The following is a 55,206-nucleotide window of genomic DNA, read 5'->3' on the forward strand; positions in this document are numbered from 1 at the left end:
TCAGATCGCTACGCGCTCCTCCCGGCTTAGCGTCCGCCGCCCGTCTGGGCTCGCTGCCGTCGCCCGGGGACGACGGAGTCGTCATCCGGGGCCGGAGGGCGCGTCAGATCGCTACGCGCTCCTCTCATCTCGGCGTCTGGCTGCCGTCTGGGGCTGATACCTGCGCCCAAGGACGATGAAGTCGTCATTCGGGCTCCCCGGCGCGCCTGATCGCTACGCGCTCCTCATATCTCGGCGTCCGGGGGCCGTCTTGGCTCTCTGACCGCACCAGACGACGAGTGGCAGGGCATCCCAGCCCACGACCACCCCTGGACGCCGAGAAATGAGGAGCGCGTAGCGATCTGGGGCGCCGGGAAGCCCGAATGGCGTCCTGATCGTCCTTTCGTGCGGGTATCAGCCCCAGACGGCTGCCCGACGCTGGGAAATGAGGAGCGCGTAGCGATCTGACGCGCCCACCCGCCCCGGATGACGATCCCGTCGTCCTTGGGTGCGGGCAGAGAGCCCAGACGGGCGGCGGACGCTAAGCAGAGAGGAGCGCGTAGCGATCTGACGCGGAGGGCGGCCCCGAATGCGGCTGACGGGGGCCGGATGCCCGGTCTGCCGGCCCCCGACCATCCCGACTGCTCCCTGATCCGGCCGGATGTCTCACGTACATCCGTCCCGTTTCTTTGGGGGTTTCCCGGCAGTCTTCGTTTTTCCGTGGCGGGACGGTCTGTCAAGGGTGGCCGAAGGCCATCGCGCAGCGACGCGACGAAGGAGCGCCCTTGACAGGCCGGCCCGACACGGAAGGACGATGAGACTGACGGGAAAGCCCCAACCCCTCCCTGAGACCGCCCCGCCGAGACCCGGTCCCCCCGACCCCGCCCCGCCCCCTCACCCCTCCAGCAGGCGTCCCTTGGCCCGGGTGAACTCCTCGGGGGTCAGCAGGCCCTCCCGGGTGAGGTCGGCCAGTTGGGTGAGCTCCGCGACCAGGGTGCCCTGCGGGGTGGGGCCAGGCGCGGGGGCGCGGGGCGGGGAGGTCGGCCACGGCCCCGGGCGGGACAGGGCCTCGGCCTCCGCGCCCTCCGCGCCCTCCGCCCGCCCGGCCGTGCCCTCCGCCTCCGCCTCCGCCGCCCCCGCCTCCGCCAGGGCCTCGGCCTCGTCCTCCGCGAAGGCCTCCGCCAGGGCTTCCTCGGCGGTGTCTCCGGCCCGCCCGGGCTCCGCGTCCTGGCTCCACTCCGCCGCTCCCGCCGCCCGCCGCAGCAGGCCCCGCAGCAGGGGGCGGCCCGGCGGGCGGGTCGCCGCCGTCACCGTCACGTTCACCGGGCGGATGAACATCAGGCCACCACCTCGACCCGCTCCGCCGGGATCCGGACCGAGCCCACGATCCGTCCGCCCGCCGCCCGTACCGCGACGGCCGCGTCCTGTGCCCAGACGTGTTCGACCACCAGCAGCAGCGCGCAGCTGCCCCGGTCCAGGAGCTCCGCCGCCTCGCGCACGTCCTCCGGGCCGATGAGCCGGGCCACGTCACGGCCCGCCAGGAGGCCGCGCAGTTCCACGAACTCGTCGAACTCCGCCGCCAGCACCTGCCCCGACGCCGTCTTCGTCGTGACGAGGCCGTCGATGAGCCGCACCACCCCGGTCTTGCGCAGTCCCATCACGGCCTCGACCGCCGGGACCCGGAGCTGTTCCTCCGGGAAGGCGAGGACGATGAATTCCACAGGTCCCATAAGGCTCGGCTCCCGCTCCTCGCAATGGCACTCTCGACCGTTTCTGACGACTCTTCGGCAGACTATGGCATAACCGGACATAGGGGTGCTTGGCTTGCTACGTTTCCCGTATGCCCCCGCCAGCCCTGACGGCGAAGGTGACGGAGCCGGAACCCGCTCCGCCCCCGCTCCCCGGCGTCCGCTCCCCCCGACGCCGGGGCATCGAGCTGACGCTCCTCGCCGGAGCCGTCCTGATCTGCGCGCTGGGCCACGCCTACGTGGGCCTCGCCGGCGGGGTGCCGACCTCCACCCCCCGCTACGCGGCCGGGCTGGCCGGGGCCGCGCTGCTCGCGCACCTCGCCGTGCGGATCCGGGCCCCGTACGCCGACCCGGTGCTCCTCCCCATCGCCGTGCTCCTCAACGGCCTCGGCCTGGTGTTCATCGAGCGGCTCGACCTCGCCACCCCGGGCGAGGCGGGGGCGGGGGACCAGCTGCGGTGGTCGGCGCTGGGGGTGGGGCTGTTCGCCCTCGTCGTCGTCGGGCTGCGCGACCACCGCGCGCTCCAGCGGTACGCCTACCTCTCCGTCACCGCCGCGCTCGCGCTGATGCTCGTCCCGGTCTTCTTCCCGGCTGTCAACGGCGCCCACATCTGGATCCGCTTCGCCGGGTTCTCCTTCCAGCCGGGGGAGTTCGCCAAGATCCTGCTCGCCGTCTTCTTCGCCTCCTATCTCGCCGCCAACCGCACCGCCCTCGCCCTCACCGGCCGCCGGCTCTTCTGGAAGCTGCGGCTCCTGCCCGGCCGGGTCCTCGGGCCGATCCTCGCGATCTGGCTGCTCAGCGTCGGGGTCCTCGTCCTGGAGCGGGACCTCGGCACCTCGCTCCTCTTCTTCGGCCTCTTCGTGATCATGCTGTTCACCGCCACCGGCCGGATCGGCTGGATCGCCGTCGGCCTGGTGCTCGCCGCGCTCGGCGCGTACGCCGTCGGAATTCTGGAACCGCACGTCCACAGCCGCGTCCAGGACTGGATGAATCCTTTCGCCTCCATCGAACGCGGCGAAGGCCCCGGCCAGCTCGCCCAGTCCCTCTTCGCCTTCGCCGCCGGCGGTCTCCTCGGGGCCGGCCTCGGCCACGGCCACTCCTTCCTCATCGGCTTCGCCGCCAAATCGGACTTCGTCCTCGCCACCGCGGGGGAGGAGCTCGGCCTCGTCGGCCTCACCGCCCTGCTGCTCCTCTACGGGCTCCTCGTCTCCCGGGGCTTCCGTGCCGGGCTCGCCCTGCGCGACCCCTTCGGGCGGCTGCTCGCCACCGGGCTCGCCTCGATCGTCGCCCTCCAGGTCTTCGTCATCGCGGGCGGGGTCACCGGGCTGATCCCGCTCACCGGCATGGCCATGCCCTTCCTGGCGCAGGGCGGCTCCTCCGTCGTCACCAACTGGATCATCGTCGCGCTGCTGGTCCGGCTCAGCGACACCGCCCGCGGCGCCGGGGTGGCCGGATGATCCGCTACATCCGCTGGTGCGCGTACTTCTGCGTACTGCTCCTCGCCGCCCTGCTGGTCAACGTGGCCCGCGTGCAGGTCTGGGAATCCGCCGCCTACGGCGCGAACCCGGCCAACAAGCGCCCCGCCATCGAGCGCTACGCCCAGCCCCGAGGCAACCTCCTCGTCGACGGCCGGCCGGTCACCGGCTCCCGCGACAGCGGCCAGCTGCTGCGCTACGAGCGGACCTACACCGACGGCCCGCTGTACGCGCCCGTCACCGGCTTCTCCTCGCAGACGTACGGGACCAGCTTCGTCGAGCGCGCCGAGGACGCCGTGCTGGCCGGCACCGACCCCGGGCTGTCCGCCTTCCCCCTTTGGTACGACCTCGCGCGCGGCCGCCCCGACGGAGGCGACGCCGCGACCACCCTGCGCGCCGCGGTCCAGCGGGCCGCCTACCGGGGGCTCGGCGGCAAACGGGGCGCGGCGGTCGCGCTGGAGCCGGCGACGGGGCGGATCCTGGCCCTGGTCAGCAGCCCCTCGTACGACCCGGGTCTGCTCTCCGGGACCGGTGCGAAGGTCAAGGAGGCCTGGTCGCGACTGAACGCGGACCCCGCCAAGCCGATGCTCAACCGGGCGCTGCGCGAGACGTATCCGCCGGGCTCCACCTTCAAGATCGTGACGGCGGCCGCGGCCCTGGACGCGGGGGTGGTCACGGACGTGGACGCCCCCACCCGCACCCCGGATCCGTACACCCTCCCGGGCACCACCACCCTGCTGCCGAACGCGGGGACGGGCTGTGAGGACGCCTCGATGGCGGAGGCGGTGCAGTGGTCCTGCAACACGGTGATGGCCGGCATCGGGGTGCGGGTGGGTCTGCGCGGGATGGTGGAGGCGGCGGAGCGGTTCGGCTTCAACGACGAGGGGCTGCGGGTGCCGTCCTGGGTCTCGCGGTCGAACTTCGACACCGACATGAGCCCGGACCAACTGGCCCTGTCCGCGATCGGGCAGTTCAACACCAAGGCCACGCCGCTGCAGATGGCGATGGTGGCGGCGGCGGTGGCCAACGGCGGCGAGATCGAGATCCCCTGCCTGGTGGACCGTACGACCCGGCACGGCGGCGGCCTGGTGCGGCGCCCGGCCCCGCGCACCCTGGGCCGGGCCATGAGCGCGCCCACGGCCGTGCGGATGCAGGAGCTGATGGTGAAGGTGGTGGAGGAGGGTACGGGGCGCAACGCGGCGATCCCGGGCGCGCGGGTCGGCGGCAAGACGGGCACGGCCCAGCACGGCGTCGGCAACGCGGGCACGCCCTACGCCTGGTTCATCGGCTGGGCGGCCGCGGAGGGCGCGCCGCAGCCCGCGGTGGCGGTCGCGGTGGTGGTGGAGGACGCCTCGGCGGTGCGCGGCGACATCAGCGGCAACGGCGCGGCGGCCCCGATCGCCCGCACGATGATGCGGGCGGCCCTGGCCGGCCGGTGAGACGGGGGGCCCGCCGCGTCCATCGGGTGGAACCGCGACCGCGCGGGCGCCCGCGGGCGGAGGCCGGCAGAGCCCTAGGGGGTGTCCGCAAAGTAGCGTCGGCCGCCCGCAGGGCGTGCCGGGCGTCGCGGGGCAGGCGGGACTTTGCGGACACCCCCTAGGACACCTCTTGGCCCTGCGCGCCCTCCTGGACGGTGGCCTCCACCTCCGCCACGCGCTCCCGCTCCTCGGCCGCGAAGCGTTCGCGGTCGAGGGCTTCGGCGATCTCCTCGTCCTGGGTCATCAGCAGGTCCAGGTTGGAGTCGCCCATGTCGAAGACGCCCATGTCCAGGTAGGCCTTCTGCAGCCGTTCGCCCCACAGCCCGATGTCCTTGACGCAGGGCACGATCCGGCTGAAGAGCAGCCTGCGGAACAGGTGCAGGAACTCCGACTGCTCGGAGAACTCCTCCGCCTCCCGGCGCGGGATGCCGAAGTTCTCCAGGACCTCCACCCCGCGCAGGCGGTCCCGCATCAGGTGGCAGCCCTCGATGACGAACTCCTCGCGCTCGCGCAGTTCGGCGTCCGTCAGCTGCCGGTAGTAGTCGCGCAGGGCCATCCGTCCGAAGGCCACGTGCCGGGCCTCGTCCTGCATCACGTAGGCGAGGATCTGCTTCGGCAGCGGCTTGTCCGTCGTGTCGCGGATCATCCCGAACGCGGCCAGCGCCAGCCCCTCGATGAGCACCTGCATGCCCAGGTACGGCATGTCCCAGCGGGAGTCGCGCAGGGTGTCGCCGAGCAGCCCCTGGAGGCTGTCGTTGATCGGGTAGAGCATCCCGACCTTCTCGTGCAGGAAGCGCCCGAAGACCTCGGCGTGCCGGGCCTCGTCCATGGTCTGGGTGGCGGAGTAGAACTTGGCGTCCAGGTCCGGCACGGACTCCACGATGCGCGCCGCGCACACCATCGCGCCCTGCTCGCCGTGGAGGAACTGGCTGAAGTTCCAGGCGGCGTAGTGGCGGCGCAGCTCGCCCTTGTCCTTCTCGGTGAGCTTGGCCCAGTGCCGCGTCCCGTACAGCGTCAGCACCTCGTCGGGAGTGCCGAGCGGGTCGTACGGGTCCACCTCGACGTCCCAGTCGATGCGCTTGGCGCCGTCCCACTGCTTGTCCTTGCCCTTCTGGTAGAGCGCGAGGAGGCGTTCGCGGCCCTCGTCGTACTCCCAGCTGAAGCGGGCCGAGCCGGTGCTGGGCACCTGCCAGACGCCCTCGCCCGGGGCCGTGGTGTAGAGCTCGTGCGTCGACACTGACGCCTCCTCGTCTCACGTGCTGCCGTACTGCCGTACAGGACTGGACAGTTGGCAGCGTCACACGTTGGTAGACACGGGGTCAACAAGTCGTGCGCGGGGGATTGACGACCTTGCTGACAAGCAGTCTTATAAGAGATGACCGCCGGTAACCCGACCGCCGAGGTGCCCCAAGCCATGACGACCGTGACGCAGCGAGCCGCGCTGAGGGACGCCCTCGGCCTCCTCAAGGACCGCGAACAGATCGCCGAGCGCCTGCTCGAATCCTCCGCCAAGCACTCCTTCGACCCCGACAAGGAGCTCGACTGGGAGGCCCCGCCCGTCGACGGCAAGTACTACTGGCCGCCCGAGCTCCTCTCCCTCTACGACACCCCGCTGTGGAAGAAGATGGGGGAGGAGCAGCGCATCGAACTCTCCCGCCACGAGGCCGCCGCCCTCGCCTCGCTCGGCATCTGGTTCGAGATCATCCTCATGCAGCTCCTCGTCCGGCACATCTACGACAAGCCGCTGACCAGCAACCACGTCCGCTACGCCCTCACCGAGATCGCCGACGAGTGCCGCCACTCGATGATGTTCGCCCGCATGATCCAGACGGGCGGCGCCCCCGCCTACCCCGTCTCCCGCGCCAACCACAACCTCGCGCGGATCCTGAAGACGATCTCCACCACCCCCGGTTCCTTCGCCTGCACCCTCCTCGGCGAGGAGATCCTCGACTGGATGCAGCGCCTCACCTTCCCCGACGAGCGCATCCAGCCCCTCGTCCGCGGCGTGACCCGCATCCACGTCGTCGAGGAGGCCCGGCACGTCCGCTACGCCCGCGAGGAGCTGCGCCGCCAGATGCTCACCGCCCCCCGCTGGGAGCGCGAACTCACCCGGCTCAGCTGCGGCGAGGCCGCCCGCGTCTTCTCCCTCGCCTTCGTCAACCCGGCCGTCTACGACAACGTCGGCCTCGACCGCCGCGAAGCCGTCGCCCAGGTCAAGGCCAGCGGCCACCGTCGCGAGGTCATGCAGACCGGCGCCAAGCGGCTCACCGACTTCCTCGACGACATCGGCGTCCTGCGCGGGCCCGGCCGCCGCCTGTGGAAGAGCTCCGGCCTCCTCGCGTAAGCCCCCCGCGCGCCGCACCGTACGTCTACGCTGCGGACATGACCGTGCGCACCGTACGCGCCTACCGCCGGCTGAGCGTCGAGGAGCGGCGGGCCCAACTCCTCGACGCGGCCCTGTCGCTGTTCGCGCACCGGGCCCCCGAGGAGATCTCCCTCGACGACGTCGCCGAGGCCGCGGGCGTCTCGCGGCCGCTGGTCTACCGCTACTTCCCCGGCGGCAAACAGCAGCTGTACGAGGCCGCCCTGCGGTCGGCGGCGGACGTCCTGGAACTGTGCTTCGCCGAACCCCAGACCGGCCCCCTCACCGGCCGGCTCTCCCGGGTCCTCGACCGCTACCTGGCCTTCGTCGACGAACACGACGCCGGCTTCGCCGCCCTCCTCCAGGGCGGCAGCGTCGTGGAGACCTCCCGCACCACCGCCACCGTGGACGGCATCCGCCGCGCGGCCGCCGAACAGATCCTCCTCCACCTGGACGTCCCCGCCCCCGGGCCCGGCGCCCGGCTCAGGATGATGGTCCGCACCTGGATCACGGCGGTCGAGGCCGCCTCCCTCATCTGGCTGGACGAGGGCAAACAACCGGAGGCGGCCACCCTGCGCGACTGGCTGGTCGACCAGTTCATCGCCCTCCTGACCGCCACCGCCGCCACCGACCCCGAAACGGCCGGCGCCGCCCGCGCCGCCCTCGCCCTGGAACGCCCGGACGGCCCGGCGGGCATCCTCGCCCGCCGCGTCATCCCGGTGGTCTCCGAAGCCGCCCACCTGCTGTGAGACTGGTGGGGTGAAGAGCGCACCGACCCCCTTCGAGGGCGGCCCGATGGACGGCCGGGTCCTCCCGATCCTCCTCGGCCCGACGGGACACCCGCCGAAGTGGTACGAGATCCCCGTCCCGGCGGCCGACGGCGGACCGCCGACCGTCCTGCTGTACGAGCGGGTGCCGTCGGGGTACACGAAGCGGCTGGGGCTCCAGAAGGGCTGGAAGTACGCGTACCGCCCGACGGGCGAGAAGCCGAGGCTCGGCCTGCCCTGGCGCAAGCGCCCGAAGCGCGACGAGCCCTGAGCGGCGGGGCGGAACCCGGCCGGCCCGGGCCCGGCCCGCCCCGCCGCGCCCTGCGCGTCCGCGCCGCTACGCGCCCGGCAGCGTCAGCACCGCCAGTGCGCCGCCGCCCTCCGCCGTGCGGAAGTCCAGTCCGGCGCCGATGGCCTCCGCCTGGCCCGCCGCGATCGTCAGACCCAGCCCGTGGCCCTTGCCCCCGCTGCGGAACCGCTGCGGCCCCCCGTCCAGCAGGTACTGCGGGTAGCCGTCCCCGTGGTCCCGTACCGAGACCACCGGCCCGTCCACCGTCACCACCACCGGAGCCCGCCCGTGCCGGTGCGCGTTCACCACCAGGTTGCCCAGCACCCGCTCCAGCCGCCGCCGGTCCGTCTCCACGTGCGCGTCCCGGACGACCACCACCTCCGTGTCCGTCCCCGACGCCCTGACCACCCTGCGGGCCAGCCGTGCCAGCTGGTGCAGATCGGTGTCCACGCGCTCGGTCCCGGAGTCCAGCCGGGAAATCTCCAGCAGGTCCTCCGTCAGCTGCCGCATCGTGCGCACCCGCTCGCGGACCAGTTCCGTCGGCCGCCCCTCCGGCAGCAGCTCCGACGCCGCCTGCAGGCCGGTCAGCGGGGTACGGAGCTCGTGCGCGACGTCGGCCGTGAACCGCTGCTCGTTCTGCAGCTTCCGCTGCAGGGTCCCCGCCATCGTGTCCAGCGCTCCCGCCACCGTCGACACCTCGTCCGGGTGCCGTGAGGGGTCCTCCGCCCGCGGGTCCTCGACCCGCGCGTCCAGGTCCCCCTGGGTGATCCGCCGTGCGACCGTCGCCGTCTGGTGCAGCCGCCGCGTCACCCGCGTCACCGCGAAGGCGCCGACCAGCAGGGTCCCGCCGATGGCCAGCACCGACGAGCCGATGATCGCGTTGTCCAGCCCCCTGATGGTGCGCGCGCTCTGCCCGTAGTCGACGGTCGTGGCCAGCGCCCGCCCGTCGGCCGGCGCCGCCGCCCACATCACCGGCCGACCGCGCCGGTCCTCGGCCACCATGGTCCCGCGCCGCCCGCTCACCGCCAGCGCCCGCAGCGACGGCGGCAGCCCCGCGGGGTCGAGCCCCGCCCCGCGCGGCAGGGCCTCGCCGGCCTCGTACGCGCGGGTGGCGTCGTGCAGCCTGCCCAGGGCCTTGTCGCGGGCCGTGGCGACGGTCTGCCGGGTCACCTCGACGTGCACGAGCACGCCCAGCACCACCGCGAGCGAGCAGCACATCCCCACGATGAAGCACACGGACTTCCAGGTCAGCGAGGCCGTCCAGGCGGGCAGCAGCCGTCTCACGGCGCATCCCGCGTCCCCGGCGCGGGCGCCGGGGTCCGTGCGGAACCGGCGCCGGAGCCGCCGGCCGGCCCCGCGGGCACCCGTACGATCTCCTCCCGCGCCGGCAGCATGGTCCGCTGCTTCTCGTCCCACGACCACGCGGTGATCAGCTCGTACCCGGGGTTGCCGCTCGGCACCCGCAGGATGACGTCCTGTCCGGCCAGCTCCACACCGATCACGGTCTGCGTCGTCGCCATGATCCGGTTGAGCCGCCCGTCCGCGTCCGCCGTGTACACGCGTACGGACATCATCCGGTCGGGGAACTCGATCCCGACCACCACCTCGTCCTTGCCGTTCCCCGTCAGGTCCCGGTAGTACGGCGACCGCACCGGGCACGCCCCCGGCGCCTGTCCGTCACTCCCGCACGCCCGGATCGCGGCGGCGGTCTCCGGCGGCATCCCGTCCGGGCCCACGGAGATGTCCGGATGCGCCCGCAGCTCGGCCTGCACCAGGGCGACCGGATCGACGGAGTGCACGTCCTGCCCGGTGACCGGCGGCAGGCCCGGTACGTACTCCGGCGGCGCGCCCCCGGGGTCGGCGGGCGGCACGTCGGCGCCCTTGCGCTCGGGCCACAGGTGTACGGGTCCCCGCGCCGTCGGGGTCGGCCCGGCGGCCGCGAGCCCGCCGGTGTTCCCGCAGCCGGCGGCCGGCGCCAGGAGCAGCACCAGCAGCGCGGCCGTACGGAGGGAAGGCGTGCGCACGGGGCGGGCTCTCCTCTCCGGCGGGGATCGGCGGTCGTCGGGACGTCGTCCCGACCACCTTATGCGGAGATAAACCCCTTTTAGGATTTCCGTTGCGAGCGGCGGCGGGCCGTACGCGCCGCACGCCGGGCGCCGCCCCGAGGGGTCAGCCGTCCGTGCGGCCCCGGCGCAGCATGGCGAAGCCGAGTCCGGCCGCGCCCACGGCCGCGATCCCGCCGCCGGCGGCGAGCAGCAGCACCCCGTCGCCCGGCCCGTCGGCCAGGGTGTTCAGCCGCAGGGCCTCGGCCGTGCCGGCGGTGTGGTGGGTCTCGGCGACGGCCGGGACCACCTGGCCGGCGCCGTGGCGGGTCGCCGTCTTGTGGCCGTCGCCGGCCACCGCGTGCGAGCCGTCCTGCGCCGGGGTGTCGCCGACCCAGGAGGAGAGCCGTCCGTCGGGCCGCAGCGCGGCGTGCAGCTCGCCGGCCCCGCCCACGCCCGTGGTCCCGTCGCGGCTGGTCAGCGTCGCCACCGTGGCGCCCGCGCGCACGATCTCCGCCTGGTAGGCGTCCTTCGCGAGGCGGTACACCTTGGCGGTCGACCGGCCGTCCGCGAGGGAGAGGCTGCCGACGAGGGTCCGCTGCACGCCGGCGGCGGACGCGGCCGGAACCCCGTCGGCGAGCGCGGCGGCGGTGGGCAGCGCCAGCAGGGCCGCGGCGCATGCGGTCACGGCGGTGGCGCGAACGATGGTGCGGCGGCTGACGGTGTCCACGGGAGGTCCTTCGGGGCGGGCGGTGCGGGCAGGTGGCACCAACGTAGGGGCGGGCTGTTGCGGTAGCGCACTGGCCTTGTAACAGGAAGGCAGCAGCGAGCCGACGGAGCTGTTACATGTCCGAGGGATTGCCGAGGGCGGCGGCGCCTGCTCCCATGGACGGCGGGGGTGAGGCGGATGCGCGGACTCAAGGTGCTGCCGAGCGGACGGCCCGGCCGCGGCCGGCTCTACGTCAACCGGCCCGACGGCCGTGCGGTGGCCTGGTACGACCGGCAGACCAACCGGATCAGCGTCCTCTCGGACGACCACGACCTGCGTGAGGCCGTACTCGCCGCGCTGCGCCCGTACCTGGGCGGGGACTGGACCATCGGCCCGCCCCCCGTCCCCACCGCGGCCGAACTGCGCCGCCTGCACCTCCCCCCGGACCGCGACCTGGCCCCGAACCGTCCCGGCGAAACCCTGCTCGGGGAACTGGAGTTCGGCGCGCCGGGCGGCGGCAGGGCCCGGCACCGGATGCGCCGCCGGCTGCTGGCGCTCCAGCGCGCGGGCGCGGAGCTCGACCGGCTGGAGGCCACGGACTGGCGGGTCGTGCACGACGTCCCCCTGCCGGGGCTCGGCCTGCTGGACCACCTGCTCATCGGGCCGCCGGGCGTCCTCGCCCTCCGGAGCGTCCCGGGCCGGCGCCAGCGGGCCCAGGTGGGCGATCTCCTCCTCACGGTGGGCCGGGGCACCCCCACCCCCGACCCCCGGTGGATCCGCCGGGCGGCGGCCCGCGCGGCCCGCGTCCTGGCGTCCCCGGTCACCCCGGCCCTGGCCGTGGCGGACGCCTCCCGGGTGGAGACGGCCCCGACCCTCCGGGACGTCCTGGTCCTCCAGCCCCCGACCCTGGCGGCCACGCTCCGCGCCATCCCGGCGACCCTCAAGGCCCCGGACGTCGAGGCCCTGTTCACGCTGGCCCGCACGGCGACGACGTGGACGGGCTGAGCGGACGGGCCGCCGGGAGGCAACCCGTCCGGCGGTAACCCGCCGAGGCCGGGCCGGGCCGAGCCGAGCGGTGCCGAACGGTGCCGTGTCGAGCGGTGCCGTGGCGAGCGGGGCCGAGCCGAGCGGGGCCGAGCCGAGCGGTGCCGTCCCGTAGTCCCTCAGGCCGAACTCCGCTTCCGCGGCGCGGCCTTCTTCGCCGTCCCGGCCCGGGCCCCGGCCGCGGTCTTCTTCGCGGTCGCCGCCGAGGTGGACTTCGCCGTGGCCTTCGCCGTGGACTTCGTACTCGAAGCGGCCTTCTTGGCGGCCGACTTGCCGGCCGTCGTCTTCGAAAGGGACTTCCTCGCGGTGGACTTCGTGGCGCCGCTGCTCTTGCGGGCCCCCGACGCGGTCGACTTCTTCCCGCCCACCGCCTTCGGCGCCGCCGCCGTCTTCCTCCGGATCGGCGTGACCTCGGCCTCGCCGCCACCCTCGCCGCCGCCCGCGCCGGTGTCCTCGCCCCGGGAGGCCCGGGCCGCCCGCACGCTGCTCTCCAGCGCCGCCATCAGGTCGATGACCTGCCCGCCGGCCGGCTCCACCACGGCCTCCGAGGGCTCGAACGCGCCGCCCGCCTTCGCCGTGATCATCGCCTCCACGGCCTCGCGGTACTCGTCCCGCAGGGAGGAGAGCTCCACCTCCCCCAGCGTGGCCATCAGCGCGTCCGCCAGGTCCAGCTCCGCCTCCCGCACCGAGACCGACGCCTCCGGTGCCACGCCCTCCGGCGTGCGGATCTCGTCCGGCCACAACAGGCCGTGCATGGCGATGACGTCGTCCACCACCCGGAGCATCCCCAGCCGCTCCCGCCCCCGCAGCGCGAACTTGGCGATGGCCACCTTCCGGCTCCGCTTCAGCGCCTCGCGCAGCAGGGTGTAGGGCTTCGCGGCCGTGGCCCCGTTCGCCGCCAGGTAGTACGCGGAATCCATCTGAAGGGGATCGATCTGGTCGGCCGGCACGAACGACACGATCTCGATCGTCTTCGCCGTGGCGATCGGCAGCTGCGACAGGTCCTCGTCCGTGATCGGCACGATCGACCCGTCCGCCTCCTCGTACCCCTTCCCGATCTCGTCCGACGACACCTCCTCGCCGTCCAGCTCGCACACCTTGCGGTAGCGGACGCGCCCGCCGTCCGTCACGTGGATCTGGCGGAAGGAGATCGAGTGGCTCTCGGTGGCGTTCACGAGCTTGATCGGGATGCTGACCAGGCCGAAGGAAATCGCCCCATTCCAAATGGATCGCACGGTTCCTCCTGATTCGTGGCAATCTCATCGTATGACGCCGATCACGTTGGTGGAGGGGCGTCGCATCGCGCTCAGCAACCTGGACAAGGTCCTGTATCCGCGGACCGGCTTCACCAAGGGCGAGGTGCTGCACTACTACGCCACCGTGGCGCCTGCCCTCCTCGCGCACATCCATGACCGCCCGGTCTCCTTCCTTCGCTATCCGGACGGCCCCGACGGCCAGCTGTTCTTCACCAAGAACCCGCCGCCCGGCACCCCCGCCTGGGTGAAGACCGCCCCCGTGCCCCGCTCCGAGGACCCCGGAGCCGAACAGGTGCTCGTATCCGACCTGCCGGCCCTCGTCTGGGCCGCCAACCTGGTCGTCGAGTTCCACGTCCACCAGTGGCCCGCCGCCAGCCCCGCGGTCGCCGACCGGATCGTCTTCGACCTCGACCCCGGCCCGCCCGCCACCATCGTCGAGTGCCGCCCCGTGGCCCTCTGGCTGCGCGACCGCCTCGCCGCCGACGGGCTGCACGCGTACGCCAAGACCTCCGGCTCCAAGGGCCTGCACCTGTCCGTCGCCGTGGAGCCGACCCCGTCCGCCCGGGTGTCCGCGTACGCCAAGCACCTCGCGCAGGAGGCCGAGGCGACCCTGCCCGGCCTCGTCGTGCACCGCATGGCCAAGGCGCTGCGCCCCGGCAAGGTCTTCGTCGACCACAGCCAGAACGCCGCCGCCAAGACCACCGCCGCCCCCTACACCCTGCGCGCCCGCCCGCGGCCGACCGCCTCCGCCCCGGTCACCTGGGCCGAGGTCGAGGCCTGCCGTGACCCGGACGACCTGGTCTTCCTCGCCGACGACATCCCGCCCCGCCTCGACCGCGACGGCGACCTCCTCGCCCCCCTCCTGGACCCCGCCCTGGCCGGCCCGCTCCCCGGGGCCTTCCGATGACCCCGCCGCCCGTCCGGGTGGCCCTGGCGGCCTCCGTGCGCAGCCTGCCGCGCGGCCCCGGCCTGGCCTACGAGCCGAAGTTCGACGGCCACCGGATGGTCGTCCTGCGCACGGCCGAGGGCGTCGTGCTCCAGGCCCGGTCCGGCCGCACCGTCACCGCCGCCTTCCCCGATCTGGTGGCGGCGGCGCGGCAGTTGCCGGCCCGGACGGTCCTGGACGGGGAGGTGGTCGTCTGGCACGACGGCCGCACGGAGTTCGCCCTGGTCCAGCGGCGCGCGGCGGCCACCCCGGCGAGGGCCGCGTCCCTGGCCCGTACGCTCCCCGCCTCGTACGCGGCGTTCGACGTCCTGGAGCTGGCCGGGCTCGACGTGCGCGCCCAGTCCTACGAGCGCCGCCGCGCCCTCCTGATCGACCTCCTCGCCCCCCTCGGGCCGCCGCTGCAGCCGGTGCCGATGACGACCGACCCGGAACTGGCGGAGACCTGGTACGAGACCCTGCCCGCGAGCGGCATCGAGGGGCTGGTCGTCAAACGCCTGGACCAGCCGTACCCGTCGGGCCGCCGGGCCTGGCGCAAGCTGCGGCACACCAGCGTCCGGGACGCGGCGGCGATCGGCTACACCGGTACGGCGCGCCGCCCGCTCGCCCTCGTGCTCCTCCTGCCGGGGGAGGACGAGGAGACCCCCCTGGTGTCGAGCCCCCTCGCACCGGGCCTGCGGGCCGACCTCGTGGCGGCCCTGCGGGGCGCGGTGGCCCCGCCGCCACCCCCGCGGCCCCCGACGGTCACGGCGGTCGGCCTGGGCGAAACCCCGTACACCCCGCTGGACCCGCCCCTGACGGCCGAGGTCCGCCACGCCTCGACGCGGCACCCGCCACCGGAGGTGCTCCGCCTCCGGACAGACCTCTGACCCGCACCCCCGGGGGGCACGGGTCAGAGAGCCGTCAGGCGTGGGCGCCGCGGCCCGCGTCGGGCGGTGCGCCGGGCTGCGGGTGCGGTCCGGGGCCGGTGACGGGCTTGTACCCGGACTCCCGCTCGGCCCGTACCTCGTCGGGGTGCTCGGAGGTGCGGGAGCCGAAGTTCCCGTACCCCTGCATCTCGTGCGGCCTCAGGCCGCCCTCGGGGATCTCCACGTGGTCCCTTTCCTCGCGGACCTCGTGCACGGCGCCGCCCTCGGGCAGGTGCGGCTGGCTCTCGGGAGTGGGCGGCGGCGGCTCCTTGGCCCGCACCCGCTGCCCCAGCTTGAACCCGGCGAGCAGGAACCCCGCGATGACGATTCCGACGATGAAGAACCACGCACTGCGGGAAAGGGTCGCGTCGACGCTCAGGATCATGTCCATGAGTGTTATTTTCCCGTTTTCACACCTTTTTCACGCCCCGCCCCCAACAATCTGACCTGCTACCGCAGCGGCCCGTCGGAATCACGCAGGCCCCGGGCGTCCCGTCCGCCGAGCACCCCGAGGATCTCCGCGCAGATCGCCAGGGCCGTCTCGGCCGGCGTCCTGGCCCCCAGGTCGAGCCCGATCGGCCCGTGCACCCGTGCCAGCTCGGCCTCGCCCACCCCGGCGGCCACCAGCCCCTCCCGTCGCCGGGCCGTGGTCCGCCGGGACCCCAGCGCACCCACGTACGGAATGCCGAGCGCCAGCGCGGTCCGCAGGCTCGGCACGTCGAAGTCCGGCTCATGGCTGAGCAGCACCAGGCAGGCGGCGTCCCGGTGCTGCCCGAGCACCTTCTCCGCCTCACCGGCCCCCTCGACCACCACGGACTCCCAGCCCAGCAGCGCGGCCTGCGCCCCGATGACCTCGGCCAGCTCACCACCGCCGCCGATCACCACGTACGGAGCGGACGGGTACGCCTCGACGAGGACCAGCCCCGACCCCCCGTACAGCGCGTCCCGCCCCGGCCGACGGGTCCCGAGCAGCTCCCCGGCCCGCCGGCCCGCGTCGTCCACCGGCACGTCCCCGGCCCGTACGACCTCGCTCACGGCGGCGTCCGCCCCCTCGCTCAGCCGCGTCACCAGCGCCACCCCGGCCCCCGTCCCGAGCAGCTCCCACCACTCGGCCGGAACCGTGGACAGCGGCTGCAACAGCACCTCCGCCTGCCCGCCACAGGTCAGCTTCGCCTCGGTGGCCTCCCCGGTCCCGACCGACACCTCGCACACCCGGGCACCGCCCCCGGCCCCCACGGCCCCCGCCTCGGCCACGAGCTCGGCGTCGAACACCCCGCGGTACAGGGCCCCCACGCACTCACCCCGCGCGTCCACGAGCACGGCCCCGGCGGGATCCCGGGGCCCGAACCCCTGCTCGGTCACCGGCCGCGCCAGAAACGCCACCCGCCCCTCGGCCACCCACTGCCGCGCCGTCTCCGCAAGCCCACGCATCCCGTCGCCCCATCCTCTATGCGCCATCACGCCGCAAAGCACCTGGTCAACGGCACTAAGCGGCCTCAAATCCACCCTACGCACCCGAGAACCCCCCACCACCCCCCGAACACACAGACCCTGCCCCACCCCCTCGTACGGTCCACCGGAACCTTTGAGCGGTACCGGCCGTGCGTGACCGGTCGCGAGTGACGCGGGCCGCCCGCCGTGTCGTACCGCGCCCCATCCGCGCCCTCGCGACCCACCCGTCCTGACCGGTTCCCGCCCTTTGCAGCAGCCGCTGGACTGTCGACCCTCCCTGTATGGGGGACTTCCAGGAGGAACCGCGCCGGCTCGGACACGGGCAGCCGCACTGTCCGCACTGCGGCCTGCCGGTGGACCGCGTGGCGACGCTGGATCACGACTGGGTATTGCTGGAGCCGGACATGACACCCCTGGCCCACGTCGTGCCGGCGCAGCACCGCTGGATCGTGCTGTCCGACGGCCGGGTCACGGTCTACGGTGTCTGCCCGCCGGACCCGGCCCAGCGCTGCCGCGTCGAACACCGCCTCGCCTGCGCGGCCCAGCCCCTCCCGGACCTCTGGCCCTGGCTCACCACCCTCCGCACCGAAAACGCCCGCCGCGCCCGGCGCCGGGAGGAGTCCGCGCGGGAGTGGCCCGACGCGGGCTGACGGAAACAGCCCGCCGGGAGAGCCGGCGGGCCGTCGGACGGGGGTCAGGCCAGAGTTCCAGGGCCGGCCCACGTCCCCCCGGGCTCCGGGTGCGGGAGAGGCTCGTCGCCGGTCGGCGGGTTGCAGGGCGCGACGAAACATTCCCGCTGGTGGGAGGGGATGTGCTGCGGCTGCCCGTCCTTCCCGTGCCCGCTGCCGCCCGGCGGATTGCAGGGCGCGGCGAAGCACTCCCACTGCTGCCCGACGGCGGCCACGTGCGGCCCGCCGTGCACGGCGGCGAACGCGGCGACGTTCAGCAGGGCGCTCCCCGCGGCGATGACGGTCGAGGCGGCGAACACGAAGAGTCGACGGCTCCAGAACGGCTGCTCGGACATGGGAATCCTCCTCCAGTAGGAAAGGGGAGAGAAGGAGCCTCAGCCCCTTCCCCGCCCCACCTCCAGTAGGCCCCGACTCCGCCACCGGGTCAGGCCCCGGATTCCCGTGTCTTGACACCTCACGAAAAGGCGGCCGTCACGCGTCCGCGCGGTGCCTCGCCCACTCCGTGGCCGAGAAGCAGGAAGCCAGCCACAAGGCCTCCGGCAGGTTGAGGATGACCCCGCTGACGCAGGGGATCGGTGAGCTGTGCCGCAGCTCCTCGGGCCAGTCCTGGCCGAAGGGCCCGAGGGCCGAGCCACCCGGGATGAGCAGCCCGGCGGGGCTGATCGGGACGGGCTCCCAGTCGAGGTCGCTGTGGAGGAGGGTGGCGCAGGGCTCTCCGGGGCGCTGCCAGAAGATCAACTGCTCCTCGAACTGGTTGACCCAGTGCAGGACATGGTCCGAGCGGCCGAAGGCGACCCCCGCCATCTCTCCGAGGTGGGCGAGCACGGCGTTCCGGCCCCGGTATCCACCGACGTACGCCCGGGCCTTGTCGACGAAGGCGGGGAGAGAGGTGTCGTCGAGGACCGCGCTGGTGGGCAGCTTGATGGTCCGCGTCCGACGGCCCCGGTGTTCTCCGAGACGGAGTTGCTCGGTGGCGTTCGCCCAGTGCAACCGCCGCGTGTCCGGGTCGAAGACCACGCAGAACACGGGGACGTTCCCGTTCGCCCACGTTTCGGCGTGCTGCCGCACCGGCACGCCATAACCGTACGACCGCCGCCACGAGGTGCCCCCCTTCACCTGGACTTTGATGACGTCGTTGGTCACGCGACCGGCGTCGGTGAAGGTGACGAACAGGTCCTCGCCGTAGTCGTTCTGCCCCGAGATCTCCTCCACCACGTGGTCGTGGCTCTGGAGAAGGGTGCGCACGGCGTTCACGGCCGCCTGCTCCACCCGCCGCCCGCGGGGAACCGTCGTCATGTTGCCTCCCCACGATGTGCCCGTCCGAGCACGGTGCGGGGCCCCGGCGGGAGTTGGCTGCGCATACGCGAAGACCCCGTCTCCAGCATGCGCGCTGGTGGCGGGGTCTTTGGGCACTTCCTGCGAAGTGCCCCCGGCAGGATTCGAACCTGCGCACACGGCTCCGGAGGCCGTTGCTCTATCCCCTGAGCTACGGGGGCGTGTCGTTCGCGTTGCGGCGACGGGTTGAACACTACCAGCTCCCGTGGGGTGATCAGGAACCGTTTTGGGCGGGAGGAGGGTGGTCGGTCGCCCGGAGGGGGTGGAAGTGGCAAAAACCCGGACGCGGGGGCTTAGGGCGACCTACTCTCAAGTTGTGCCAGGCGCCTCGGGCCGGGTCCTCGTTGTCGACGACAACAAGGTCATCCGGCAGCTGATCAAGGTCAATCTCGAACTGGAGGGCTTCGAGGTCGTGACCGCGAACGATGGTGCCGAGTGCCTGGACGTGGTCCACCGGGTCCGTCCTGACGCGATCACCCTTGATGTGGTCATGCCCCGGCTGGACGGTTTCGGGGCCGCCGCGCGGCTGCGGGCCGATCCGCGGACGCGGCACGTGCCGCTCGCCATCGTCAGCGCCTGTACGCAGCACGAGGTCGACGCCGCCATCGCCGCCGGGGTGGACGCCTTCCTGGCCAAGCCCTTCGAGCCCGCCGAGCTGGTGAGGGTCGTACGGAGGCTCGTGGAGCGGAAGGACCGGCGGGAGCGGAAGGGCGCGCCGGCCGGTAGAGGGGCCTGAGGAGAGGGCCTCGGGGGCGGGCTATTCCACATGGCGAAACCCGGTGCATGGGCCAGGGGCTTCTCGCCTAGGCTGGGTGCCGTGATCCCCGCCGACCTCTCTCGTGCCGTCGTACACGCCGTACGCCGTGCCGTCGAGGCCGGCGAACTGGACGGGCCCGCGCCCGCGCGGGCCGTCGTCGAGCGGACCCGGCCCGGAGGGGTGGGGGAGTACGCCAGCCCCGTCGCCCTGAGGATGGGACGGGGGGCCGAGGGGGCCCTCGTGCTCGCGAAGGCGCTCGCCCAGGAGCCCGGTGTCGAGGCCGTCGACGTCACCGGGCCCGGGTTCCTGAACTTCACCCTCGCCCCCCTCTCCGCCGCCGAGCTGCTGCGTGACGTACACGCCAGGCCGGAGCGGTACGGATGTGTCCCGGCGCGGAGCCGGACCGTCGGCGGGGGGCGCGAGCAGGTCGTCCGCGGCGCCGTCGCGCGGATCCGGGCGGCGCAGGGCTTCCCCCCGGAGGACCCCCACGAGGACGGCGGGCCGCGCGTCGCGCCCGTCGCCCGGCGGGACGGGGACGTGCAGGCGCGGTACGGGGCCGCGGCAGCCGTCTGGGCCATGGTCGTCGTGCCGGGCCGGGAGACACCCGTGTTCGGTGACGGGCTGCTCCGGCAGGCGGAGGAGAACGAGGTCTTCCGGGTGCGGTACGCGCACGCCCGGGCGCGGGCGCTGACGCGCAACGCCGCCGACCTCGGGTTCCGCGCCGAGCGCGTCGGCATGGATGCAGCCGGCGGCGACGTCGACGCGCCCGGCGGCATCGACGCCCCCGCCCTGCTGCGCGCCCTCGCCGACCACCCCCTCGCCCTCGAAGCCGCCGCGTACCACCGGGCGCCCGAACGGCTCGCCCGGCACCTCGTCGCCGTCGCCGACGCGCTGCTCGACTTCCAGCACCAGGTCCTGCCCGTCGGGGACGAGAAACCCTCGGCCGCCCATCGCGCCCGGCTGGCTCTTGCCGAAGCCGCCGGGGCGGTGCTGGCCGGCGGCCTCGCCCTCCTCGGCATGGACGCCCCCGATTCTTTGTGACTTCCGAAGAGAGATTCCGATGAGCCGTTCCGCGCACCCCGCCGGGCCCCGCCACGCCGACGTCCTGCCCGAGGGCCACCACGCCCCGCCGCCCGCCGACCTGAACGCGCTGGACGAGAAGGTCTGGTCGCGGACCGTCACCCGGAACGGGGACGGGGTCGTCACCGTCGGCGGCATCGAAGTGACCAGGCTCGCCGAGGAGTTCGGGACGCCCGGCTACTTCCTCGACGAGGAGGACTTCCGGGCCCGCTGCCGCGCCTGGGCGCACGCCTTCGGCAAGGACGCGGATGTGTTCTACGCCGGCAAGGCGTTCCTCTCCAAGGCCGTCGTGAAGTGGCTGAAGGAGGAGGGGCTCAACCTCGACGTGTGCTCGGGCGGAGAGCTGACCACCGCGCTCGCCGCCGGGATGCCCGCCGAGCGGATCGCCTTCCACGGCAACAACAAGTCGGAGGGCGAGATCCGGCGTGCGGTCTCCGCCGGCGTCGGGCGGATCGTCCTCGACTCGTTCCAGGAGATCGCCCGGGTCGCGCACATCGCCGGTGAGCTGGGTGTGCGGCAGCCCGTGCAGATCCGCGTGACCGTCGGCGTCGAGGCGCACACCCACGAGTTCATCGCCACCGCCCACGAGGACCAGAAGTTCGGCATCGCCGTCGCCGACGGCTCCGCCGCCGAGGCCGTGCGCCGGGCGCTCGGGCACGCCAGCTTGGAGCTGCTCGGCGTCCACTCCCACATCGGCTCCCAGATCTTCGACATGGCCGGCTTCGAGGTGTCCGCGAAGCGCGTCGTGCGGCTGCTGGCCGCCGTCCGCGACGAGCACGGCGTCGAGCTCCCCGAGATCGACCTCGGCGGCGGGCTGGGAATCGCCTACACGTCGGCCGACGATCCGCGCGAGCCGCACGAGATCGCCAAGGCGCTCACCGAGATCGTGGCGCGCGAGTGCGAGAGCGCCGGGCTGAAGGCCCCGCGGATCTCCGTCGAGCCGGGCCGCGCCATCGTCGGGCCGACCGCGTTCACGCTCTACGAGGTCGGCACGATCAAGCCCCTGGAGGGTCTGCGGACGTACGTATCCGTCGACGGCGGCATGTCCGACAACATCCGGACGGCCCTGTACGACGCCGAGTACGCGGTCACGCTCGTCTCCCGCGTCTCCGACGCCGAGCCCATGCTCGTCCGCGTCGTCGGCAAGCACTGCGAGAGCGGCGACATCGTCGTCCGCGACGCCTTCCTGCCCGCCGACCTGGCCCCCGGCGACCTGATCGCCGTGCCGGCCACCGGGGCGTACTGCCGCTCCATGGCCAGCAACTACAACCACGCGCTGCGCCCGCCCGTCGTCGCCGTGCGCGACGGAGCCGCCCGGGTGATCGTCCGGCGTGAGACGGAGGAAGATCTCCTGTCCCTCGACCTCGGGTGATTCCCATGTTTTCGGGGCGGGCCGTCCGGCCCTGAAAATAGACGTCTCACTCAATGGACCGAAGATGGAAACTGCTGTCCATTGAGTGAGACTGGTTCATACCTGGCGCGCAACCCCGCGCGCCGGAAGCGAAGAAAGATCGAAAGGCGTAGGTCGAATGATGCGTACGCGTCCGCTGAAGGTGGCGCTGCTGGGCTGTGGAGTGGTCGGCTCAGAGGTGGCGCGCATCATGACGACGCACGCCGACGATCTGGCGGCCCGGATCGGCGCGCCCGTCGAGCTCGCCGGTGTCGCCGTGCGCCGCCCCTCCAAGGTGCGCGAGGGCATCGACCCCGCGCTCGTCACCACCGACGCCACCGCCCTGCTCAAACGCGGTGACATCGACGTGGCCATCGAGGTCATCGGCGGCATCGAGCCCGCCCGCACCCTGATCACCACCGCCTTCGAGAACGGCATCTCCGTCGTCTCCGCCAACAAGGCGCTGCTCGCCCAGGACGGCGCGGCGCTGCACGCCGCGGCCGAGGCGCAGGGGCTGGACCTGTACTACGAGGCCGCCGTCGCCGGCGCCATCCCGCTGGTCCGCCCGATGCGCGAGTCCCTCGCCGGCGACAAGATCAACCGGGTGATGGGCATCGTCAACGGCACCACGAACTTCATCCTCGACAAGATGGACTCCACCGGCGCCGGCTACCAGGAGGCGCTCGACCAGGCCACCGCCCTGGGCTACGCTGAGGCCGACCCGACCGCCGACGTCGAGGGCTACGACGCCGCCGCCAAGGCCGCGATCCTGGCGGGCATCGCCTTCCACACCCGCGTGCGCCTCGACGACGTGTACCGCGAGGGCATGACCGAGGTCAGCGCCGCGGACTTCGCCTCCGCCAAGCGGATGGGCTGCACCATCAAGCTCCTCGCCATCCTGGAGCGCGCCGCGGACGGCGAGTCCGTCACCGCCCGCGTCCACCCGGCGATGATCCCGCTCAGCCACCCGCTCGCCTCCGTCCGCGAGGCCTACAACGCCGTCTTCGTCGAGGCGGAGGCCGCCGGGCGGCTCATGTTCTACGGGCCCGGCGCGGGCGGTTCGCCGACCGCGTCCGCGGTCCTCGGCGACCTCGTCGCCGTCTGCCGCAACAAGCTCGCCGAGGCAACGGGGCCCGGCGAGTCGGCGTACACCCAGCTGCCCGTCAGCCCCATGGGGGACGTCGTCACCCGCTACCACATCAGCCTCGATGTGGCGGACAAGCCGGGCGTCCTCGCCCAGGTGGCGACCACCTTCGCGGAGCACGGCGTGTCGATCGACACCGTCAGGCAGCAGGGCAAGGACGGTGAGGCCTCCCTCGTCGTCGTCACCCACCGCGCCCCCGACGCCGCCCTCTCCGGGACCGTCGAGGCGCTGCGGAAGCTGGACACCGTGCGCGGTGTCGCCAGCATCATGCGTGTTGAAGGGGAGTAAGGACCCATGAGCAGCAATCGCACCCACCAGTGGCGCGGCATCATCGAGGAGTACCGGGACCGCCTGCCGGTCACCGAGACGACCCCCGTGGTCACGCTCCGGGAGGGTGGCACTCCCCTCGTTCCCGCGCAGGTGCTCTCCGAGCGCACCGGCTGTGAGGTCCACCTCAAGGTCGAGGGCGCGAACCCCACCGGGTCCTTCAAGGACCGCGGCATGACCATGGCCATCACCAAGGCCAAGGAGGACGGCGCCAAGGCCGTCATCTGCGCCTCCACCGGCAACACCTCCGCCTCCGCCGCCGCGTACGCGGTGCGCGCCGGCATGGTGTCCGCGGTCCTCGTGCCGCGCGGCAAGATCGCGCTGGGCAAGATGGGTCAGGCCCTCGTGCACGGCGCCAAGATCCTGCAGGTTGACGGCAACTTCGACGACTGCCTGGACCTGGCCCGCGCGCTGTCCGACAACTACCCGGTGGCGCTCGTCAATTCCGTGAACCCGGTGCGCATCGAGGGCCAGAAGACGGCCGCGTTCGAGATCGTGGACGCGCTCGGCGACGCCCCCGACATCCACGTGCTGCCCGTCGGCAACGCCGGCAACATCACCGCGTACTGGAAGGGCTTCAAGGAGTACAAGGCCGACGGCCTGGCCTCCCGTACGCCCCGCGTGTGGGGTTTCCAGGCCTCCGGCTCGGCGCCGATCGTGCGCGGCGAGGTCGTCAAGGAGCCGCACACCATCGCCACCGCGATCCGCATCGGCAACCCGGCCTCCTGGGACTACGCGCTGGCCGCGCGCGACGAGTCGGGCGGCTTCATCGACGAGGTGACGGACCGCCAGATCCTGGCCGCCTACCGCCTGTTGGCCTCCCAGGAGGGCGTCTTCGTCGAGCCCGCCTCGGCCGCCTCGGTGGCCGGCCTGCTCAAGGCGGCGGAGCTCGGCCTCGTCGACCCGGGCCAGAAGATCGTGTGCACCGTCACCGGCAACGGCCTGAAGGACCCCGACTGGGCGGTCGCCGGCGCTCCGCAGCCCGTCACCGTTCCGGTGGACGCCGAGGCCGCGGCCGTCCGGCTCGGCCTGGTCTGACCCCGGGTCCGCCCCGGGGGACCCCCGGGCCGCGCACCGCGGCCCCCGACCGGCGTTGCCGGGTTCCGGAAACCTTCCGGAACCCGGCGGCCCGGCCCGTACGACACGCATCGTGCGCCTGCCGTGCGCCCTATGTCGCGGGAGAACCTTCCTTCGATACGCTGTACTGACATCCGCCACCGCGCATATGACCGCGGTGCTGCCCCGAGGGCCTTCGGGTGTCGTACGTTCTCCAGTACATTTCGCAGCGAAGATCCCGCACAGCCCGCCGGATCCCGCACAGTCACAAGGAGTGTCATCGACCGATGGCAGGTCCAGCGTTCCGCGCCGCCGCCGTACGAGTGCGCGTGCCCGCCAGCAGTGCCAACCTCGGCCCCGGCTTCGACGCCCTCGGCCTGGCCCTGGGGCTCTACGACGACGTGGTCGTCCGCGTCGCCGACTCCGGTCTGAACATCGACATCGCGGGCGAGGGCGCCGACACCCTCCCGCGTGACGAGAGCCACCTCCTCGTACGCTCCATGCGCACCGCCTTCGACCTGCTGGGCGGGCAGCCGCGCGGCCTGGAGGTCGTCTGCGCCAACCGCATCCCGCACGGACGGGGCCTCGGCTCCTCCTCGGCCGCGATCTGCGCCGGCATCGTCGCCGCGCGCGCCGTGACCATAGGCGGCGAGGCCAGGCTCGACGACACCGCGCTGCTGGAGCTGGCCACCGAGATCGAGGGCCACCCGGACAACGTCGCGGCCTGTCTGCTCGGCGGCTTCACCCTCGCCTGGATGGAGGGCGGCAGCGCCAAGGCGATCCGTATGGACCCCGCCGATTCCATCGTTCCGGTGGTCTTCGTCCCGTCGAAGCCGGTCCTGACCGAGACCGCCCGCGGCCTGCTGCCGCGCTCCGTTCCGCACGTGGACGCCGCCGTGAACGCGGGGCGCGCGGGCCTGCTCGTGGAGGCCATGACCAGGCGTCCCGAGTTCCTGCTGCCCGCCACCGAGGACCGGCTGCACCAGGAGTACCGTGCCCCGGCGATGCCGGAGAGCGTGGCGCTCGTCAACCGGCTGCGGGCGGACGGTATCCCCGCGGTCATCTCCGGCGCGGGCCCCACGGTCCTCGCGCTGGTCGACAACGACGCGGCCGACAAGGTCGCGCAGCTCGCGGGCGAGGGGTGGGCCGCGAACCGGCTCGCCCTCGACGCCGCGGGCGCGAGCGTCCTTCCGCTGGGCGCCCAGGGCGCTCAGCCCGTGTCCTAGGGGACACGGCCCCGCGGGGCGGGCGGCCGGGCAGGCCACCCGCCCCCGGAAGGGCGATTGCCGGTGATTGAGAGGGGGAATGTCTGTTGGATCCGGTAGTGTTAATCTCAAGTACGCAACCGAAGCCGCCATGGCTCGGTGCTCAGTGTCCCCATCCGGGACCACCTTTCTTCCGGGAGCCTCCCCGACTGCTTTGATCGCTGCCAGCAGTTTCGAGCACGCTCCGGAATCGGCGTGACATTCCCACGCTTCCAGCTGGGGTGCTTCTCGCCGGAACCACCCATGCACGTTTCTCTCCGCCGTATCTCTACCGGCGGACCACCGCCCCGGCACAGTTCACACACCTAGGACTGCTGTCGGACAGCACAACCGGTCGCCGAGCCAGACAGGCCGACGTCCGCTCCAGGGAAGGACCCTTCGTGAGCGACACCACCGATCTGATGGGCGCTGCCGACACCAACGTCGACACCAGTGCCCCCGCCGCGGGCGCCGCAGCTGCCACTGCCACCCGGCGCCGCCGCTCCGGCACCGGCCTTGAGGGCATGGTCCTGGCCGAGCTGCAGCAGGTCGCGTCGGGCCTCGGTATCAGGGGCACCGCGCGGATGCGCAAGAGCCAGCTGATCGAGGTCATCAAGGAGGCGCAGGGCGGCAGCGCCCCCAAGGCCGCGGCCCCCGCCGCGGACGCCGCCGAGGCCAAGCCGAAGCGCCGCGCCACCAGCAAGGCCCGCACGGGCGAGGCGGCCGCCGCCGCGCCCGCCGAGAAGCCCGCCGCCGCACCGGCCCAGATCGAGATCCCGGGCCAGCCGATCAGCGAGGACGCCCCGGCCGGCGAGCGCCGCCGCCGCCGCGCCACCGCCCCGAGCGGCAGCCCCGAGTCCTCGGCCCCCGCCGTCGTGCAGGTCGAGCAGAAGACCGAGGCCCCCGCGGCCGCCCCGCAGGCCGAGGCCAAGGCGGAGCAGGCCGTGGCCGTCTCGGCCCCGGCGCAGGGCCAGGCCCCCGCGCAGGAGGCCGGCGAGGGCCGCAGCCGCCGTGACCGCCGTGACCGCGGCGAGCGCGGGGAGCGCGGTGACCGTCAGGGCCGCCGCGACCGCGGTGCCAAGGCGGACGAGCAGGGCCAGCAGCAGCAGGGCGGCGGCCAGGGCCAGCAGGGCGGCCGTCAGGACCGCGCCGAGCGCCCGGACCGCCAGGACCGTCAGGACCGCCAGCAGCAGGGCGGCGGCCGCGGCCAGCAGGGCCGTCAGGACAACGGTCCGCAGGACGACTTCGACGGCGAGGACGGCCGGCGCGGCCGCCGCGGCCGCTACCGCGACCGCCGTGGCCGTCGTGGCCGTGACGAGTTCGCCCCGGGCGAGCCGCAGGTCGCCGACGACGACGTCCTGATCCCCGTCGCGGGCATCCTCGACATCCTCGACAACTACGCGTTCATCCGGACCTCCGGCTACCTGCCCGGCCCGAACGACGTGTACGTCTCCCTGGCCCAGGTCCGCAAGGCGGGTCTGCGCAAGGGTGACCACACCACCGGCGCCGTGCGCCAGCCCAAGGACGGCGAGCGCCGCGAGAAGTTCAACGCCCTCGTGCGCCTGGACTCCGTCAACGGCATGGCGCCCGAATCGGGCCGGGGCCGCCCCGAGTTCCAGAAGCTGACCCCGCTCTACCCGCAGGACCGGCTCCGCCTGGAGACCGACCCGGGCGTGCTGACCACCCGCATCATCGACCTCGTGTCGCCGATCGGCAAGGGCCAGCGCGGTCTGATCGTGGCCCCGCCGAAGACCGGCAAGACCATGATCATGCAGGCGATCGCCAACGCGATCACCACCAACAACCCCGAGTGCCACCTGATGGTCGTCCTGGTCGACGAGCGTCCGGAAGAGGTCACCGACATGCAGCGGTCGGTCAAGGGCGAGGTCATCTCCTCGACCTTCGACCGCCCGGCCGAGGACCACACCACCGTCGCCGAGCTGGCCATCGAGCGCGCCAAGCGCCTCGTCGAGCTGGGTCACGACGTGGTCGTCCTGCTGGACTCCATCACCCGTCTGGGCCGCGCGTACAACCTCGCGGCGCCCGCCTCCGGCCGCATCCTGTCCGGTGGTGTCGACTCGACCGCGCTGTACCCGCCGAAGCGCTTCTTCGGTGCCGCGCGCAACATCGAGGACGGCGGCTCGCTGACCATCCTGGCCACCGCGCTCGTCGACACCGGCTCGCGCATGGACGAGGTGATCTTCGAGGAGTTCAAGGGCACCGGCAACATGGAGCTCAAGCTCGACCGCAAGCTCGCCGACAAGCGCATCTTCCCGGCCGTCGACGTCGACCCGTCGGGTACGCGCAAGGAGGAGATCCTCCTCAACAGCGAGGAGCTCGCCATCGTCTGGAAGCTGCGCCGGGTGCTGCACGCGCTCGACTCGCAGCAGGCGATCGAGCTGCTGCTCGACAAGATGAAGCAGACGAAGTCGAACGCCGAGTTCCTGATGCAGATCGCCAAGACGACCCCGGCCGGCAAGAACGACGACTGACCGGGTCGCCCGCGCACGACAGCCGCCCCCGCCGCACCCGCGGCGGGGGCGGCCGTCGTTCGTGCGACCTTCGCCACAGGTGTGCGGCTCTCACAGCAAGCCGTGGAACCCTGGAACGCGCTCGTCCGTCTGAGTGAAGGAAGACGGGCAACGGAGCCAGGACTGAGGAGAGCATGAGCGAGGACACCAGGGGCGGCCGCGGCCGACGGGCCGTACGCGGAGGCCGGCGCAGGAGCGGGCCGCGGCGCCGCAAGGGCCTCAGAGTCGCCGCCTGGACCGCCGCCGCGCTGGTGCTGCTGGGCGGTGGCAGCCTCGGCTGGTTCTACTTCAAGCTCAACGGCAACCTGCACACCGTCGACATCGACCAGGCCCTGGGCAAGGACCGCCCGCCGAACGTCGACAACGGCTCGATGGACATCCTGGTCCTCGGCTCCGACTCCCGCGACGGGGCGAACGGCGAGTACGGCGCGGACGACGGCGGCTCGGCGCGCTCCGACACGGCGATGATCATCCACCTCTACGAGGGCCACAAGCAGGCCAGCGTCGTGTCGATCCCGCGCGACACCATGCTCCCGCGGCCCGCCTGCCCCATCGGCAAGGGGAAGAACAGCGCGCCCCGGCAGCGCGCGCAGTTCAACGAGGCCTTCACCATCGGCGGCGCCGCCTGCGCGGTGAAGACCGTCGAGGCGATGTCGGGGATCCGCATGGACCACTACATCGAAGTCGACTTCACCGGCTTCAAGAAGATCATCGACAACCTCGGCGGGGTCGAGCTCACGACCACCAAGCCGATCAAGGACTACGGCAGCCACCTCGACCTGCCGGCCGGCTCCCACAAGCTCGACGGCGAGCAGTCCCTCGGCCTCGTCCGCACGCGCAAGACCGTCGGCGACGGCGGCGACCTGGGCCGAATACAGCTCCAGCAGGCCTTCATCAAGGCGCTGATCAAGCAGGTCAAGGGCGTCGGGGTCTTCGACAACCCGAAGAAGCTCTACGGCCTCGCCGACTCCGCCACCAAGGCGATCACCACCGACAAGGCCCTCGGTGACGTGAAGTCCCTCGCGAGCTTCGCCCAGGGACTCCAGGGCATCAGCGCCGAGAACATGCACATGATCACCGTGCCGGTGACCCAGGACCCGCTCGACAAGGACCGCGTCGCGCTCCTGCCCAAGGACTCCAAGATGGTCTGGGACGCCCTGCTGGCCGACCAGCCCATCCCCGCCGCGGCCACCGAGCACTCCAACGGCGACAAGAGCTCCGCGGGCTCGATCGTCCAGTAGCCCCTTCCTGCCGGAACCCGGCAGGAATAGAAGCCGGACCCACCCCGTTGAGGAGAGCGTTCCGAGAATTTTGACAGGCGGCCCGGTCCTGGCAGACTGGTCTGTCGGCCCCGGTTCACGCAGTGCGCAATTCGGCTCCTGCGACCCGGCGCCCTCCCGAATCTAGGAGACACCTTGAAGCGCGATGTTCACCCCGAGTACGTCGAGACCCAGGTCAGCTGCACCTGTGGCGCGTCGTTCACCACCCGTAGCACCCTGACCGAGGGCACCATCCGTGCCGAGGTCTGCTCCGAGTGCCACCCGTTCTACACGGGCAAGCAGAAGATCCTCGACACCGGTGGCCGTGTGGCCCGCTTCGAGGCCCGCTTCGGCAAGGGTGCGGCCAAGAAGTAGCGCGACCCAGGCGCCGGTCACCGGCCGCCCCCTGATCACGCGGGGGCGGCCGGACCGGCGCCTTTGTCGTCGTATCGACAGCCCAGCCCATTTTTGACTTTTTTCACCACAGGAGCACCCGATGTTCGAGGCGGTCGAGGAACTGGTCGGCGAGCACGCCGACCTTGAGAAGAAGCTCGCCGACCCTTCGGTCCACTCCGATCAGGCGAACGCGCGCAAGCTGAACAAGCGCTACGCGGAGCTGACCCCGATCGTGGCGACCTTCCGCGCGTGGAAGCAGTCGGCCGAGGACATCGAGACGGCCAAGGAGCTGGCGGCCGACGACCCCGACTTCGCCGCCGAGGTCAAGGAGCTGAGCGCGCAGCGCGAGGAGCTCACCGAGAAGCTCCGCCTGCTGCTCGTCCCGCGCGACCCCAGCGACGACAAGGACGTGCTCCTGGAGATCAAGGCGGGCGCCGGCGGCGACGAGTCCGCCCTGTTCGCCGGTGACCTGCTGCGCATGTACCTGCGCTACGCCGAGCGCGTCGGCTGGAAGACCGAGATCATCGACTCCACCGAGTCCGAGCTGGGCGGGTACAAGGACGTCCAGGTCTCCGTCCGCACCAAGGGCGGCAACGGCGCCACCGAGCCCGGCCAGGGCGTGTGGGCCCGGATGAAGTACGAGGGCGGCGTCCACCGCGTCCAGCGCGTCCCGGCCACCGAGTCCCAGGGCCGCATCCACACCTCCGCCGCCGGCGTGCTCGTCACCCCGGAGGCCGAGGAGGTCGAGGTCGAGATCAACCCGAACGACCTCCGCATCGACGTGTACCGCTCCTCCGGCCCCGGCGGCCAGTCCGTCAACACCACCGACTCGGCCGTGCGCATCACGCACCTCCCGACCGGTGTGGTCGCCTCCTGCCAGAACGAGAAGAGCCAGCTCCAGAACAAGGAGCAGGCCATGCGCATCCTGCGTTCGCGCCTGCTGGCCGCCGCCCAGGAAGCCGCCGAGCAGGAGGCCTCCGACGTGCGCCGCAGCCAGGTGCGCACCGTGGACCGTTCCGAGAAGATCCGTACGTACAACTTCCCGGAAAACCGGATCTCGGACCACCGCACCGGTTTCAAGGCGTACAACTTGGACCAGGTGCTCGACGGCGACCTCGACTCGGTCATCCAGGCCTGCGTCGACACCGACTCCGCGGCCAAGCTCGCGGCCGCGCACTGACGACCTTCGCACCACCCCCCGTACGACAGCAGCCCGGAGGACCAGCGTGAACTTGCTGCTTGCCGAGGTGGCCCAGGCCACCCAGCGGCTGGCCGCCGCCGGCGTGCCCTCACCGCGTTTCGACGCGGAGGAGCTCGCGGCCTTCGTGCACGGCGTCAAGCGGGGGGAACTGCACCACGTCAAGGACGCGGACTTCGACGCCCGCTACTGGGAGGCCGTCGCCCGCCGCGAGGCGCGCGAGCCGCTCCAGCACATCACCGGCCGCGCCTTCTTCCGCTACCTGGAGCTCCAGGTCGGCCCCGGGGTGTTCGTGCCCCGGCCCGAGACCGAGTCGGTCGTGGACTGGGCCATACAGGCCGTCCGCGCCATGGACGTGGTCGAGCCGCTGATCGTGGACCTGTGCACCGGCTCCGGCGCCATCGCCCTCGCCATGGCCCAGGAGGTGCCGCGCTCGCGCGTGCACGCCGTGGAGCTGTCCGAGGACGCCCTGCGGTGGACCCGCAAGAACGCCGAGGGCTCCCGGGTCACCGTCCACCAGGGCGACGCGCTGACCGCGCTGCCCGAGCTCGACGGCCAGGTCGACCTCGTCATCTCCAACCCGCCGTACATCCCGCTCACCGAGTGGGAGTACGTGGCCCCCGAGGCCCGGGACCACGACCCCGAGATGGCGCTGTTCTCCGGCGAGGACGGCCTCGACACCATCCGCGGGATCGAGCGCACCGCCCACCGCCTGCTGCGGCCCGGCGGCATCGTCGTGATCGAGCACGCCGACACCCAGGGCGGCCAGGTGCCGTGGATCTTCGCCGACGAGCGGGGCTGGGCCGACGCCGCCGACCACCCCGACCTCAACAACCGCCCGCGTTTCGCGACCGCCCGCAAGGCCATGCCGTGACCGCCGCGACCCCGACCGCCCACGACACCACCCCGCTGCACGAGGAGGCCCGCTGATGGCCCGGCGATACGACTGCAACGACGCGACGGACCGCAAGACGGGCCTGCGTGAAGCGGCCTCCGCCGTACGCCGTGGAGAGCTCGTCGTGCTGCCCACCGACACCCTCTACGGGATCGGCGCGGACGCCTTCAGTGCCGAGGCCGTCGGAGACCTGCTCGCCGCCAAGGGCCGCGGCCGCAACATGCCCACCCCGGTGCTCATCGGCTCCCCGAACACCCTGCACGGCCTCGTCACGGACTTCTCCGAGCAGGCCTGGGAGCTCGTCGACGCCTTCTGGCCGGGCGGCCTCACCCTCGTCGCCAAGCACCAGCCCTCGCTGGCCTGGGACCTCGGGGAGACCCGCGGGACCGTGGCCGTCCGCATGCCGCTGCACCCCGTCGCGATCGAGCTGCTGACCGAGGTCGGCCCCATGGCCGTCTCCTCGGCGAACCTGTCCGGGCACCCGGCGCCGGAGGACTGCGACGCGGCGCGCGCCATGCTGGGCGACTCCGTCTCCGTGTACCTGGACGGCGGGCCGACCCCGAGCACCCTGCCGTCGTCGATCGTCGACGTCACCGGGAAGGTTCCCGTCCTGCTCCGCGAGGGCGCGCTGACCGCGGAGCAGCTGCGGGAGGTCGTACCCGACCTCGAGGTGGCTCCGTGAGCCCTCAGGGGCGTGGCATAGCCAAGGAAGACACCTTCCGCATACTCCACGTCAGCACCGGGAACGTGTGCCGCTCGCCGATCACCGAGCGGCTGACGCGGCACGCGCTGGCGCACCGCCTGGGTGCGCTGGGGCTGGCCACGGGCGACCTGATCGTCGAGAGCGCCGGCACCTGGGGCCACGAGGGCGCGCCGATGGAGGCCAACGCCGCCGCCGTGCTCGCGGACTTCGGCGCGGACGCGACCGGGTTCACCGGGCGGGAGCTGCTCGACGAGCACGTCATCCGGGCCGACCTGGTACTGACCGCCACGCGCGACCACCGGGCGCAGGTCATCTCCATGGGCCACTCGGCCGGACTGCGGACCTTCACGCTGAAGGAGTTCACCCGGCTGGTGCGGGCCATAGACCCGGCGACCCTCCCGCCGCTCGACGACGGCATGGCCGAGCGCGCCCGGGCCCTGGTGCGGGCCGCCGCCGCCCTGCGCGGCTGGCTGCTGGCCCCTTCCGCCGACGCGGACGAGGTGTACGACCCGTACGGGGCGCCCATCACCTTCTTCCGGTCGATCGGCGACGAGATCAACGAGGCGCTGGACCCGGTCGTCACCGCCCTGACGGGCGTCACGCCCCCGCGCTGACCCCTCCTTCGCGGGGGGCCGGCCGGGGTGGTGCCCGCGGCGCTGCCCGGGCGTGGACGGCGGGTGCGGCCTACAGTGGCTGGTACCGGTACCCCCCACTGCGCGGGAGTCGCGCCATGAGCGTCACCACTGAGCGGGCCACGGACGTCCTGCGGGCGCGGGATCCGCAGCTGGCCGACATCCTCGACGGGGAGCGGCAGCGGCAGGCCACCACGCTCCAGCTGAGCGCCGCCGAGAACTTCACCTCCGAGGCCGTGCTCGCCGCGCTCGGGTCGCCGCTCGCCAACAAATACGCCGAGGGGTATCCCGGCGCCCGCCACCACGGCGGCTGCGAGTACGCCGACCTCGCCGAGCGGGTGGCCCAGGAGCGGGCCAAGGCACTGTTCGGGGCCGAGCACGCGAACGTGCAGCCGCATTCGGGTTCCTCGGCGGTGCTCGCCGCGTACGCCGCGCTGCTGCGGCCCGGGGACACCGTGCTGGCGATGGGACTCGCGTACGGCGGCCACCTCACGCACGGCTCGCCCGCCAACTTCTCCGGGCGCTGGTTCGACTTCGTCGGCTACGGGGTCGACCCCGGGTCCGGGCTCGTCGACTACGAGCAGGTGCAGCGACTGGCACGGGCGCACCGGCCCCGGGCCATCGTCTGCGGGTCCATCTCCTATCCCCGGCACCTGGAGTACTCGGCCTTCCGGGAGATCGCCGACGAGGTCGGGGCCTATCTGATCGCCGACGCCGCCCACCCCGTCGGACTGGTCGCGGGCGGGGCGGCGCCGAGCCCCGTCCCCTACGCGGACGTGGTCTGCGCGACCACCCACAAGGTGCTGCGCGGCCCGCGCGGCGGAATGGTGCTCTGCGGCGCCGAGTTCGCCGAGCGCGTCGACCGGGCGGTGTTCCCCTTCACCCAGGGCGGCGCCCAGATGCACACCATCGCCGCCAAGGCGGTGGCCTTCGGGGAGGCGGCCGGCCCCGCCTTCACCCGGTACGCGCACAAGGTCGTCGCCAACGCCCGCACGCTCGCCGAAGCCCTCCGGGCGCACGGCCTGGCCGTGACCACGGGCGGCACCGACACCCATCTGATCAGCGCCGACCCGGCCCCCCTCGGCCTCGACGGAGCGGCCGCGCGCGGACGGCTGGCCGCCGCCGGGATCGTCCTCGACACCTGCGCCCTGCCGTACGGGGAGTCGCGCGGCATCCGTCTGGGTACGGCGGCGGTGACCACGCAGGGCATGGGGGAGAGCGAGATGGCCCGGGTCGCGGAGCTGTTCGCCACCGTGCTGCGCGGCGGGGACGTGGCCGCGGTGCGGACCGAGGTCACCGAGCTGGCCGGACGATTTCCCCCTTACGGGGCGTAACCGGGACGAGTGTCCCGTAGTGCAACCGGAACGAGGACTCCGCGCGTCCTCGTCCGCGTGTACATCGCGGCTAATGTGTGGGGCTGAGATGGCCGGCGATACATCTGGGGCAGCCAGTGCGTGAATATCTGCTGACGCTTTGCGTCACGGTCGCGGTGACCTACCTGCTGACCGGGCCCGTCCGGAAGTTCGCGATCGCGGCGGGCGCGATGCCGGAGATCCGCGCCCGCGACGTGCACCGCGAGCCCACCCCCCGGCTGGGCGGGATCGCGATGTTCGGCGGCCTGTGCGCGGGCCTGCTGATCGCCGACCACCTCCAGAGCCTCAACGGAGTCTTCGAACGCTCCAACGAGCCCAGGGCGCTGCTGTCGGGAGCCGCGCTGATCTGGCTGGTCGGCGTCCTCGACGACAAGTTCGAGCTGGACGCGCTCATCAAGCTGGGCGCCCAGATGATCGCCGCCGGCGTCATGGTCATCCAGGGCCTGACCATCCTGTGGATTCCGGTTCCGGGCATCGGCACCGTCGCGCTGACCCAGTGGCAGGGCACCCTGCTCACGGTGGCCCTGGTGGTGATCACCATCAACGCGGTGAACTTCGTCGACGGGCTCGACGGCCTGGCCGCCGGCATGGTCTGCATCGCCACCTGCGCGTTCTTCCTCTACGCCTACCGGATCTGGTTCGGCTACGGGATCGAGTCGGCGGCCCCGGCGACGCTCTTCGCGGCCATCCTGATGGGCATGTGCCTGGGCTTCCTGCCGCACAACATGCACCCGGCGCGGATCTTCATGGGCGACTCCGGCTCGATGCTGATCGGCCTGGTGCTGGCCGCCTCGGCCATCTCGATCACCGGGCAGGTGGACCCCGACACGATGGCCCTCTTCGTCGGCGGCGAGCGCAACGCCACGCACGCGATGCTGCCGGTGTTCATCCCGCTGCTGCTGCCGCTGACCATCATCGCGATCCCGATGGCGGACCTCGTCCTGGCCATCGTGCGGCGTACCTGGAAGGGCCAGTCGCCCTTCGCCGCCGACCGCGGGCACCTGCACCACCGGCTCCTGGAACTCGGGCATTCGCACAGCCGCGCCGTACTCATCATGTATTTCTGGTCGGGGCTGATCGCCTTCGGGACCGTGGCCTATTCGGTCAACTCCGCCTCGATGTGGATCGTCCTCGCCATCGCCGCGCTCAGCGCCCTGGGCCTCGTCCTGCTCCTGCTGCCGCGGTTCACCCCGCGCGCCCCGCGCTGGGCCGAGGGGCTCGTCCCGCCGCGCTACCGGCACACCCGCCGGGCCGCGGAGGCGGCGGCCGAGGCCGCGGTGCGGGAGGCCCCGGGGACCGAGCCGGAGCCGGCGCGGCCGATCGCGGCCGGAGTGTCCGGCGTCAACGGCGCGACAGCGGTAGGCCCCCGTTCGCGCTTCCCCGACCGGCGTAAGGCCGGTTCGGCACGCTGACGCCCCTGGCGCATGTCCGACATGAACGCCCTTTACCAGACAAGTCGCAGGCCTGTCTTGCACACACGGGCGGATTAGCCCTCATGTGTGACAGTCAGCACACCGCACAGGTAAAGCTCTCATCAAATAGTTTGTGATACCGTTCACTAAACCCGGCGACAGAGCCGAAGGACCGTAGTGCGACGGTCCATTGGCCCGAGGCGATCACTCGGACCGGGCTTACGCTCGTCCCCGTAGCGAGTTCCCGTACGAGTCCGTGCCCCCACCACCACGCGGAGCAAACCGCCATGCGGTCTAACGACGTCCGATCCCTCCTGCAAACCGCCGTACCCACCGCTGCCGCCGGCGCTCTCGCCGCGGTCGTCAGCGGTCTGGTCGTCGGTGGCAAGGGTGCGGTCGGCTCGATCGTCGCGACCGTGGTCGTGATCCTGTTCATGGGTCTCGGGTTCCTGGTCCTGCAGCGCACGGCCAAGTCGCTCCCGCATCTGTTCCAGGCCATGGGCCTCATGCTCTACGCGGCCCAGATCCTGCTGCTCTTCGTCTTTCTCGCCGTGTTCAAGAACACGACGCTGTTCCACCCCCGGGCGTTCGCGATCACGCTCGTCGCCACCACCCTCGTGTGGATCGGCGCGCAGACGCGTGCGCACATGAAGGCCAAGATCCTTTACGTCGAGCCGGACTCGACCGAGGCCCGAAAGCCCGAAAACCCGGGGCCGAAGTCGTGAGGGGTAGGGCCGGGATAAGTGTGCGTTCGAGATGCTGCTATCGTCCGGTTCAAACTGCGGCACTGCGGGCGCGGGCATCTGAGCTGACGCCTGTTCCATCGCGAGGCTCGATGCCTGACTGCCGCCCCCACACCCGTTACACCAGTCCAGTGCCGAACCGCGGCCGTGTGCCGCGCCGACACGATGAGGTTGCCGTACCTATGCGCCACGCTGAAGGAGCCCGCGGTGAGTGCTGACCCGACGCAGGTCCTCGCTTTCGAGACCGACTGTCACATCTTCACCGGATGTGGCTTCCCCGGCCCGGGCCTGCACTCGTTCCTCTTCGAGCCGCTGTGGGGCGAAGCTGGTCTGACCAGCGTCTACTTCAACAAGCCGATGCTGCTGGCCCTCCTGGGCTCGATCATCATCGTCGCCTTCTTCTGGGTTGCCTTCGGCAAGGCCAAGGTCGTCCCGGGCAAGCTGCAGATGATCGGCGAGGCCGGCTACGACTTCGTGCGCCGCGGCATCGTCTACGAGACGCTCGGCAAGAAGGAGGGCGAGAAGTACGTCCCCTTCATGGTCTCGCTGTTCTTCTTCGTCTGGATCCTGAACGTCTGGTCGATCGTCCCGGTGGCACAGTTCCCCGTGACCTCGATCATCGCGTACCCGGCGGTCCTCGCGGTGATCGTCTACTTCATCTGGATGTCGGTGACGTTCAAGCGTCACGGCTTCGTCGGCGGACTGAAGAACCTGACCGGCTACGACAAGTCGCTCGGCGGCGTCCTGCCGCTGGTCATGGTCATCGAGTTCTTCTCGAACGTCCTGGTGCGCCCGTTCACCCACGCGGTCCGACTGTTCGCGAACATGTTCGCCGGTCACACCCTGCTGCTGCTGTTCACCATCGCCAGCTGGTACCTGCTGCACGGGATCGGCATCGCCTACGCGGGCGTCTCGTTCATCATGGTCATCGTGATGACGGCCTTCGAGCTCTTCATCCAGGCTGTCCAGGCGTACGTCTTCGTCCTCCTGGCCTGCAGCTTCATCCAGGGCGCGCTCGCCGAGCACCACTGAGCCACGCCGCCCACCCCCAACCCCCTGTCGTCCGGTGGCCAACCCCCACCGGTCCGTGAAAGAGAAGGAAGAACTGGCATGTCCCAGATCCTTGCTGCCGCCGATGGCGTCACCGGTTCCCTCAGCTCCGTCGGTTACGGTCTCGCGGCCATCGGCCCGGGCGTCGGCGTCGGCATCATCTTCGGTAACGGTACGCAGGCCCTCGCCCGCCAGCCCGAGGCTGCGGGTCTGATCCGCGCCAACCAGATCCTCGGCTTCGCCTTCTGTGAGGCGCTCGCCCTCATCGGTCTGGTCATGCCGTTCGTCTACAGCTGACGAACCGCGACCACTAGTCCGATTAGACGAAAGGCACTGATGTGAACCTCATGGTTCTCGCGGCCGAGACGGAAAACCCGCTCGTCCCGCCGATCCCCGAGCTCGTCATCGGTCTGATCGCCTTCGTCATCGTCTTCGGTTTCCTCGCGAAGAAGCTCCTCCCGAACATCAACAAGGTTCTGGACGAGCGTCGCGAGGCCATCGAGGGCGGTATCGAGAAGGCTGAGGCCGCTCAGACCGAGGCCCAGAGCGTGCTGGAGCAGTACAAGGCCCAGCTCGCCGAGGCCCGGCACGAGGCCGCGCGCCTGCGCCAGGAAGCGCTGGAGCAGGGCACTGCGCTCAAGGAAGAACTGCGCGCAGAGGGCCAGCGGCAGCGTGAGGAGATCATCGCTGCCGGTCACGCCCAGATCGCCGCTGACCGCAAGGCCGCCTCTCAGGCGCTGCGTCAGGACGTCGGCAAGCTCGCCACCGACCTGGCCGGCAAGCTCGTCGGCGAGTCCCTCGAGGACGTCGCCCGTCAGAGCCGCACCATCGACCGCTTCCTCAGCGAGCTTGAGGAGAAGGCCGAGGCGGCCCGATGAACGGAGCGAGCCGCGAGGCGCTGGCCTCCGCGCGCGAGCGTCTCGACGCGCTGACGGACAACACGTCCGTCGACGCGGCGAAGCTCGCCGGTGAGCTGGCAGCCGTCACCGCGCTGCTCGACCGTGAGGTCTCGCTGCGTCGGGTCATCACGGACCCGGCGCAGTCCGGCGAGGCCAAGGCCGAGCTCGTCGGCCGGCTGCTGTCCGGCCAGGTGGGCGGGGAGACCCTCGACCTGGTGTCCGGCATGGCCCGGTCCCGCTGGTCGCAGTCCCGTGACCTGGTGGACGCGCTGGAGGAGCTGGCGGCCACCGCCGACCTCACCGCCGCCCAGCGGGCGGGCGCGCTCGACGGCGTCGAGGACGAGCTGTTCCGGTTCGGCCGGATCGTCGCCTCGAACACCGGACTGCGTGCCGCGCTGACCGACCGCGCCGCCACCGCGACCGCCAAGAGCGAGCTGCTGCGCAGCCTGCTCGGCGGCAAGGTGAACGCCGTCACCGAGCGCCTGGTCGTCCGTCTCGTCACGCACCCGCGTGGACGTAGCCTTGAGGGGGGCCTTGAGTCCCTCTCGACGCTCGCCGCTGCGCGTCGTGACCGCATGGTCGCCACGGTGACCAGCGCGGTCCCGCTCAGCGACGTGCAGAAGCAGCGTCTCGGCGCGGTGCTGGCCAAGCTGTACGGCCGCCAGATGCACCTGAACCTCGACGTGGACCCCGAGGTCCTCGGCGGGATCTCGGTGCGGGTCGGCGACGAGGTCATCGACGGCACCATCGCGGAGCGCCTCGCCGAGGCGTCCCGCCGCATGGCCGGCTGACCAGCCGCCACCACACAGTTACAAAGCATTCCTAGCGGCCCGGTTGGGCCGTGCAGAACTTGCAGAAGATTCCTGGGGGTCGCCCCCAGACCCCAAAGAAGCTTCAGGCCCAACAAGGAGAGCAGGGAACCCAGATGGCGGAGCTCACGATCCGGCCGGAGGAGATCCGGGACGCACTGGAGACCTTTGTCCAGTCGTACCAGCCGGACGCGGCCTCGCGCGAGGAGGTCGGAACGGTCAGCGTTGCCGGCGACGGCATCGCGAAGGTGGAGGGCCTGCCCTCCGCCATGGCGAACGAGCTGCTGAAGTTCGAGGACGGCACCCTCGGTCTCGCCCTCAACCTCGAGGAGCGCGAGATCGGTGCGATCGTCCTCGGCGAGTTCAGCGGTATCGAGGAGGGTCAGCCGGTGCAGCGCACCGGTGAGGTCCTCTCCGTAGGCGTCGGCGAGGGCTACCTCGGCCGCGTTGTCGACCCGCTCGGCAACCCGATCGACGGCCTCGGCGAGATCGCGACCGAGGGCCGCCGCGCCCTTGAGCTGCAGGCCCCGGGCGTCATGGTCCGTAAGTCGGTGCACGAGCCCATGCAGACCGGCTACAAGGCCGTCGACGCGATGGTGCCGATCGGCCGTGGCCAGCGTCAGCTGATCATCGGTGACCGCCAGACCGGCAAGACCGCCCTGGCCGTCGACACGATCATCAACCAGCGCGACAACTGGCGCTCGGGCGACGTGAACAAGCAGGTCCGCTGCATCTACGTCGCCATCGGCCAGAAGGGCTCGACCATCGCGTCCGTGCGCGGCGCCCTGGAAGAGGCCGGCGCGCTTGAGTACACGACGATCGTCGCCGCCCCGGCGTCCGACCCGGCCGGCTTCAAGTACCTGGCGCCGTACACCGGTTCCGCCATCGGCCAGCACTGGATGTACGCCGGCAAGCACGTCCTGATCATCTTCGACGACCTGTCGAAGCAGGCCGACGCCTACCGCGCCGTGTCGCTGCTGCTGCGCCGCCCGCCGGGCCGCGAGGCCTACCCGGGTGACGTCTTCTACCTGCACTCCCGTCTGCTGGAGCGCTGTGCGAAGCTCTCCGACGACATGGGTGCCGGTTCGATGACCGGTCTGCCGATCGTCGAGACCAAGGCCAACGACGTCTCGGCGTTCATCCCGACCAACGTCATCTCCATCACCGACGGCCAGTGCTTCCTGGAGTCCGACCTGTTCAACGCCGGCCAGCGTCCGGCCCTGAACGTCGGTATCTCGGTCTCCCGCGTCGGTGGCTCCGCCCAGCACAAGGCGATGAAGCAGGTCTCCGGCCGCCTCCGCGTCGACCTGGCCCAGTACCGCGAGCTGGAGGCGTTCGCCGCCTTCGGTTCCGACCTGGACGCCGCGTCGAAGGCCTCGCTGGAGCGCGGCAAGCGCATGGTCGAGCTGCTGAAGCAGGGCCAGTACCAGCCGATGCCCGTCGAGGAGCAGGTCGTCTCCGTCTGGGCCGGCACCACCGGCAAGATGGACGACGTCCCGGTCGAGGACATCCGCCGCTTCGAGTCGGAGCTGCTGGAGCACCTGCGCCGCGAGCGCAAGGACCTCCTCACCTCCATCGCCGACGGCGGCAAGATGTCGGACGACACGCTGGGCTCGATCGCCGACGCGATCGCCGCCTTCAAGCGCCAGTTCGAGACCTCGGACGGAAAGCTCCTGGGCGAGGACGTCCCGGCCGTCAACGTCTCCAAGTGACGACGGAAGGGACCTGACTCATGGGAGCGCAGCTCCGGGTCTACAAGCGTCGCATCCGTGCCATCACGGCGACCAAGAAGATCACCAAGGCGATGGAGATGATCGCCGCCTCGCGCATCGTCAAGGCGCAGCGCAAGGTGGCGGCGTCGATGCCGTACGCGACCGAGCTCACCCGCGCGGTGACCGCGGTGGCGACCGGTTCGAACACCAAGCACGCCCTGACCACCGAGGTCGAGGCGCCGACCCGTGCCGCGATCGTGCTCATCACGAGCGACCGCGGTCTGGCCGGCGGCTACTCCTCGAACGCCATCAAGCAGGCCGACCGGCTCACCGAGCGGCTTCGCGCTGAGGGCAAGGAGGTCGACACCTACATCGTCGGCCGCAAGGGTGTCGCCTACTACGGCTTCCGTGAGCGCAAGGTCACGGACTCGTGGACCGGCTTCACCGACAGCCCGGCCTACGCCGACGCCAAGCGCGTCGCGGCGCCGCTGATCGAGGCCATCCAGACGGAGACGGCCGAAGGCGGCGTCGACGAGCTGCACATCGTCTTCACGGAATTCGTGTCGATGATGACGCAGAACGCGGTGGACGGCCGGATGCTGCCGCTCAGCCTCGACCAGGCTCAGGAAGAGGACGGCAAGAAGGGCGAGGTCCTTCCGCTGTTCGAGTTCGAGCCCTCGGCGGAGGACGTCCTCGACGCCCTTCTGCCGCGCTACGTCGAGAGCCGTATCTACAACGCACTGCTGCAGTCGGCCGCTTCCGAGCACGCCGCCCGCCGCCGCGCGATGAAGTCGGCGACCGACAACGCCGGGGACCTCATCAAGAGCCTCTCCCGGCTTGCCAACGCGGCCCGCCAGGCCGAAATCACCCAGGAAATCAGCGAGATCGTCGGTGGCGCGAGCGCCATGGCCGACGCGACCGCGGGGAGTGACAAGTAATGACGACCTCTGTTGAGACGGCCGCTGCCACGGGCCGCATCGCCCGGGTCATCGGCCCGGTCGTCGACGTGGAGTTCCCCGTCGACGCGATGCCCGACATCTACAACGCGCTGAAGGTCCAGGTCGCCGACCCGGCCGAGGACGGCGCGCTCAAGACGCTGACCCTTGAGGTCGCCCAGCACCTGGGTGACGGCATGGTCCGCACGATCTCCATGCAGCCCACCGACGGTCTGGTCCGCCAGGCCCCGGTGACCGACACGGGCGAGGGCATCACCGTCCCCGTCGGTGACTTCACCAAGGGCAAGGTGTTCAACACCCTGGGTGAGGTGCTGAACTACCCCGAGGCGAACGCCGAGGTCACCGAGCGCTGGCCCATCCACCGCAAGGCCCCGAGCTTCGACGAGCTTGAGTCGAAGACCGAGATGTTCGAGACCGGCGTCAAGGTCATCGACCTTCTCACCCCGTACGTCAAGGGTGGAAAGATCGGTCTGTTCGGTGGTGCCGGTGTCGGCAAGACCGTTCTGATCCAGGAAATGATCTACCGCGTCGCCAACAACCACGACGGTGTGTCGGTCTTCGCGGGCGTCGGTGAGCGCACCCGTGAGGGCAACGACCTCATCGAGGAAATGGGCGACTCGGGCGTCATCGACAAGACGGCGCTCGTCTTCGGCCAGATGGACGAGCCCCCGGGCACCCGTCTGCGCGTGGCCCTGGCCGGTCTGACCATGGCGGAGTACTTCCGCGATGTGCAGAAGCAGGACGTGCTGTTCTTCATCGACAACATCTTCCGGTACACCCAGGCCGGTTCCGAGGTGTCGACCCTGCTCGGCCGTATGCCCTCCGCGGTGGGCTACCAGCCGAACCTGGCCGACGAGATGGGTCTCCTCCAGGAGCGCATCACCTCGACCCGTGGTCACTCGATCACCTCCATGCAGGCGATCTACGTCCCCGCCGACGACCTCACCGACCCGGCGCCGGCGACCACCTTCGCCCACCTCGACGCGACGACGGTTCTCTCCCGTCCGATCTCCGAGAAGGGCATCTACCCGGCCGTGGACCCGCTGGACTCCACGTCCCGCATCCTGGACCCCCGCTACATCGCGGCGGACCACTACGCGGCCGCGATGCGCGTCAAGGGGATCCTGCAGAAGTACAAGGACCTCCAGGACATCATCGCGATCCTCGGTATCGACGAGCTGGGCGAGGAGGACAAGCTCGTTGTCCACCGTGCCCGTCGTGTCGAGCGCTTCCTGTCGCAGAACACCCACGTCGCCAAGCAGTTCACCGGCGTGGACGGTTCGGACGTTCCGCTCGACGAGTCGATCACCGCGTTCAACGCGATCTGCGACGGCGAGTACGACCACTTCCCCGAGCAGGCGTTCTTCATGTGCGGTGGCATCGAGGACCTGAAGGCCAACGCCAAGGAGCTGGGCGTCTCCTGACGCTCCGCAGGAGAGGGGCGGGTGTGTCCCGCCCCTCTCTCCACGCCCATTAGAATTTGACCCAACACCCGGCGGACCCGCCGGGTGGTGACCCGAGGAGCCACCTTGGCTGCTGAGCTGCACGTCGAGATGGTCGCGGCGGACCGCAATGTCTGGTCCGGCGAGGCCACCCTGGTCGTCGCCCGCACCACGTCCGGCGACATCGGCGTCATGCCCGGTCACCAGCCGCTTCTCGGTGTGCTGGAATCGGGCCCGGTGACCATCCGCACCAGCGATGGCGGCACGGTCGTCGCCGCGGTGCACGGCGGTTTCATCTCGTTCGCGGACAACAAGCTGTCCCTGCTGGCCGAGATCGCCGAGCTCGCGGACGAGATCGACGTCCAGCGGGCGGAGCGGGCACTGGAGCGCGCGAAGGCGGACGCCGACGCGGCTGCCGAACGTCGCGCCGATGTCCGGCTGCGCGCGGTCGCGGGGCACTGAGCCCCGTACCGAAGAGTGTGAAACCTCAGCCGCGGTCCGTTCCGGAATTTTCCGGAGCGGGTCGCGGCTGAGGCGATGTACGTACTTTTTGTTTGTGCGGTTTTCGATGAGCGAGGAGGTCGGTGAAGATGCTCCTCGCTCTGCTTGTGAGCGGCCTGGTCGTAGCCCTGGTGGTGATCGGGCTGTTCGTGTTCGGGCTGCGCCGCAGACTGATCCAGCGCTCCGGTGGGACCTTCGATTGCAGCCTGCGCTGGGGCGTGGCCGAGGAGCCCGACGTCTCCGGCAAGGGCTGGGTGTACGGGGTCGCCCGCTACAGCGGTGACCGCATCGAGTGGTTCCGCGTGTTCAGCTATTCGCCGCGGCCGCGCCGGCTGCTGGAGCGTTCCTCCATCGAGGTGCTCGCACGGCGCGCCCCGGAGGGCGAGGAGGAGCTGGCGCTGCTGTCCGACTCCGTCGTGCTCGGCTGTTCCCACCAGGGGACGCGCCTGGAGCTGGCGATGAGCGAGGACGCGCTGACCGGTTTCCTGGCCTGGCTGGAGGCGGCGCCTCCGGGGCAACGGGTGAATGTCGCGTAAAAATTCCTTGCCCGTTGGATGGGGGTCCCCCCGGACGAAGTCTGGGGGAGGGTGAACGTGGCCTGAGGTTTTGCGGCCGTAAAAGAAGCCGGGGAGACGGGGGCGGACCCGTTTCCCCGGCTTCGTCGTGTGCGGCTACTGCAGGCCGGTGTGGATGGCGTTCGCGAGCTCGCCGTTCGTGGTGTCCCCGCTGAACTCCCAGAAGAAGGCTCCCTTGAGCCCCTGGTTCTTCAGCCAGGTCATCTTGCCGGCGATGGTGGCGGGGGTGTCGTAGCTCCACCAGTTGCCTCCGCACCTGGCGTAGGCGGTGCCGGCGACGGTGCCGGTGGTGGGGCAGCTGGTCTTGAGGACCTTGTAGTCCTCGATGCCCTGCTCGTAGGTGCCCGGGGCGGGTCCGGTGGCGGTGCCGCCGGGGGCGTCCTGGGTGACGCCGGTCCAGCCGCGGCCGTAGAAGCCGATGCCGAGGTTGAGCTTGGAGCCGGGGATGCCCTTGCCCTTGAGCTTGGTGATGGCGGCCTCGGAGTTGAAGCCGGCGATCGGGATGCCGGCGTAGGAGGTCAGCGGGGAGTGCGGGGCGGTCGGGCCCTTGGCGTCCCAGGCGCCGAAGAAGTCGTACGTCATCACGTTGTAGAAGTCGACGTACGGGGCGGCGCCCGCGTAGTCCGCGAGGTCGAGCTTGCCGCCGTTGGAGCCGTCGGCGGAGATGGCGGCGGTGACCAGGTTGGAGGAGCCGAACTTGGCGCGCAGGGCCGACATGAGGTTCTTGAAGGAGGCGGCGCCGCTGGTGTCGCAGGACAGGCCGCAGGCGTTGGGGTACTCCCAGTCGATGTCGATGCCGTCGAAGACGTCCGCCCAGCGCGGGTCCTCGACCAGGTCGTAGCAGGACTGGGCGAACGCGGCCGGGTTCTGGGCGGCCTGGCCGAAGCCGCCGGACCAGGTCCAGCCGCCGAAGGAGTAAACGATCTTGATGTTCGGGTACTTGGCCTTGAGCTTGCGCAGCTGGTTGAAGTTGCCGCGCAGGGGCTGGTCCCAGGTGTCGGCGACGCCGTCGACGCTCTGGTCGGCGGTGTAGGCCTTGTCGTAGTCGGCGTAGGAGTCGCCGATGGTGCACTTGCCGTTCTGGACGTTGCCGAAGGCGTAGTTGATGTGGGTGATCTTCGCGGCGGTGCCCGAGGTGACCAGGTTCTTCACGTGGTAGTTGCGCTGGTAGACGCCCCAGTCGGTGAAGTAGCCGAGCTTGACCCTGGCGCCGGGGTCGGGGCCGGGTCCCGGCCCGGGGTCGGTGCCGCCGCCGGGGGTGGTGACGGTGAGCGGGGCGGAGGAGGGACCCGTCTGGTCGGCGGTGTCGCGGGCGGTGACCGTGTAGGTGTAGGCGGTGCCCTTGGTCAGGCCGCTGTCGCCGTAGGTGGTGCCGGTGACGGTGGCCAGCTTGGCGCCGTTGCGGTACACGTCGTAGTTCTTGACGCCCTTGTCGTCGGTGGCCGCCGGCCAGGACAGGGTCAGGGCGTTCTCCGTGAGCCCGGAGGCCGTGGGGGTGCCGGGGGCCGAGGGCGGATTGTCGGTGGGGGTGGTGCCGCCGTCACAGGAGCCGCCGTTGATCTTGCAGCCCGAGGGGGCGCCGGGGCCGCTGCCGTTGAAGCCGAAGCTGACGGTGGCGCCCGGGGCGAGGGTGCCGTTCCAGCCGACGTTCTTGGCGGTCCAGTGGGTGCCGGAGCTGGTGACGGTGGCGTCCCAGGCCGAGGTCACCTGGGTGCCGGCCGGGTAGTCCCACTCCACGGTCCAGCTGCTGAGGGCGGAGGTGCCGGTGTTCTTCACCGTCCACTTGCCCTCGAAGCCGGTGCCCCAGTCGGAGACCTTGGTGTAGGTGGCGGTCGCGGAGGCGGCGGCCTGCGCGGGCCCGGCCAGGCCGATGAGGCCGGCGACGGGCAGGGCGAGGGCGGCCGCGGTGGCGGCCAGCCTCCTGAAGAGGGGGATGCGTCGTGGGGGTGCTGTGCTCAAGGGTGCTCCTCCGGAGGTCCGTGCCGGTCGGGGGGCCGACCGGCACTGGGGATGGGACCTGCGCCGCCCGTGAGCACGCCGGAAGCGATCTTTGTCATGGCACGCTCACCACAGTGATGCCGTGAGACTAGAAAGGTCTGTACCAACCGTCAAGAGGTCCAGACCTCCTCTCCGGTGATGGTCTAGAGCCCCAACTCCCGCGCCAAAACGGCCGCTTGGACCCGGCTGCGCACATCCAGCTTGGCCAGCAACCTGCTGACGTGCGTCTTCACGGTGGCCTCCGCCATCTCCAGCCGGACGGCGATCTCCGCGTTCGACAGCCCCTCGCCCAGGGCCACCAGCACCTCCCGCTCGCGCCGGGTCAGCGACTCCACCGCCGCGGCCGCCTCCGGCCGCACCGGCACCCGTACCGGCTGGGGCGCGGCGAACTCGGCGATCAGCCGCCGGGTCACGGCCGGGGCGATCAGCCCCTCGCCGCCCGCCACCGTACGCACCGCCGCGATCAGCTCGCCCGCGTCCGCGTCCTTCAGCAGGAAGCCCGCCGCGCCCGCCCGCAGCGCCCCGAACACGTACTCGTCGAGGTCGAAGGTGGTCAGCACCAGGACGTCGGCCAGCCCCTCCGCGACCACCCGCCGGGTGGCCTCGACCCCGTCGAGGAGCGGCATCTGCACGTCCATCAGCATCAGGTCCGGCCGCAGCTCCCGGGCCAGGCGCACCGCCTCCTCGCCGTCGGCCGCCTCCCCGACCACCTCGACGTCGCCCGCACTGCGCAGGATCAGCACCAGCCCCGCCCGTACCGCCCGCTGGTCCTCGGCCACCACGACCCGGATGCTCACTCCGCCACCGCCTTCTCCTCGGCGGGCAGCTCCGCCCGCACCTGCCATACGGGCCCCCGCGGGCCCGCCGTGAACCTTCCGCCGAGCAGCTGGGTCCGCTCGCGCATGCCGACCAGCCCCGCTCCCGAGCCCGGGGCGCGCGGACCCGGCCGGTCCCCGTACGGGGAGTCCACCGCCACCGTCAGCAGGCCGCCCTCCCGGGCCACCCGGACGGCGACCGTACCGGCGGCGGCGTGCTTGAGGGCGTTGGTCAGCGACTCCTGCACGATCCGGTACGCCGCCAGCTCCACCGGCGCCGGCAGCGGCGGCGCCGCCGGGCGGCGGGCGTCGTGCAGGACGAAGTCCAGCCCGCTCGCGGTGCCGTTCGCCCGGGCCCGCTCCAGCAGGGCACCCAGCCCGTCGAGGGAGGGGACGGGCGCGGCCTCCTGCCCGGCCCCCGCCTCGCGCAGCAGCCCGATCAGCCGGCGCATCTCGGCCAGCCCCTGGACGCTGTTCTCGCGGATCACCCCCAGCGCCTCGCGGCTGGTGGCGGGGGAGTCGATGGACAGCGCGGCGGTGGAATGGATGGCGATGGCGGAGAGGTGGTTGGCGACCATGTCGTGCAGCTCGCGCGCCATCCGGGCGCGCTCGGCGGCCACCGCCTGCGTCCGGTCCATCTCGGCCAGCAGGGCCGTCTGCTCGGCGCGCAGCCGCGCGGCCTCGGCGGCCTCGCGGTGGTTGCGCAGGGTGGCGCCGGTCAGGGCCGGGCCGAAGCACACGATGCCGGTGATCACACCGATCATCAGGGACTGCGGGGTGCGCAGCCAGGCCACGGCGATCACGGTGACGATCACCGTGACCAGGCCGGTGGTCACCGGCAGCCGCCGCGCCATGGCCGGGGTGCCGTAGACGACGGCCGCGTACATCAGGTCCGTGAAGACGATGACGGTGGCCAGGTTGCCCACGGTGAACTGGTCGGCGACCACCGCGAGGGTGCCGACGGCCAGGGTGGTGTGGGGGGCGGTGCGCCGCAGCAGCTCCATCGGCCCGATGGCGAACAGCGGCACCAGCGCCGCCCAGGCCGGGAAGAAGTGCCGGTCACCGGAGCTGTGGACCCCGAGGGACCACAGCAGCAGACCGGCGAGCACGCTGGCCACCGCGAGGAGCACGTCGTCGCGGTGCGGGCGGAAGATCGTGGACTGCACGCTCCCATCCAACACGGGACGCGGCGGAGCGGCGTCGGCGGCGGGGCGGAGAGGCGGCTACATCGAAGGATGCAGTGCGGGTTCGTCATCGGTGACGACGCGGCGGGGCGCGGCGGCCGGAATCCTGGAACGGAGTCCACGAGGGGAAGGAGGGCGGGTCGTGCTCGTCGCGCTGATCGCCGCCTGCGAGATCGGGTTCTGGGTGCTGCTGGCCGCGGGGCTGGCGCTGCGCTATCTGGCCGGGATGCGCAGGCTCGGCGCCGCCGTCCTGCTGTGCGAGCCCCTGCTGGAGCTGGCGCTGCTGGTGGTTTCCTTCGTCGACCTCGAAAACGGCGGCGAGCCGAGCTGGCGGCACGGGCTCGCGGCCTTCTACATCGGCTACACCGTCGGCTACGGGCACTACACCGTGAAGTGGCTGGACCGGCACGCCGCCCACCGGCTCGCCGGGGGCCCGAAGCCGCCCGGGACGAAGTACGGCAAGGCCCGCGCCGTCCACGAGTGGAAGCTGTGGACGCGGACCCTGGCCGGCGCGGCGGTCGCGCTCGGGCTGCTCCAGGCCGGGATCTGGTACGTCGGCGACGCCGCCGACACCGACAGCCTCCAGGCCTGGCAGTTCGCCGCCCTGCGGGTGCTCGGCATCCAGGCCGTGGTCGCCGCGACCTACTCGATCTGGCCGCGCAAGGCCCCGGCCGGCGCGGAGGCCGAGCCGGTCGGCGGTGACCGCTAGGCCGTCTCTTCCGGATCGTGCTCCCCCAGCTACCGCTGGGAGGTGCCCCCAGGCCCGCGCCGCCCGGCACCGCACCTCGCCGCCTTGGCGGGGCACCAAGTACGTCCAGTACGGCGGCGCCCCGCCAAGGCGCCGATGCACGGCACCGGACGACGCGGGCTTGACCGGCAAGATCCGAAAGAGACGACCTAGCGTTCGCCGCCCGGGACCCACAGGACGTCGCCGACCTCCTTGTTGGCCGTGCGGGCCAGGATGAACAGGAGGTCGGAGAGACGGTTGAGGTAGGTGGCGGTCAGCGGGTTCATCACCTCGCCGTGCACCTCCAGCGCCGCCCACGTCGAGCGCTCCGCCCGGCGGACCACCGTGCAGGCCTGGTGCAGGAGCGCGGCGCCGGGGGTTCCGCCGGGGAGGATGAAGCTGCGGAGCTTCTCCAGCCGCTCGTTGAAGGCGTCGCAGTCCGCCTCCAGCCGGTCGACGTAGAACTGCTCCACCCGCAGCGGCGGGTACTGCGGGTCCTCCACCACCGGCGTGCACAGGTCGGCGCCCACGTCGAACAGGTCGTTCTGCACGCGGACCAGGACCTTGACGACCTCCTCCGGCAGCGACCCCAGCGCGATCGCCGTCCCGATGGCGGCGTTGGCCTCGTTGGCGTCGGCGTACGCGGAGATCCGCAGGTCCGTCTTCCGCGTACGGCTCATGTCGCCCAGGGCGGTCGTGCCCTGGTCGCCGGTGCGGGTGTAGATGCGCGTGAGGTTCACCATGCCGCCAGCGTAGTGCGGGCCAACTGCGGGCGGCCCGCGCACTGCTGGGCCGTGTCAGTGTGATGTCCGTCATCTGAGACGTGACGCGTGTTACTTCGCGGTCACTGGGCCCCTCACGGACGCTAGTCTCCGCCGGAGAGGCTACGAGGCCGGGTCGTACTGAGAACAACGAGGGGTGTGCAGTGGCTGGGAAGCTCGCCGTCATCGGCGCGGGACTGATGGGTTCCGGGATCGCTCAGGTCTCCGCTCAGGCGGGTTGGGACGTCGTCCTGCGCGACGTCACGGACGCCGCGCTGACCCGGGGCACGGACGGGATCAAGGCCTCGTACGACAAGTTCGTCTCCAAGGGCAGGATGACGGCGGAGGACGCCGAGGCGGCCCTCGCCCGCATCACCACGACCACCGACTTCGACGCGGTCGCCGACGTGGACATCGTCGTCGAGGCCGTCTTCGAGAAGATCGAGGTCAAGCACGAGATCTTCCGGACCCTGGACGAGCTGGTCCGCGAGGACACCGTCCTCGCCTCCAACACCTCCGCCATCCCGATCACCAAGATCGCGGCGGTGACCAAGCGCCCGGAGCGGGTGGTCGGCGCGCACTTCTTCTCGCCCGTCCCGATGATGCAGCTCTGCGAGCTGGTCCGCGGCTACAAGACGAGCGACGAAACCCTCGCCACCGCCCGGGCGTTCGCCGAGTCCGTCGGCAAGACCTGCATCGTCGTCAACCGCGACGTCGCCGGCTTCGTCACCACGCGCCTGATCTCCGCCCTCGTCGTCGAGGCCGCGAAGCTCTACGAATCGGGCGTGGCCACCGCCGAGGACATCGACATCGCCTGCAAGCTGGGCTTCGGGCACGCCATGGGCCCGCTGGCCACGGCCGACCTCACGGGCGTGGACATCCTGCTGCACGCCACCAGCAACATCTACACCGAGTCGCAGGACGAGAAGTTCGCCGCACCGGAGCTCATGCGCCGCATGGTCGACGCGGGCGACATCGGCCGCAAGAGCGGCCAGGGCTTCTACAAGCACTGAGCACGACCGTTCGAATCCCCGCACCCTACGGGGTGAATTAGGTATCGGTTCGCTCACGGTCGGCAACTTCACCGCCCGCACGGCAGTCAGTTGCGGTGAGAGTTGCCGACCACGAGCCGACGCAGATCATGAGCCGCCACGGACCCGTCGGACCACACGCACGCAGTACAGCCGGGGAGCACACATGCACATCAGGGGCGACCACGCCGAACTCGCTGTCGGGGGCCGCCTCGACGTGCGCAGCGCGGCGGACGCCCGTACGGCCCTCCACACCGCCCTCGACGACGGCCACGGCGACCTCGTGCTCGATCTGACCGGACTCGACTCCTGGGACGCGACCGGACTCGGCGTGATCATGGGAGCCCACCGGCGGGCCGGCCGGACCGGCCGGCGGCTGGTCCTGCGCGGCGTGCCCGACCGGATGCAGCGGCTGCTCGTCGCCACCCGGCTGCACCGCATCCTCGCGATCGAGGGCGGGCTGGAAGCGGAGTCGCTGCCCCGGGTCTGAATCCGGGGCGGGTCCGCGCGGCCGCGCGGGCGGGCATACGGCGGCTCCGGCCGCGGGCCCGGGGAAAAAGGGGCTGCGGGGGCGGGCCGGGCTCGGTTTTCATGGACGCATGGTGTCCACCGACAGACTGCAGGCCTTCGCGGCCATGTCGTTCCTGCTGATCGTGATCCCCGGCCCGAGCGTCCTCTTCGTGATCGGCCGGGCCCTGGCGCAGGGCCGCCGGGCCGCGCTGATGACGGTGGCCGGGAACACGCTGGGGGCGTACGTGCTCGTCGTGGCCGTGGCCCTCGGGGTCGGGTCGGTCGTCGAACGCTCGGTCCTCGTCTTCACCGCGCTGAAGCTGGTCGGCGCCGTGTACCTGGTGTACCTCGGCGTCAAGGCCGTCCGCTCGCGCGGCTCCCTCCAGGCGGCCCTCGCCGAGACGGCCCCGGCCGCGCGCGGCGGGCTGCGGACGCTGGGGGAGGGGTTCGTGGTCGGCGTGGCCAACCCCAAGACGATCGTCTTCTTCGCCGCGGTGCTGCCGCAGTTCGTCGACCGGGAGCAGGGCGGCGTCATCCCGCAGATGCTCCTGCTCGGCCTGGTCTTCAACCTCATCGCGATCGTGTCCGACAGCGTGTGGGGGCTGGTCGCCGCGACCACCCGGGGCTGGTTCACCGGCTCCCCCCGCCGGCTCTCCCTCGTCGGCGGGGCCGGCGGGCTGACGATGATCGGCCTCGGCGTCGCCGTCGCCGCGACCGGCCGCAAGGACTGAGGGCGGATACCGTCCGGCGGTCGCGGAGTTCCGGCTTCCGCACGGAGGGGCGGGAATCGTAACGGTCCTATGGTGGAGGCACCCCTGCGGTACCGGCGCGACCCGGCAGCGTTTAGGGTCGGGCGGAAACCGGACCAGTTGCGACAAGCGGCGCGAGCGAGGCCGGGCGGCAGGAAAGACGGCGCCGGAGCGCGCGACGCGAGGCGGGGGGACGTGGTCATGGACCGTACACAGGGGCAGCCCGAGGAGGGCCGCCGGCCCAAAGCCGCGGCCGCGGCCGCGGCGGCAGCCGCGCACCACACCCCGCGCCGCCGCCCCACACCCGCGCCCGCGGTGGCGGCCGTTCCCGGGGCGAACCCGCCCGGCCCGGGCACCGACACCTCCGGCGCGGACGCCTCCGGCCCCGACGCAGCCGGCCCCGACGCACCCGGCCTTGACGCACCCGGCCCCGATGCACCCGGCCCCGACGCAGCCGGCCCCGGTGCCGACACCCCGGCCGCCGAGCTGCCGGACGCCGGCACGCCGGCCCATCGGACGTCCGCCGGCTCGTCGGCGGGGACGTCGGACGCCGGTGCGCCGGTGGGCGGTGTGTCCGTCGCCGGTGCCCCGGCCGTGGGTACCCCGGGCGACGGTGCGGCCATAGCCGGCGAGGGGGCGGGGCTTCCCGTGGTGCCCGCGCGGGTCGTGACATTGACCGCCGGGGAGTTCACCCTCACCGTCAACCCCGTCGACGGCAGCGAGATCGAGCCCCATCGCCCCGGCACCGACGCCGGCCGCCGCCCCGGGAAGCGCGACGCCGCCGACCGCGCCGCCCGCGACGCCGCCGCACGGCCCCCCGCGCCGCCCGCCGCCGACCGGCCGCTCCTGGAGCGGGCCGAGGAGCAGCGGCGGCTCGTACGGATGCTCCAGCGCGGCCGCTCCGTACGGCTGACCGGGCCCGCCGGATCCGGCCGTACCGCCCTGCTCGACGCCGTCGCCGAGGCCTGCGCCGGCCTCGCGCCCGACGGCGTGGTCCGGCTCAGCGGGTACGGCCGGCAGCAGCCGGCCGAGCTGCTCCACGCCCTCTACTCCGCCGTGTACGACACCGAGGGCCGCCGCCCCGACCGTACGGCCCTGCTCGCACGGGTCCGCGAGATCGGAGCCATCGTGCTCCTCGACGACCTGGAGCTGGGCGGGCCCGCGCTGGACGAGCTGCTGCGCGCCACCCCCGAGTGCGCCTACCTCCTCGCCGCCACCCCCGACGCCAAGTCCCCCTCGGACGACTCCCCCCTGGAAGAGGTCTTCCTCGGCGGCCTCGGCCGCACCGGATGCACCCAGCTGCTGGAGCGGCTCACCGGACGGCCCCTCACCGAGGCGGAGACGGCCTGGGCCGGTGACCTGCGCTTCGCCTCCGAGGGGCTGCCGCTGCGCTTCGTCCAGGCGGCCGCGCTGCTGCGGCAGCGCGACGAGCTGAACGCGGCCGCCGCCGGGGACGAGGACGAGGAGCCCGGCGTCTTCGAGGAGCGCCCGCGCGACGCCGCCCCCGTGCCGCTGCCCACCCTGGCCCAGGCCGCGGCCCCCGTCGAGCTGCTGGCCTCCCGGGTGAGCGAGTCGGCCCGCGCCGCCCTGCGGATCGCCTGCGCGCTGGGCGGGGAACTCCCGCACCCCGCGCACCTGCCCGCGCTGGTCGGCGACACCCACGCCGACGCGGCCGTCGCCGAACTGCTCGGCTGCGGGCTGATCACGCCCGTCGGACCGCGCTACCGCCTCGCCGAAGGAGTGGCCCGGCAGCTGGAGGAGGCCGGGTACGGAGGCGCCGGCGCCGAGGAGGCCCGTACCGCCGCCCGGCACTACGCCTGGTGGACCGGGCACGCCTCGGTCACCCCGGAGCGGGTCGGGGCCGAGGCCGACGCGGTGCTCGCCGCGCTGGCCGGGGCCGATGTGGTGGCCGCCGTACTCCTGGCCCGGACGGCCGCCCCGGCGTTCGCGGCGTCGCTGCACTGGGAGGCGTGGGAGCGGGTGCTGCGTGCGGGGGCGGAGGCCGCGCGGAAGGCGGGGGAGGTCGCCGAGCAGGCGTACTTCCACCACGAGCTGGGCGTGCTCGCCCTCTGTGAGGGGCGGTTGGACCGGGCGCGGGCCGAGCTGGAGGCTTCGATCGGGCTGCGCGGCGCGCTCGCGGACAAGCGCGGGACGGTCGCCGGGCGGCGGGCGCTGGCGCTGGTCACCGACCGGGAGGCGCTGGGGTCGCGGCCCTCCCCGCCCCTGCGCCTGGAGGCCCCGCCGACGCCCCTCCCGCCGGCCCGGGGCCCGCAGCCTTCCACGGGCCTGTCGGCGACGGCTCCGCCGGCCTTGGACGGGGCACGCCCGTCGGCCCTGGGCGTCACCGGCCCGTCGGCGACGGCTGCGACGGTGCCCCTGCCCTTGGACGTGACGCCCCCGCCCGGCCCGGGCCGGGGGACCCCGGCGTCTCCGGGGGCGAAGCCCTCGCCGGCCCGGGCCGGGTCCGGCTCGACGGAGTCCGCGGCGTCCGCTCCTTCGGCCCTCGGGGCGACGGTTCCGCTGGGCTTGGAGGGGGCGGTCGCGTCCGACCCGGCCACGGGTGACCCGTCCACCCCGGGCACGAAGCCCTCGCCGGAGCCGGGTGCCGCCGACCCGGCGGCGTCCGGTGCGACGGTTCCGTCGGCGCCGGGTGGGGCCGCCGCGTCGGCCTCGCTGCTGTCCGCCACGGCGGCGACGGTTCCGCTGGGCCTGGACGGGTCGGCCTCGTCCGGTCCGGGCACCGGTGCGGTGTCGAAGGGCGCGTCGGTGAGTGGTGCGGGTGCTTCGGCCGGGGGTTCGGCGGATGCCGGGGTGGCGGGGGCGTCCGTGTGGGGTGCGCGGCTTCCTTCCGGGTCGGTTTCGAAGCCGGGC

At 72.2% G+C, this 55,206-nt stretch carries 54 protein-coding genes and 1 tRNA gene (1 of these 55 only partly in view); 39 read left to right on the forward strand and 16 right to left on the reverse strand.

The genetic code is table 11. The annotated features are described in order from the left end of the window. Window positions 1-873: 873 nt before the first annotated feature. Both ACZ5NJ_RS29285 and ACZ5NJ_RS29290 read right to left on the reverse strand, forming a co-directional pair. Entirely contained in the window at window positions 874-1,317 is a 444-nt protein-coding gene (locus ACZ5NJ_RS29285) for an SHOCT domain-containing protein (RefSeq protein WP_468768660.1), read from the reverse strand. Beyond that, window positions 1,317-1,709: a DUF6325 family protein gene (locus ACZ5NJ_RS29290; protein ID WP_468768662.1), complete on the reverse strand. Its 393-nt coding sequence runs from the start codon at window positions 1,707-1,709 to the stop codon at window positions 1,317-1,319. Before ACZ5NJ_RS29290 ends, ACZ5NJ_RS29285 begins: the two co-directional genes overlap by 1 nt. A gap of 110 nt (window positions 1,710-1,819) precedes the next feature. Between ACZ5NJ_RS29290 and ACZ5NJ_RS29295 the strand changes: the two genes are divergently transcribed. Next, complete coding sequence (locus ACZ5NJ_RS29295; protein WP_468768663.1) at window positions 1,820-3,184, forward strand: FtsW/RodA/SpoVE family cell cycle protein; 1,365 nt, start codon at window positions 1,820-1,822, stop codon at window positions 3,182-3,184. Continuing rightward, on the forward strand, window positions 3,181-4,641 hold the full coding sequence (locus ACZ5NJ_RS29300; protein WP_468768666.1) for a penicillin-binding transpeptidase domain-containing protein: 1,461 nt from the start codon (window positions 3,181-3,183) through the stop codon (window positions 4,639-4,641). The genes ACZ5NJ_RS29295 and ACZ5NJ_RS29300 overlap by 4 nt, the downstream gene beginning before the upstream one ends. A gap of 157 nt (window positions 4,642-4,798) precedes the next feature. On the opposite strand, the gene ACZ5NJ_RS29305 is transcribed toward ACZ5NJ_RS29300, so the two are convergent. Then, complete coding sequence (locus ACZ5NJ_RS29305) at window positions 4,799-5,917, reverse strand: ferritin-like domain-containing protein (protein ID WP_468768667.1); 1,119 nt, start codon at window positions 5,915-5,917, stop codon at window positions 4,799-4,801. A 177-nt stretch (window positions 5,918-6,094) separates the two neighbouring features. Between ACZ5NJ_RS29305 and ACZ5NJ_RS29310 the strand changes: the two genes are divergently transcribed. Genes ACZ5NJ_RS29310 through ACZ5NJ_RS29320 form a run of 3 tightly spaced genes read left to right on the forward strand, consistent with a single transcriptional unit; the run spans window position 6,095 to window position 8,080 of the window. Further along, complete coding sequence (locus ACZ5NJ_RS29310; protein ID WP_468768669.1) at window positions 6,095-7,024, forward strand: AurF N-oxygenase family protein; 930 nt, start codon at window positions 6,095-6,097, stop codon at window positions 7,022-7,024. A gap of 38 nt (window positions 7,025-7,062) precedes the next feature. Then, a complete protein-coding gene (locus ACZ5NJ_RS29315; RefSeq protein ID WP_468768671.1) occupies window positions 7,063-7,791 on the forward strand; it encodes a TetR/AcrR family transcriptional regulator in 729 nt (242 codons plus the stop codon). Window positions 7,792-7,801: 10 nt separating this feature from the next. Further along, the gene (locus ACZ5NJ_RS29320) at window positions 7,802-8,080 is read left to right on the forward strand and encodes a hypothetical protein (RefSeq protein ID WP_468768673.1); all 279 of its coding nucleotides are present in this window, start codon (window positions 7,802-7,804) and stop codon (window positions 8,078-8,080) included. 66 nt (window positions 8,081-8,146) lie between these two features. On the opposite strand, the gene ACZ5NJ_RS29325 is transcribed toward ACZ5NJ_RS29320, so the two are convergent. The 3 genes from ACZ5NJ_RS29325 to ACZ5NJ_RS29335 form a co-directional block, all read right to left on the reverse strand. Then, complete coding sequence (locus tag ACZ5NJ_RS29325) at window positions 8,147-9,382, reverse strand: histidine kinase dimerization/phospho-acceptor domain-containing protein (RefSeq protein ID WP_468768675.1); 1,236 nt, start codon at window positions 9,380-9,382, stop codon at window positions 8,147-8,149. After that, window positions 9,379-10,122, reverse strand: coding sequence for a hypothetical protein (locus tag ACZ5NJ_RS29330; protein ID WP_468768677.1), 744 nt, complete (start codon window positions 10,120-10,122; stop codon window positions 9,379-9,381). The genes ACZ5NJ_RS29325 and ACZ5NJ_RS29330 overlap by 4 nt, the downstream gene beginning before the upstream one ends. 145 nt (window positions 10,123-10,267) lie before the next feature. Continuing rightward, window positions 10,268-10,870, reverse strand: a complete 603-nt coding sequence (locus ACZ5NJ_RS29335) for a hypothetical protein (protein ID WP_468768679.1) — start codon at window positions 10,868-10,870, stop codon at window positions 10,268-10,270. Window positions 10,871-11,047: 177 nt separating this feature from the next. Between ACZ5NJ_RS29335 and ACZ5NJ_RS29340 the strand changes: the two genes are divergently transcribed. Further along, window positions 11,048-11,854, forward strand: coding sequence for an NERD domain-containing protein (locus ACZ5NJ_RS29340; protein ID WP_468768681.1), 807 nt, complete (start codon window positions 11,048-11,050; stop codon window positions 11,852-11,854). Between the two features lie 158 nt (window positions 11,855-12,012). On the opposite strand, the gene ku is transcribed toward ACZ5NJ_RS29340, so the two are convergent. After that, entirely contained in the window at window positions 12,013-13,128 is a 1,116-nt protein-coding gene (gene ku / locus ACZ5NJ_RS29345) for a non-homologous end joining protein Ku (protein ID WP_468768683.1), read from the reverse strand. A 31-nt stretch (window positions 13,129-13,159) separates the two neighbouring features. Between ku and ligD the strand changes: the two genes are divergently transcribed. Beyond that, window positions 13,160-14,056, forward strand: coding sequence for a non-homologous end-joining DNA ligase (ligD, locus tag ACZ5NJ_RS29350; protein ID WP_468768684.1), 897 nt, complete (start codon window positions 13,160-13,162; stop codon window positions 14,054-14,056). Beyond that, complete coding sequence (locus ACZ5NJ_RS29355) at window positions 14,053-14,961, forward strand: ATP-dependent DNA ligase (protein ID WP_468768686.1); 909 nt, start codon at window positions 14,053-14,055, stop codon at window positions 14,959-14,961. Before ligD ends, ACZ5NJ_RS29355 begins: the two co-directional genes overlap by 4 nt. Before the next feature lie 34 nt (window positions 14,962-14,995). On the opposite strand, the gene ACZ5NJ_RS29360 is transcribed toward ACZ5NJ_RS29355, so the two are convergent. Both ACZ5NJ_RS29360 and ACZ5NJ_RS29365 read right to left on the reverse strand, forming a co-directional pair. Continuing rightward, window positions 14,996-15,391, reverse strand: a complete 396-nt coding sequence (locus ACZ5NJ_RS29360; protein WP_468768688.1) for a DUF6479 family protein — start codon at window positions 15,389-15,391, stop codon at window positions 14,996-14,998. A gap of 59 nt (window positions 15,392-15,450) precedes the next feature. After that, complete coding sequence (locus ACZ5NJ_RS29365; protein WP_468768690.1) at window positions 15,451-16,431, reverse strand: XdhC family protein; 981 nt, start codon at window positions 16,429-16,431, stop codon at window positions 15,451-15,453. A gap of 302 nt (window positions 16,432-16,733) precedes the next feature. Here ACZ5NJ_RS29365 and ACZ5NJ_RS29370 point away from each other — a divergent pair, with 302 nt between their 5' ends. Beyond that, complete coding sequence (locus ACZ5NJ_RS29370) at window positions 16,734-17,102, forward strand: DUF6083 domain-containing protein (protein ID WP_468768692.1); 369 nt, start codon at window positions 16,734-16,736, stop codon at window positions 17,100-17,102. 44 nt (window positions 17,103-17,146) lie between these two features. Here the strand turns inward: ACZ5NJ_RS29370 and ACZ5NJ_RS29375 are convergent, their stop codons facing one another. The 3 genes from ACZ5NJ_RS29375 to ACZ5NJ_RS29385 form a co-directional block, all read right to left on the reverse strand. Beyond that, window positions 17,147-17,476 carry a hypothetical protein gene (locus ACZ5NJ_RS29375; protein WP_468768693.1) on the reverse strand — a complete coding sequence of 110 codons (330 nt, stop codon included), beginning with the start codon at window positions 17,474-17,476 and terminating at the stop codon, window positions 17,147-17,149. A 136-nt stretch (window positions 17,477-17,612) separates the two neighbouring features. Beyond that, on the reverse strand, window positions 17,613-18,437 hold the full coding sequence (locus ACZ5NJ_RS29380) for a DUF4365 domain-containing protein (RefSeq protein WP_468768694.1): 825 nt from the start codon (window positions 18,435-18,437) through the stop codon (window positions 17,613-17,615). A gap of 128 nt (window positions 18,438-18,565) precedes the next feature. Beyond that, window positions 18,566-18,637, reverse strand: a tRNA-Arg gene (locus ACZ5NJ_RS29385). A 101-nt stretch (window positions 18,638-18,738) separates the two neighbouring features. Here ACZ5NJ_RS29385 and ACZ5NJ_RS29390 point away from each other — a divergent pair. The 25 genes from ACZ5NJ_RS29390 (at window position 18,739) to ACZ5NJ_RS29510 (ending at window position 44,521) form a co-directional block, all read left to right on the forward strand. Next, on the forward strand, window positions 18,739-19,212 hold the full coding sequence (locus ACZ5NJ_RS29390) for a response regulator (RefSeq protein WP_468768695.1): 474 nt from the start codon (window positions 18,739-18,741) through the stop codon (window positions 19,210-19,212). Window positions 19,213-19,293: 81 nt separating this feature from the next. Beyond that, window positions 19,294-20,274, forward strand: a complete 981-nt coding sequence (gene nrtL, locus ACZ5NJ_RS29395; protein ID WP_468768696.1) for an ArgS-related anticodon-binding protein NrtL — start codon at window positions 19,294-19,296, stop codon at window positions 20,272-20,274. Between the two features lie 19 nt (window positions 20,275-20,293). Then, window positions 20,294-21,685 carry a diaminopimelate decarboxylase gene (lysA, locus tag ACZ5NJ_RS29400; protein ID WP_468768698.1) on the forward strand — a complete coding sequence of 464 codons (1,392 nt, stop codon included), beginning with the start codon at window positions 20,294-20,296 and terminating at the stop codon, window positions 21,683-21,685. A gap of 160 nt (window positions 21,686-21,845) precedes the next feature. Beyond that, the gene (locus ACZ5NJ_RS29405) at window positions 21,846-23,135 is read left to right on the forward strand and encodes a homoserine dehydrogenase (protein ID WP_395512670.1); all 1,290 of its coding nucleotides are present in this window, start codon (window positions 21,846-21,848) and stop codon (window positions 23,133-23,135) included. Between the two features lie 6 nt (window positions 23,136-23,141). Then, a complete protein-coding gene (gene thrC, locus ACZ5NJ_RS29410; RefSeq protein WP_389609809.1) occupies window positions 23,142-24,212 on the forward strand; it encodes a threonine synthase in 1,071 nt (356 codons plus the stop codon). A 305-nt stretch (window positions 24,213-24,517) separates the two neighbouring features. Continuing rightward, window positions 24,518-25,456, forward strand: a complete 939-nt coding sequence (gene thrB / locus ACZ5NJ_RS29415; protein WP_468768699.1) for a homoserine kinase — start codon at window positions 24,518-24,520, stop codon at window positions 25,454-25,456. Between the two features lie 419 nt (window positions 25,457-25,875). Continuing rightward, a complete protein-coding gene (gene rho / locus ACZ5NJ_RS29420; RefSeq protein ID WP_468768700.1) occupies window positions 25,876-27,966 on the forward strand; it encodes a transcription termination factor Rho in 2,091 nt (696 codons plus the stop codon). A gap of 173 nt (window positions 27,967-28,139) precedes the next feature. Further along, complete coding sequence (locus ACZ5NJ_RS29425; protein ID WP_468768703.1) at window positions 28,140-29,246, forward strand: LCP family protein; 1,107 nt, start codon at window positions 28,140-28,142, stop codon at window positions 29,244-29,246. A 174-nt stretch (window positions 29,247-29,420) separates the two neighbouring features. Continuing rightward, on the forward strand, window positions 29,421-29,639 hold the full coding sequence (gene rpmE, locus ACZ5NJ_RS29430) for a 50S ribosomal protein L31 (RefSeq protein WP_007266580.1): 219 nt from the start codon (window positions 29,421-29,423) through the stop codon (window positions 29,637-29,639). Window positions 29,640-29,760: 121 nt separating this feature from the next. Further along, window positions 29,761-30,840 (forward strand): peptide chain release factor 1, encoded by a 1,080-nt coding sequence (gene prfA / locus ACZ5NJ_RS29435; RefSeq protein ID WP_468768704.1) that lies wholly within the window; start codon window positions 29,761-29,763, stop codon window positions 30,838-30,840. A 46-nt stretch (window positions 30,841-30,886) separates the two neighbouring features. Beyond that, window positions 30,887-31,732: a peptide chain release factor N(5)-glutamine methyltransferase gene (prmC, locus tag ACZ5NJ_RS29440; RefSeq protein ID WP_042813202.1), complete on the forward strand. Its 846-nt coding sequence runs from the start codon at window positions 30,887-30,889 to the stop codon at window positions 31,730-31,732. Between the two features lie 55 nt (window positions 31,733-31,787). Continuing rightward, window positions 31,788-32,435, forward strand: a complete 648-nt coding sequence (locus ACZ5NJ_RS29445; RefSeq protein ID WP_079429782.1) for an L-threonylcarbamoyladenylate synthase — start codon at window positions 31,788-31,790, stop codon at window positions 32,433-32,435. Further along, window positions 32,432-33,070 (forward strand): arsenate reductase/protein-tyrosine-phosphatase family protein, encoded by a 639-nt coding sequence (locus ACZ5NJ_RS29450; RefSeq protein WP_468768707.1) that lies wholly within the window; start codon window positions 32,432-32,434, stop codon window positions 33,068-33,070. Before ACZ5NJ_RS29445 ends, ACZ5NJ_RS29450 begins: the two co-directional genes overlap by 4 nt. Window positions 33,071-33,186: 116 nt before the next feature. After that, window positions 33,187-34,422 carry a serine hydroxymethyltransferase gene (locus tag ACZ5NJ_RS29455; protein WP_468768708.1) on the forward strand — a complete coding sequence of 412 codons (1,236 nt, stop codon included), beginning with the start codon at window positions 33,187-33,189 and terminating at the stop codon, window positions 34,420-34,422. A gap of 104 nt (window positions 34,423-34,526) precedes the next feature. Further along, window positions 34,527-35,873, forward strand: coding sequence for an MraY family glycosyltransferase (locus tag ACZ5NJ_RS29460; RefSeq protein WP_468768841.1), 1,347 nt, complete (start codon window positions 34,527-34,529; stop codon window positions 35,871-35,873). Window positions 35,874-36,160: 287 nt separating this feature from the next. Further along, window positions 36,161-36,598: a hypothetical protein gene (locus tag ACZ5NJ_RS29465; RefSeq protein WP_468768710.1), complete on the forward strand. Its 438-nt coding sequence runs from the start codon at window positions 36,161-36,163 to the stop codon at window positions 36,596-36,598. A 210-nt stretch (window positions 36,599-36,808) separates the two neighbouring features. Further along, on the forward strand, window positions 36,809-37,648 hold the full coding sequence (gene atpB, locus ACZ5NJ_RS29470) for a F0F1 ATP synthase subunit A (protein ID WP_468768843.1): 840 nt from the start codon (window positions 36,809-36,811) through the stop codon (window positions 37,646-37,648). 78 nt (window positions 37,649-37,726) lie between these two features. Continuing rightward, window positions 37,727-37,963, forward strand: a complete 237-nt coding sequence (locus tag ACZ5NJ_RS29475) for an ATP synthase subunit c family protein (protein WP_030153776.1) — start codon at window positions 37,727-37,729, stop codon at window positions 37,961-37,963. Between the two features lie 50 nt (window positions 37,964-38,013). Next, window positions 38,014-38,544, forward strand: a complete 531-nt coding sequence (locus ACZ5NJ_RS29480) for a F0F1 ATP synthase subunit B (protein ID WP_468768844.1) — start codon at window positions 38,014-38,016, stop codon at window positions 38,542-38,544. Then, window positions 38,541-39,356: a F0F1 ATP synthase subunit delta gene (locus ACZ5NJ_RS29485; protein ID WP_468768712.1), complete on the forward strand. Its 816-nt coding sequence runs from the start codon at window positions 38,541-38,543 to the stop codon at window positions 39,354-39,356. Before ACZ5NJ_RS29480 ends, ACZ5NJ_RS29485 begins: the two co-directional genes overlap by 4 nt. A gap of 134 nt (window positions 39,357-39,490) precedes the next feature. Next, window positions 39,491-41,086: a F0F1 ATP synthase subunit alpha gene (gene atpA / locus ACZ5NJ_RS29490; protein ID WP_079429789.1), complete on the forward strand. Its 1,596-nt coding sequence runs from the start codon at window positions 39,491-39,493 to the stop codon at window positions 41,084-41,086. Window positions 41,087-41,106: 20 nt separating this feature from the next. Then, window positions 41,107-42,024: a F0F1 ATP synthase subunit gamma gene (locus tag ACZ5NJ_RS29495; protein ID WP_468768714.1), complete on the forward strand. Its 918-nt coding sequence runs from the start codon at window positions 41,107-41,109 to the stop codon at window positions 42,022-42,024. Then, entirely contained in the window at window positions 42,024-43,466 is a 1,443-nt protein-coding gene (gene atpD / locus ACZ5NJ_RS29500) for a F0F1 ATP synthase subunit beta (RefSeq protein WP_468768715.1), read from the forward strand. The genes ACZ5NJ_RS29495 and atpD overlap by 1 nt, the downstream gene beginning before the upstream one ends. A 105-nt stretch (window positions 43,467-43,571) precedes the next feature. Next, window positions 43,572-43,946 carry a F0F1 ATP synthase subunit epsilon gene (locus tag ACZ5NJ_RS29505; protein WP_045948891.1) on the forward strand — a complete coding sequence of 125 codons (375 nt, stop codon included), beginning with the start codon at window positions 43,572-43,574 and terminating at the stop codon, window positions 43,944-43,946. A 128-nt stretch (window positions 43,947-44,074) separates the two neighbouring features. Next, window positions 44,075-44,521 (forward strand): DUF2550 domain-containing protein, encoded by a 447-nt coding sequence (locus ACZ5NJ_RS29510; RefSeq protein ID WP_211275098.1) that lies wholly within the window; start codon window positions 44,075-44,077, stop codon window positions 44,519-44,521. A 135-nt stretch (window positions 44,522-44,656) separates the two neighbouring features. On the opposite strand, the gene ACZ5NJ_RS29515 is transcribed toward ACZ5NJ_RS29510, so the two are convergent. The 3 genes from ACZ5NJ_RS29515 to ACZ5NJ_RS29525 all read right to left on the reverse strand — a co-directional run bounded on the left by ACZ5NJ_RS29515 (window position 44,657) and on the right by ACZ5NJ_RS29525 (window position 48,539). Continuing rightward, window positions 44,657-46,519 (reverse strand): glycosyl hydrolase family 18 protein, encoded by a 1,863-nt coding sequence (locus ACZ5NJ_RS29515; RefSeq protein ID WP_468768716.1) that lies wholly within the window; start codon window positions 46,517-46,519, stop codon window positions 44,657-44,659. A 182-nt stretch (window positions 46,520-46,701) separates the two neighbouring features. Next, window positions 46,702-47,355: a response regulator gene (locus tag ACZ5NJ_RS29520; protein WP_468768718.1), complete on the reverse strand. Its 654-nt coding sequence runs from the start codon at window positions 47,353-47,355 to the stop codon at window positions 46,702-46,704. Further along, window positions 47,352-48,539, reverse strand: coding sequence for a sensor histidine kinase (locus ACZ5NJ_RS29525; protein ID WP_468768720.1), 1,188 nt, complete (start codon window positions 48,537-48,539; stop codon window positions 47,352-47,354). The genes ACZ5NJ_RS29520 and ACZ5NJ_RS29525 overlap by 4 nt, the downstream gene beginning before the upstream one ends. A 160-nt stretch (window positions 48,540-48,699) precedes the next feature. Between ACZ5NJ_RS29525 and ACZ5NJ_RS29530 the strand changes: the two genes are divergently transcribed. Continuing rightward, window positions 48,700-49,266 carry a hypothetical protein gene (locus tag ACZ5NJ_RS29530; protein WP_468768723.1) on the forward strand — a complete coding sequence of 189 codons (567 nt, stop codon included), beginning with the start codon at window positions 48,700-48,702 and terminating at the stop codon, window positions 49,264-49,266. Between the two features lie 188 nt (window positions 49,267-49,454). On the opposite strand, the gene ACZ5NJ_RS29535 is transcribed toward ACZ5NJ_RS29530, so the two are convergent. Next, complete coding sequence (locus ACZ5NJ_RS29535; RefSeq protein WP_468768724.1) at window positions 49,455-50,027, reverse strand: cob(I)yrinic acid a,c-diamide adenosyltransferase; 573 nt, start codon at window positions 50,025-50,027, stop codon at window positions 49,455-49,457. Window positions 50,028-50,209: 182 nt separating this feature from the next. Between ACZ5NJ_RS29535 and ACZ5NJ_RS29540 the strand changes: the two genes are divergently transcribed. From ACZ5NJ_RS29540 to ACZ5NJ_RS29555, 4 genes are all read left to right on the forward strand, one after another. After that, on the forward strand, window positions 50,210-51,058 hold the full coding sequence (locus ACZ5NJ_RS29540) for a 3-hydroxyacyl-CoA dehydrogenase family protein (RefSeq protein ID WP_468768727.1): 849 nt from the start codon (window positions 50,210-50,212) through the stop codon (window positions 51,056-51,058). Window positions 51,059-51,242: 184 nt separating this feature from the next. Continuing rightward, on the forward strand, window positions 51,243-51,566 hold the full coding sequence (locus ACZ5NJ_RS29545; protein ID WP_344165298.1) for an STAS domain-containing protein: 324 nt from the start codon (window positions 51,243-51,245) through the stop codon (window positions 51,564-51,566). Between the two features lie 109 nt (window positions 51,567-51,675). Next, window positions 51,676-52,317: a LysE family translocator gene (locus ACZ5NJ_RS29550; RefSeq protein ID WP_468768728.1), complete on the forward strand. Its 642-nt coding sequence runs from the start codon at window positions 51,676-51,678 to the stop codon at window positions 52,315-52,317. Between the two features lie 219 nt (window positions 52,318-52,536). Continuing rightward, window positions 52,537-55,206 carry the 5' portion of an ATP-binding protein gene (locus tag ACZ5NJ_RS29555; RefSeq protein ID WP_468768730.1) on the forward strand. 720 nt of this gene lie beyond the right edge of the window, so 2,670 of the gene's 3,390 nt are visible here — the first part of the coding sequence; the start codon lies at window positions 52,537-52,539; its stop codon lies off the right edge, out of view.

The organism is Streptomyces sp. NPDC032091, assembly GCF_055580265.1.

Excerpts from the sequence above, each read along its gene's own strand:
- ACZ5NJ_RS29545 (WP_344165298.1), top strand. The coding sequence starts at position 51,243 with ATGCACATCAGGGGCGACCACGCCGAACTCGCTGTCGGGGGCCGCCTC.
- ACZ5NJ_RS29360 (WP_468768688.1), bottom strand. The coding sequence starts at position 15,391 with ATGGACATGATCCTGAGCGTCGACGCGACCCTTTCCCGCAGTGCGTGG.
- ACZ5NJ_RS29485 (WP_468768712.1), top strand. The coding sequence starts at position 38,541 with ATGAACGGAGCGAGCCGCGAGGCGCTGGCCTCCGCGCGCGAGCGTCTC.
- ACZ5NJ_RS29535 (WP_468768724.1), bottom strand. The coding sequence starts at position 50,027 with ATGGTGAACCTCACGCGCATCTACACCCGCACCGGCGACCAGGGCACG.
- ACZ5NJ_RS29300 (WP_468768666.1), top strand. The coding sequence starts at position 3,181 with ATGATCCGCTACATCCGCTGGTGCGCGTACTTCTGCGTACTGCTCCTC.
- atpD (WP_468768715.1), top strand. The coding sequence starts at position 42,024 with ATGACGACCTCTGTTGAGACGGCCGCTGCCACGGGCCGCATCGCCCGG.
- lysA (WP_468768698.1), top strand. The coding sequence starts at position 20,294 with ATGAGCCGTTCCGCGCACCCCGCCGGGCCCCGCCACGCCGACGTCCTG.
- ACZ5NJ_RS29370 (WP_468768692.1), top strand. The coding sequence starts at position 16,734 with ATGGGGGACTTCCAGGAGGAACCGCGCCGGCTCGGACACGGGCAGCCG.
- ACZ5NJ_RS29455 (WP_468768708.1), top strand. The coding sequence starts at position 33,187 with ATGAGCGTCACCACTGAGCGGGCCACGGACGTCCTGCGGGCGCGGGAT.
- ACZ5NJ_RS29365 (WP_468768690.1), bottom strand. The coding sequence starts at position 16,431 with ATGCGTGGGCTTGCGGAGACGGCGCGGCAGTGGGTGGCCGAGGGGCGG.
- ACZ5NJ_RS29465 (WP_468768710.1), top strand. The coding sequence starts at position 36,161 with ATGCGGTCTAACGACGTCCGATCCCTCCTGCAAACCGCCGTACCCACC.
- ACZ5NJ_RS29550 (WP_468768728.1), top strand. The coding sequence starts at position 51,676 with ATGGTGTCCACCGACAGACTGCAGGCCTTCGCGGCCATGTCGTTCCTG.
- ACZ5NJ_RS29380 (WP_468768694.1), bottom strand. The coding sequence starts at position 18,437 with ATGACGACGGTTCCCCGCGGGCGGCGGGTGGAGCAGGCGGCCGTGAAC.
- prfA (WP_468768704.1), top strand. The coding sequence starts at position 29,761 with ATGTTCGAGGCGGTCGAGGAACTGGTCGGCGAGCACGCCGACCTTGAG.
- ACZ5NJ_RS29425 (WP_468768703.1), top strand. The coding sequence starts at position 28,140 with ATGAGCGAGGACACCAGGGGCGGCCGCGGCCGACGGGCCGTACGCGGA.
- thrB (WP_468768699.1), top strand. The coding sequence starts at position 24,518 with ATGGCAGGTCCAGCGTTCCGCGCCGCCGCCGTACGAGTGCGCGTGCCC.
- thrC (WP_389609809.1), top strand. The coding sequence starts at position 23,142 with ATGAGCAGCAATCGCACCCACCAGTGGCGCGGCATCATCGAGGAGTAC.
- ACZ5NJ_RS29495 (WP_468768714.1), top strand. The coding sequence starts at position 41,107 with ATGGGAGCGCAGCTCCGGGTCTACAAGCGTCGCATCCGTGCCATCACG.
- ACZ5NJ_RS29445 (WP_079429782.1), top strand. The coding sequence starts at position 31,788 with ATGGCCCGGCGATACGACTGCAACGACGCGACGGACCGCAAGACGGGC.
- atpA (WP_079429789.1), top strand. The coding sequence starts at position 39,491 with ATGGCGGAGCTCACGATCCGGCCGGAGGAGATCCGGGACGCACTGGAG.
- ACZ5NJ_RS29295 (WP_468768663.1), top strand. The coding sequence starts at position 1,820 with ATGCCCCCGCCAGCCCTGACGGCGAAGGTGACGGAGCCGGAACCCGCT.
- ACZ5NJ_RS29475 (WP_030153776.1), top strand. The coding sequence starts at position 37,727 with ATGTCCCAGATCCTTGCTGCCGCCGATGGCGTCACCGGTTCCCTCAGC.
- ACZ5NJ_RS29480 (WP_468768844.1), top strand. The coding sequence starts at position 38,014 with ATGGTTCTCGCGGCCGAGACGGAAAACCCGCTCGTCCCGCCGATCCCC.
- ACZ5NJ_RS29375 (WP_468768693.1), bottom strand. The coding sequence starts at position 17,476 with ATGTCCGAGCAGCCGTTCTGGAGCCGTCGACTCTTCGTGTTCGCCGCC.
- ACZ5NJ_RS29405 (WP_395512670.1), top strand. The coding sequence starts at position 21,846 with ATGCGTACGCGTCCGCTGAAGGTGGCGCTGCTGGGCTGTGGAGTGGTC.
- ACZ5NJ_RS29340 (WP_468768681.1), top strand. The coding sequence starts at position 11,048 with ATGCGCGGACTCAAGGTGCTGCCGAGCGGACGGCCCGGCCGCGGCCGG.
- ACZ5NJ_RS29355 (WP_468768686.1), top strand. The coding sequence starts at position 14,053 with ATGACCCCGCCGCCCGTCCGGGTGGCCCTGGCGGCCTCCGTGCGCAGC.
- ACZ5NJ_RS29315 (WP_468768671.1), top strand. The coding sequence starts at position 7,063 with ATGACCGTGCGCACCGTACGCGCCTACCGCCGGCTGAGCGTCGAGGAG.
- ACZ5NJ_RS29310 (WP_468768669.1), top strand. The coding sequence starts at position 6,095 with ATGACGACCGTGACGCAGCGAGCCGCGCTGAGGGACGCCCTCGGCCTC.
- ACZ5NJ_RS29290 (WP_468768662.1), bottom strand. The coding sequence starts at position 1,709 with ATGGGACCTGTGGAATTCATCGTCCTCGCCTTCCCGGAGGAACAGCTC.
- ACZ5NJ_RS29510 (WP_211275098.1), top strand. The coding sequence starts at position 44,075 with ATGCTCCTCGCTCTGCTTGTGAGCGGCCTGGTCGTAGCCCTGGTGGTG.
- ligD (WP_468768684.1), top strand. The coding sequence starts at position 13,160 with ATGACGCCGATCACGTTGGTGGAGGGGCGTCGCATCGCGCTCAGCAAC.
- ACZ5NJ_RS29285 (WP_468768660.1), bottom strand. The coding sequence starts at position 1,317 with ATGTTCATCCGCCCGGTGAACGTGACGGTGACGGCGGCGACCCGCCCG.